Genomic DNA, 55,148 nt, shown 5'->3' on the forward strand with positions numbered 1-55,148 from the left:
GCGTCTGGAAAAGAATAAACCTGCCGTGGCGGCCGATGCCGCACCGGCGAAACTGGAAGGGACCCATTAACATGAACAAGCTGCATATGATCGCTAAGGGCGTAGCGCCCATCCTGGCGGCCTTGCTGATGACGGCATGCGCAGCGCCGGAGTTCAAGCAACCGGCGCTGGACGTGCCGGCCGCGTTCAAGGAATCGCAGCTGCCCGATGCGGCAGCCGTGAAAACCGCCGCCGACGGCAGCACCTGGAAACAGGCGCAGGCCGCCGAAGCGCAGCCGCGCGGCGAGTGGTGGCTGGCCTTCAAAGATCCGGCCCTGAATGAGCTGATCAACGAAGCCACCCGCGCCAACGCCAACCTGGCGGTGGCGGCGGCCCGCGTCAAGCAGGCGCGCGCGATTGCCGGCGTGGCCGAAGCGGACCGCATTCCGCAAGTCGGCCTCAATGCCGGCGCCCAGCGCGTGCGCCAGTCGCCGACCGAGGCCCGGCTGCCGGCCGGCACGCCGGTCGATCCGGCCAAGGTGTTCAACGCCAGCCTGTCGGCCAGCTACGAGGTCGACCTGTTCGGCCGCGTCTCGTCGAACGTGGCGGCGGCGCGCGGCGATGCCGCTTCGGTGGAAGCGACGTATCGCTCGGTGCTGCTATCGGTGCAGGCCGACGTGGCGCAGACCTACTTCCGCCTGCGCTCCACCGACGCAGAACTGGAGACGCTGAACCGCACGGTGCAGACCCGCGAAGAAAACGTCAAGGTCAACCAGCGCCGCTTCGACCTGGGCGACATCGGCGAGTTCGACCTGTCGCGCGCCAGGACCGAGCTGGCCACCGCGCGCGCCGAGGCGATTGGCCTGCAGCGTCAGCGCGTGACCACCGAGCATGCGCTGGCGGTCCTGCTGGGCAAGCCGGCGGCCAGCTACACGGCGGGCGACAGCCCGCTGCTGGACAGCACGCTGTTGCCGGTGATTCCCGCCGGCCTGCCATCGACGCTGCTGGAACGCCGTCCGGACATCGCCGCCGCACAGCGCGCGATGGAAGCGGCCAACGCCCGTATCGGCGTGGCCCGTTCGGCGATGTTCCCGTCGCTGATCCTGAACGCCAACGCGGGCGGCGTCTCCGGCGACACCGTGGCCGATGTGTTCAAGTGGAGCAGCCGTTCGTGGCTGCTGGGCGCGGCGTTGTCGCTGCCGGTGATCGACGGCGGCCGCAATCGCGCCAACATCACGCGCAGCGAGGCGGCGCTGGAGGAATCGGTTGGCGCCTATCGTCAGAGCGTGCTGACCGCGTTCGCCGAGGTGGAAGACAATCTGGCGGGCCTGCGCATTCTGGCTGGGCAGACGGCGCAGATCGATGATGCGGTGGTGTCGGCGCGCCGTTCGGCCGATCTGGCGCAGAAGCTGTACACGGCGGGCCGTTCCAGCTACCTGGACCTGCTGGACGCGCAGCGCAATCTGGCGGCGGTCGAGCGCACTGCGGTGCAGTTGCGCGGCAATCGCGCGGTGACGACCGTGGGCCTGATCCGCGCGCTGGGCGGCGGCTGGGATGCCGCCGGCGCGGCGCCGGTGGTGGCGCAGCAGTGATGCTGATGTAACGCAGAGAAGCGGGCCGCAAGGCCTGCTTTTTCGTCACTCCCGCCTGCGCGGGAGTGACGGAGTTATTTGGTGGTGGCGGGGGCGGTGGTAGCAGGCGCGTCTTTCTCTACCTTGGCATGTGCCTTGGCCTTGGTTTTGGTGGCCTTGGCGTGCGCGTCGGCCTTGTCGGCTTTCTCTTCAGCCTTGGCGACGGCGACGTCTTTCTTGGCGTCGGCTTCTACCTTGGCGGTCTTGGCTTCCGCCTTGATCTCAGCCTTGGTTTCCTTGGCTTCCGCCTTGGCGGCGGTCTTGGCTTCCTTGGCTTCGGCCTTGGTGGCGGCGGGAGCAGGCGTCTGTGCGAATGCAGCGGTTGCGAACAGGCCGGCGATCAGGGTAGCGATTACTTTGGTCATGATTTAATCCTTTGAAGGTTTCGGGCCCGGGACAATTCCCGCGTCTCTGAGCAAAAAACGCCAGCCCAAAACGTTGCGTTGACGGCCTTTACAATCGCTTACATGTTCGCCAGCGCACGGTTCCGGCGCGCCGGCAGGCATAGTCTGAAGGGATGAAAGACTCGCTCAAGACCTACAAGGCCAAACGCAACTTCGCCATCACGCCCGAACCTGCCGAAGGCGGCGAGCAGGGCAGGGAGGCGCTGGCGTTCGTGATTCAGAAGCACTGGGCTTCGCGCCTGCATTACGACTTCCGGCTCGAGCTGGACGGCGTTATGATGAGCTGGGCCGTGCCCAAAGGCCCCAGCTACGACACGCACGACAAGCGCATGGCGGTGCACGTCGAAGACCATCCGATTTCGTACAACGACTTTGAGGGCACGATTCCGCCGAAGCAGTACGGCGCCGGCAAGGTGATCATCTGGGACAAGGGCACCTGGCGTCCGCTCGACGATCCGCGCAAGGCGCTCAAGGCCGGCAATCTGAAATTCGAAATCTACGGCCACAAGATGCATGGCCGCTGGGTGCTGGTGCGCATGAAGGGCAAGGGCGAGAAGCAGGAGCCGTGGCTGCTCATCAAGGAGAACGACGAATACGCGCGCCCCGCCGATGCGTTCAGCGTGGTGGACGAGATGCCCGACAGCGTCAAGGCGCTGCCGATGCCGGCCGCACCTGCCTCCGCGCCGGAACTCGCGCGCGCGACGCCGACCAAGGCGCGCGGCGGCTCCGGGTCCGGCCCGGGGGCGGTGGCGCAGGCGCCGAAGGCGGCGATGCCGGAAACGCTGTCGCCGCAGCTGGCCACGCTGGTTGACGGTCCGCCGGCGTCGGCCGAGGACTGGCTGTTCGAGGTCAAGTTCGACGGCTATCGCCTGCTGGCGCGCATCGACGGCGCCGACATCCGGCTGATCACCCGCAACGGCAACGACTGGACCCACAAGCTGCAGCCGCTGCGCAAGCAGCTGGCCAGGCTGAAATTCCCGCCCGGCTGGTACGACGGCGAAATCGTCGTCCACGACGAAAACGGCCGGCCCGACTTCGGCCTGCTGCAAAACGCCTTCGATGAAGAGAACCCCGGCGACATCGTCTACTTCATCTTCGACGTCCCCTTCCAGCAAGGCCGCGACCTGCGCGAACTGCCGCTGGAACAACGCCGCGCCGTGCTGCGGGAAACCATGGCCCGGCGCGAATCGGAAAACGTCCGCTTCAGCGCCGCGCTCAGCGCGCCGCCGCAGGACATGATCGCCGCCGCCTGCCAGATGGGCCTTGAAGGCATCATCGGCAAGCGCAAGGACTCGCGCTACACCGCGCGCCGCGCCGGCACCTGGATCAAGCTCAAATGCGGCCAGCGGCAGGAATTCGTCATCGGCGGCTACACCGACCCGCAAGGCTCGCGCACCGGCTTCGGCTCGCTGCTGCTCGGCACCTACGATGCAGAAGGCCAGCTGCAATACGCCGGCAACGTCGGCAGCGGCTTCAACGCCGCTTCGCTGCATGACCTCAAGTCGAAGATGGACAAGCTTCACGCCGACAAAAGCCCGTTCGCCCCCAGCCGCGACATCGACAAGAAAGCCCACTGGCTCAAGCCCACGCTGGTGGCGGAAGTCAGCTTTGGCGAATGGACCCATTCCGGTTCGATCCGCCACGCCGTGTTCCAGGGGCTGCGCAAGGACAAGCGCGCCGCCGGCATCACGCGCGAGACGCCGCAACACGTCAAGGAGAAACCTGACATGCAAGCCACCATCGAGGGCAAGCTGCCCGCATCGCTGAAAGTCACCAACCCAGACCGCGTCATCGACAAGCAAAGCGGCGCCACCAAGATCACGCTGATCCGCTACTACGCGCTGGTCGCGTCGCTGATGCTGCCGCACCTGAAAGGGCGGCCGGTGTCGCTGGTGCGCGCGCCCGAGGGCGTGGGCGGAGAACTGTTCTTTCAGAAGCACGCTGAAGTCTCGCGCATGCCCGGCGTGAAACAGCTCAAGCAATCGCTCGATCCCGACCATCCGCCGATGCTGGAAGTGCCGGGCGAAGAAGGCCTGCTGTCGGCCGCGCAAATGAACGTGGTGGAGCTGCACACGCAGAACGCCAGCGCCGCCAGCTACGAAAAGCCGAACCGCATGATATTCGACCTTGATCCGGGCAAGAACGTCAGCTGGGACCAGGTAAAGGAAGGCGCCCAGCTGATGCGCGCCTTCCTCACCGAACTGGGATTGCCGGCCTTCGTAAAAACCAGCGGCGGCAAAGGCCTGCACGTGGTCGTGCCGGTCAAGCCGGGTTATGGTTGGGATGATGTCAAAGCCTTTTCGCAAGCCATCGTTGCCCACATGGCGCAGACCATACCGGAGCGCTTCGTGCTGAAAAGCGGCCCGCGCAACCGCGTCGGCAAAATCTTCATCGACTACCTGCGCAACGGGCGCGGCGCCACCACGGTATGCGCGTGGTCGGCGCGCACCCGGCCGGGCCTCGGCATATCGGTACCGGTTACGTGGGATGAGCTGGACGGCCTGCAAAGTGCCGACCAGTGGAATGTCGCCAACGTCCACACGCGGCTGGACGTCGGCAATGCGCCGTGGGACGACTACGCCAAATCCGCCAAGGGCCTGGCGCCGGCCATGAAGCTGATGCGGTTCAAACCTGAGCGCTAGCCTGGCGGTCAATGTGGCGCCGCATAGCGCCCGCTGGCTGGAATGCAGCTCGACTCGATTGCGGCGGCGCGGGCGTGGCGATAGGCGGCGTTGCGCGTCGATGGTGGCGTGATCAGGAGCGCCTTCTGACACGCGGCGCCAGCTAGGGCCGCCTTGGCGCGGCTGGTGGCGCTCTTGCTGGCAGCCCGGGGCGCGGCTTTGGCGGCTTTGGCAGTCTTGGCGCGCGCCGTGGTGCTGCGGCGGGGCGTGGCGGCTTTCGTCTTGGCCGGCTTGACGTCCGCTTCCTCCTCGCCGCCGTCATCGTTGGCGGCGGTGCGGGATTTGGCGGCAGGCTTGCCGCGCTTGCCGAGGCTATCCTGCAGCAGCGCCACCAGATCGACCACATTGGAGGCTTTCGGCGCGGCGCTTTCCTTGTCCGCCTCCGTGATGGTCTTGGTCTGGCCTGCCTTGATCTTTTTCTTCACCATCGCCATCACGTCCTCCTTGTAGGTGTCGTGATACTGCTCCGGCTTCCATTCCTCGCTCATGCCATCGACCAGCGACAAGGCCATCTTCAGCTCCTTGTCGCTGATGCCGGCCGCCTTCAGGGTCGCCGGCGGCAGCTTCAGTTCCTCGGCGCTGCGGATCTCGGTGGCGTAGCGCAGCGTGTTGAGCACGATCTTGTCCTCCACGCACACCAGCGCGCACAGGTGCTGCTTGGTGCGCATCACCACCGTGGCGATGCCGATCTTGCCGGCCTTGCGCAAGGTTTCGCGCAGCAGCGCGTACACCTTGTTGCCGCCGCGTGAAGGCGCAAGGTAGTAGGGCGTTTCAAAGTACGTCAGCGGCACATCCGCCGCGTCGACGAAGGCGACGATGTCGATGGTCTGCGTGGCTTCCACGTTGGCGCGCTTCAGGTCTTCTTCCGACAGCACCACGTACTCGTTGTCCTCATATTCATAGCCCTTGACGATGTGGTCCCAGGTCACTTCCTTGCCGGTCTTTTTGTTATAGCGCTTGTAGCCGATCGGCGAAAAGTCGCGCCGGTCAAGCATGGTCAGATCGAGGTCGTGCTCCTGCACCGCCGTGTACATCTCGACCGGTATGTACACCAGCCCGAAGCTGATCGCCCCCTTCCACAGCGCGCGCGCGGCCATGGCTCAGGCACCCACCGAGCCGGTCACCGGCAGCACGATGCCGGTGATGTAGCTGGAGCAGCACGGCGCCGCCAGGAACACGTACGACGGCGACAGCTCCTGCGGTTGCGCCGGACGCTTCATGTCGGTGTCGGCGCCGAATTGGGTCACTTTTTCCGGTGGCGCGTCGGCCGGATTCAGCGGCGTCCACACCGGGCCGGGGGCCACCGCGTTCACGCGGATGCCCTGATCCAGCAGGTTGGATGCCAGCGATTTGGTGAACGCGTGGATCGCGCCCTTGGTGGTCGAATAGTCCAGCAGGTGTTCGGAGCCCTGCAGGCCTGTCACCGAACCGGTGTTGATGATCGAGGCGCCGCGCTTCAGGTAGGGCAGCACCGCCTTGGCCATGTGGAAGTAGCCGTAGACATTGGTCTTCATGGTCAGGTCGAAACGGTCCTCGGTCAGGTCGGTCAGCTTTTCCGCGTGCTCCTGGAAGGCGGCGTTGTTGACCAGGATGTCCAGCCGGCCAAAGCGCTCGTGCGCCTGGTGCGCGGCGTCGCGGCAGAAGGCCGCATCGGTCACGTCGCCGCGGATCAGCAGGCAGCTCTGGCCTTCGGCTTCGACATAGCGCTTGGTGTCTTCCGCGTCCTGGTCTTCGTTGAGGTAGACGATGGCCACATCGGCGCCTTCGCGCGCATACAGCACGGCCACCGCGCGGCCGATGCCGGAGTCGCCGCCGGTGATCAATGCTGCCATGTTGGCCAGCTTGCCGCTGCCGCAGTAGTCGGGTGCGAGGAACTCCGGCTTTTGCTGCATGTCGGCTTCGAGGCCCGGCTTTTCCAGATGCTGCGCCGGCATCGGCGTGCCGGGATAGGCGTGCTCGGTGGTCTGCACCGGCTCCTTGCTGTTGTCGGCAACGCTGGCGCGCTGGCCGTGCTGGTCTACCTGATCCTGGCGCTGCTGGATTTCGCGTTGCAGGCTGGCGCTGCCCGGATCGGCCTTGTTTTCTGATTGCGGCATGATGTCCTCCTGATTCCTGGTAGGACAGTATTGGCCGCAGCCACAGGAATGACGGTGCGCCGACTCACATAAAATTATGGCAAAAGCATAGGCGGGAATGGAATTTATGGCAAACTATCGGTAGAGACAAAAAAATACCAAAACTATACTAGGGAGTCTTGCCATGTCGGACCTCTACAGCCGCGCGCGCAGCACGGGTGTGTATTTCAATCCCATCCCAGAACGCCGTGACCTGTTCCGCTCGTGCTGCGGCGAAATGTTCGCCCAGCTTGCGTTGTGCGAGCATGTCGAAGCCGCCGTCAACGCGCTGGCAAAGCAGGCGGTCGACCTGCTCGTGCTCGACCTCACCACGGCCGAAACGCAGGCCGAACTGGCCGGCGTCGGCGCCCTGATACGCGGCCGCGCCGGCGCGCCGGTGCTGGTGCTGTGCGCCTACCGCCACAGCGCGTGGCTGCCCGACCTGATGGCGCATGGCAGCTTCGATTACTGCATCAGTCCCATGCTCGACGACGAGCTGCAGCAAGCCGTGCGGCGCGCGCTGACCGCGCCGGCCGATCCGGCGGCGGCCGCGCAGCAGCAGTTGCTGGACAAGGAAAAGGAGTTGCGCGACCTGCTCGGCGTCCAGCGCAGCCTGCAACGCGCGCTGGCCGGCAGCGATGGCGCCTCGCCGATGGCGTCGCAAATCTGCCTGGCGCTGTGTAATTTCCCCGGCGTCCGGCACACGGCCGTGTTGCAGTTCAGCGAGCACGACGATCTGCAGCTGGTGGCGCAGGAAGCGCGCAATCACCTCGACCTGGCGCGCCTGCTGCAAGGGCGCGAGGGCTTGCTGCAATCGCCGTTGCGCGACGTGTTCCCGCCGCTGATGGCGGCCGCGCACGGCGGCATGGTGCTGCTGGACGCGCCCGAGAAAGCCGGCGATCCGGAGCTGGCGATGGCGCTGCACGACCGCAATGTGCGCATGGTGCTGGCGCTGCCGTTGCGCGCGCCCGGCGGCGGCCTGGCGCTGGGCGCCGTCTGCATGATGTTCGATCGCCACATCACTTTCTCGCGCGAGCAGTTTGCCTGCCTCGCCAGCCTGGCGCAGTTTGTCAGCTTTGGCTTGGGCATGAGCGCCCTACAGCAGCGCAACGCGGCGCTGTGCGGCCAGCTGGCGCAGATGAGCAAGGTGGACGCCGTCACCGGCGCTGTCAACCGCCGCGCCGGCGAGGACACGCTGGAGCACGAAATCCGCCGCGCGCGCCGCTACGGCCTGCCGCTGGCGGTGCTGTCGTTCGATGTCGGCAGCTTCCGCTCGTCCAACGATTTATACGGCACGCCGGTCGGCGACGGCGCATTGCGCCAGATCGCCGACACCGTCTGCGGCCGGCTGCGCGGATCGGATACGCTGGTGCGGCTGCGCGGCGAGGAATTCATGGTGGTCGCCACGCACACCACGCCGGCGGACGCCGTGCGGCTGGCGGAAAAACTGCGCGGCGCCCTCGGCGACGCCGAGCTGCCGGGCGCCGGCGAGGGCGCCGCGATCGGCGTCAGCCTCGGTGTGGCTGCGGTGGGGCCGGAAGACAGCGGCGCGGCCGTGCTGGAGCGCCTCGACACGGCGCTGCACCGCGCCAAGCGCGGCGGCCGCAACTGCATCGAGCTGGCAGCCTAGATTTTTCCAGAATGGTGGCCACGCCCTGGCCGCCGCCGACGCATTGCGCCGCCAGCGCATAGCGTCCGCCGGTGCGCGCCAGCAGCGCCGCCGCCTTGCCGGTGATGCGCGCGCCGGTCGCTCCGAGCGGGTGGCCGATGGCCATGCCGCCGCCGTCGATGTTCAGCGCCTCCGGCCTGATGCCCAGTTCCCGCACGCAGGCCAGCGCCTGCGAGGCGAAGGCTTCATTGATCTCCGCCACGTCGATGTCGCGCGCGGTCAGGCCGGCCTGCTTCAGCGCCTTGCGCGTGGCCGGCATCGGGCCGATGCCCATCAGCGCCGGATCGCAACCGACCGCCGCCAGCGCCACGATGCGCGCGTTTGGGCGAAGTCCGTGGCGGCGCGCGAAATCCTCGCTGGTGACCAGCACCGCCGAGGCGCCATCGGTCAGCGGCGACGAGGTGCCGGCGGTGACCACGCCGTGTTCCGGATCGAATACCGGCTTGAGCGACGCCAGCGCTTCCAGCGTGGTGGCGGGGCGGATGCAGCCGTCTTCGGCAACCACGTCGCCGCCGGCCGTGGCGATCGGGACGATCTCATCCTTCAGCAAGCCGCCGGCGCGCGCGGCGGCGGCCTTCTGGTGCGACTGCAGGGCCAGCAGCTCCTGGTCGGCGCGCGCCACCTGGTACAGGCGGGCGACGTTTTCGGCGGTGTCGCCCATGCTGATGTAAGCGTCGCTCTGCGCCAGCAGTGCCGGATGCGGCGAAAAGTTGAAGCCGCCCTGCGGCACCATGGTCATCGACTCGACGCCGACGCACAGGTAGGCCTCACCCAACCCGGCCTCGATGTTCGCGGCGACGATGTGAATGGCCGACATCGACGAGCCGCAGAAGCGGTTGATCGTCATGCCGCTGACTTCGTGCGGGAAGCCGGCCAGCAGCGAGACGATGCGCGCCAGGTTGTTGCCCTGCGACGATTCCGGGTAGGCGCAGCCAAGCATCACGTCGTCCAGCAGGGCCGGATCGAGGCCGGTGCGCGCGATCAGCCCCTTGACCACCTGCGCGGCCAGGTCGTCCGGGCGGACCCCGGCCAGCTGGCCCTTGCGGGCAAAGTGAAACGGCGAACGTGCATAGGCGCTGATGACAGCTTTCATGACGGCTTCATTTTAATGATGATCGTAATTGAAAATATATATTACACTCGTAATGTATAATGTCAATCGCTTTAACGCAGGAGACGGTAATGAAGGTCAGCAGGGAACAAGTGGCGCTCAACCGCGAGCGCATTATCGAAACGGCGGCGCGGCTGTTCCGCGAAAAGGGCTACGACGGCATCGGCGTGGCCGACCTGATGAAAAGCGCGGGCCTGACGCACGGCGGCTTCTACGGCCACTTCGCCTCCAAGGAGGAGTTGCTGGCGGAAGCGGCGGCGCACGCGCTGAAAAAATCGGTCGAGCGCTGGGAAGGCTATGTGGCCGAAGGGCGCGACACGGCGCTGGAAAAAATCGGCGACGGCTACCTGACCGCGCAGCACCGCGACCACCCGGAGAAGGGCTGCTCGGTGACGGCGCTGGGCGCCGATGTGGCGCGGCTCGGCCCCAAGGCGCGGCGCGCGATGACCGACGGCGCGCGCGGCCAGCTGGCGGTGCTGGAACAGCTGATGCCCGGCGCCGACGCGGCCGAGCAGCGCCGCCAGGCGCTGGCCAGATACGCGGCGATGATCGGCGCCATCGTGCTGTCGCGCGCGGTGGACGACGAGGCGCTGTCGCTTGATGTCCTTGACGCGGTCAGGGATCAGTTGACGGGCTGAACAAGCGTGCTCCGGGCTTCTGCAGAAAAATATATAGTTAGCTTTTAACTACTATTTAATCAGGAGTCTGTAGATGGCAATGTACAAAACGCTCTTCGCATCGGCGCTGGTGGCGCTGGCCTTGTCGGCTTGCGGCGGTCCGAAGGACATCAAGCTGTCCGAAATGAACGAACCGAAAAACAGCAAGGCGCTGCTGGAAAACCTCACGCCGGAAGAGCAGACCGCCGTGCGCAAGTACGTGGTGCGCCACACCATGAAGGGCGATCTCGATTACAACTTGACCATCAAGCAGGTGCTGGAAGCGAACAAGGAAGAGGAAAAGCTCAAGGACCGCAGCGCGGAAGTCGCCAACCAGATCAAGTGAGTTCCGTCCCGCCAGGCCGGCCGCGTGCAGAATATCGTGCTGGGCTTGGTGAATTTCGTAATTGAGTTGCTGCGCCGTCCCGCGCAGAATGGGGCGCATGGAGACGACAAGACGCAGTTTCATGATCACGGCGGGACTGGCTGCGGCCTTTCCCGGTCTGGCCGGAGCGGCCGTGCAGGCGACCACGCGCGGCGCGCAGGAGAGTTTGTCGCTGTGGTACCAGCGGGCCGCCGGGCCGTGGGTGGAGGCGCTGCCGGTCGGTAACGGCCGCCTCGGCGCCATGTGTTACGGCCGCATCGCGCAGGAGCGCATCCAGCTCAACGAGGACACGCTGTTCGCCGGCGGCCCTTACGATCCCAATCATCCCGCTTCGCTGGCGGCGCTGCCGCAGGTGCGGGCGCTGATCGACCAGGAAAAATTCCACGAGGCGGCGCAGCTGATTTCGTCATCGATGATGGGCCTTCCCATCAAGCAGATGCCGTATGGCGCGGCCGGCGACCTGCTGCTGGACTTCCAGGGCATTGCGGGCGGCGCCGCTTACCGGCGCTGGCTGGACCTGGACACGGCGATCTGCACCACCCGCTTCAGCGACGGCAAAACGCAGTACAAGCGCGAGGTGTTCGCCAGCGCGCCGGACCAGGTGCTGGTGATACGCCTGAGCGCCAGCGGCGGCCTGCTGAATTTCGATCTGGGCTACCGCCATCCGCTGGAAACCAGTTACGGCATGACCGATTACACCGGCGCCAGGCTGCCGGTCGGCGCCCAGGCCGGGGCGATGCCATGGGATTACCGCGAATCGCTGCGCGCCGACCAGCGTCCGCCCGATCTGGCGCTGCGCGCCGACGGCGCCGACGCGCTGCTGATCGAAGGCCGCAACGTGGCGTCGTCCGGCATTGCCGCGGCCTTGCGTTACGCGGTGCGCGTGCAGGCGCTGGGCGACGGCAGCATCACGCCGCGCGCAGACCGCATCGAGGTGCGCGGCGCCACCACGGTCACGCTGCTGGTGGCCGCCGCCAGCAGCTATGTCAACTACGCCGATGTCAGCGGCGATCCGGTGGCGACGGTGCGCGCGCAGACCGAGGCGGCGGCGGCCAGGCCGTATGCGCGTCTGCGCAGCGGGCATGTGCATGCGCACCAGATGCTGTTCCGCCGCCTGTCGCTGCGGCTCGGTTCCGGCGCGGTTGACCCGCGCCCGACCGACCAGCGCATCGCCGTGGCCGAGCAGCAGGCCGATGCCGGACTGGCCGCGCTGTACGTGCAGTACGGCCGCTACCTGCTGCTGTCGTCGTCGCGGCCGGGCAGCCAGCCGGCCAACCTGCAGGGCCTGTGGAACGAAGGCATCAATCCGCCGTGGGGCGGCAAGTACACCATCAACATCAACACGCAGATGAATTACTGGCCGGCGGAATCGGCCAACCTCGGCGAGTGCGTCGAGCCGCTGCTGCGCATGGTGGAGGACCTGAGCGTCACCGGCGCCGTCACCGCCCGCAAGGGCTACGGCGCGCGCGGCTGGGTGGCGCACCATAATACGGACCTGTGGCGCGCCGCCGCGCCGATCGACGGTCCGCTGTGGGGCATGTGGCCGTGCGGCGGCGCGTGGCTGTGCCAGGCCTTGTGGGACCACTACGACTACAATCCCGACCCGGCCTACCTGCGGCGCATTTACCCGCTGCTGAAAGGCGCGTCGCTGTTCTTTGTCGATACGCTGGTGGAGGACCCGAAGGGCAGGGGGCTGGTGACATCGCCGTCGATCTCGCCGGAGAACGAGCATCACAAGGGCGTGGCCACCTGCGCCGGGCCGGCGATGGACCGGCAGATCATCCGCGATTTGTTTGGCTGGACGCTGAAGGCGCACGCGCTGCTGGGCGAGAGCGACGCCGCCTTCGCCGCCGAACTGGAAGCGCAGCGCGCGCGCCTGCCGGCCGATCGCGTCGGCGCGCAGGGGCAGTTGCAGGAGTGGCTCGAAGACTGGGACGCCGGCGCGCCGGAGCAGAAGCACCGGCACGTTTCGCATTTGTACGGGGTGTACCCGAGCGAGCAGATCAACGTGCGCGACACGCCGCAGCTGGTGGCCGCCGCCAAGGTCACGCTCAATACGCGCGGCGACAAATCGACCGGCTGGGCCACCGCCTGGCGCCTGGCGCTGTGGACGCGCATGGGCGAGGGTGAGCGCGCGTACGCGATTCTGCAAGGGCTGCTCGGGCCCGAGCGCACCTATCCGAATATGTTCGACGCCCATCCGCCGTTCCAGATCGACGGCAATTTCGGCGGCACGGCGGCGATTCTGGAAATGCTGGTGCAGTCGTGGGGCGGCGAAATCCGCTTGCTGGCGGCGCTGCCGCAGGCGTGGCCGGAAGGTTCGGCGCGCGGCATCCGCGCCCGTGGCGGCGTCGAGCTGGATCTCGACTGGTCCGGCGGCCAGCTGCGCCAGCTGCAAGTGCGCGGCAGACCGGGCCAGACCATCAAGCTGCGCCACGCCGGGCGGCTGCTGGAAATGACGCTGGACGCCAAAGGCCGGGCAAAGATGCGCGCTTAACGCCGTGGGGGCGGCAAGAGCGGACAGGGACAGCAAAGGGATTGATGCACATCGCCGTGGCGGGTTTCTTTATGAGATTTACACATAAGTAAATTTGGTAAAACGCATTTACGGTAAACTACCGCCTTCGCTCTCTGTACCCATGGAACAACAATGCTGCAATGGCTGAAACACTACCGGCGCGACCAACTTCCCGGCGACATCAGCGCCGGGCTGGTGGTGGCGATGATGATGATCCCGCAGGGCATGGCCTACGCGCTGGTGGCGGGGCTGTCGCCGGTGGTGGGCATTTACGCCAGCATCATGCCGCCCGTCCTGTATGCGCTGTTCGGCAGCAGCATGACGCAGTCGGTCGGCCCGATGGCCATTATTTCGCTGATGACGGCCGCCGTGATCGGTCCGCTGGCGCCGGCCGGCTCCGCCCTGGCCGGCGTGCTGGCGGCGCAGCTGGCGCTGGTATCCGGCGCGGTGCTGCTGCTGTGCGGCCTGCTGCGCATGGGCTTCCTGGCCAATTTCTTCTCGCGCCCGGTGATGAGCGGTTTCACTGTCGGCTCGGCCATCGTGATCGCCTTCGATCAATTGCACACGCTGCTCGGCGCCGCGCTGCCGCATGTGCACGCGCCGAGCGCGGCGCTGGGTGTCGGCGCGCTGGTGCTGCTGGTGCTGGCGCGCCAGTACCTGGCCGGACTGCTGAAGCGCTGCGGCCTGCCGCCGGTGGCGGCCGACATCGGCGCCAAGCTGGCGCCGATGCTGGTGGTGCTGGGCGGCATCGCGCTGATGGCGTACACGCCGCTGGCCGGCATGGGCGTGCGCACCACCGGCGTGGTGCAGGCCGGCCTGCCGCACCTGAACCTGGCCTCGTCCAGCCAGCACTGGGGCGCTTTGCTGCAACCGGGCCTGCTGATCGGCTTCATGGTGTTCCTGCTGTCGATGTCCGGCGCGCAGGCGCTGGCGCAGAAGCGCAATGAAAAGCTGGTCAGCAATCACGAGCTGGTCGGCCTCGGTGCGGCCAACGTCGCCAGCGCGCTGTCGGGCGGCTTTCCGGTCACCGGCAGCCTGTCGCGCTCGGCCGTCAACTTCGCGGCCGGCGCCAACACGCCGCTGGCCAGCCTGATCACGGCCGCGCTGCTGGCCTGCGCGCTGCTGCTGCCGACCGGCTGGCTGGCGCTGCTGCCGATGCCGGTGCTGGCCGCCACCATCATCGTCGCCGTGCTGGGCATGCTGGAGATGGGCATCCTGCGCACCGCCTGGGAATACGACCGCGGCGACGCGCTGGCCTGGGGCGCCACCTGCCTCGGCGTGCTGGCGATGGGCGTCGAGGCCGGCGTCGTCATTGGCGTGGCGCTGTCGATGGGCACCCTGATCTGGCGCGCCAGCCGGCCGCATATCGCCGTGCTGGGGCGCATCGCCGGCACCGAGCACTTCCGCAATATCGAGCGTTATCCGGCCGAGACGCGGCCCGAGCTGCTGATCCTGCGCATCGACGCCAACCTGTTCTTCGGCAATGTCGAGGCGGTCAACGAGCGCATCGAGTGCGAACTGGCCACGCACCGGAGCGCGCGCCAGCTGGTGCTGGTGATGTCGGCGGTCAGCTCGATCGACACCACCGCGCTGCTGGCGCTGGCCGAGCTGAACCAGAACCTGACGCGGCGCGGCATCGGCCTGCACCTGGCCGAGGTCAAGGGTCCGGTGATGGACCGCCTGCGTAACAGTACCTTGTTGCAGCAGTTGAACGGCAAGCTATTCCTCAGCACCGCCAATGCCGCCGATCAGTTGCACAGCAATAAGGATGTTGCTTGATCGCAAATATCCATGGACTTCATCGCATTTTGAACCTATGATCTAAGTCGTAACAGCGCAGATTAACCCCCATTAATGGTTTTCCGATGTTGGTCCGACTTGCCCGCCGTGCAGGAAAAATGTCTATCGCCGTGTTTGTCAGCGTGACGCTGACCGCCGTGGTGACCCTGGTACTGACCACTTTTGCGCTGTATTTCTATCAGGTGGAGCGCGCCCAACGCTGGGAGCAGCTGCACAAGACGCTGGCTAACAGCGCCGACGAACTGGCCGCCGCCGTCGCGCTGCCGGCCTGGAACTTCGACGAAACACAGATCGTCACCATCATGAAAAGCGGCTTGAGCAACCGCGACCTGCACGCCAGCGCCGTGGCGCCGGTGGCCAGCAGCCGGCCGTTCATCCTGACCCGCAACGCCCAGGCGCAGCTGGTGCCGGCCGACACCCTGCCGTCCGATCCCGCGCTGTTGTCCGAGCGGCGCCCGATCATCGCCGGCGGGCAGAATATCGGCACCATCACCGTCTACGCCTCGCCGGCGCTGCTGATCGAGCAGCTGCGCCAGCGCCTGTACACCATCGCCGGCCTGATTTTCGTGCTGGACGTGACGCTGGTGCTCAGCCTCTACCTGCTGCTGTGGCAGCTGATCCTCAAGCCGCTGACCAAGATCGAGCGCTACGCCGCCAGCGTCAAGGCCGGGCAGAACCCCGGTGCCTCGCCGCCGCGCGACTGGTACACGGGTGAGCTGAAGACGCTGAACGCCTCGATCCGCGAGATGGTGCGGCTGATGGAAAGCCGTTACGTCGCCATGCACGCCAGCGAGGAGCGCCTGCAGATCGCCTCCAGCGCGGCCGCCATCGGCATCTGGGACTGGGACGTCGTCAGCGGCCAGATGGTGTGGGACGAACAGATGTACCGCCTGCACGGCATGGAGGGCCGCAAGCTCGATAACCCGTTCGACGCCTGGCGCAAGATGGTGCACCCGGACGACGCCGTGCCGACCGAGATGCTGCTGCAGCAGGCGCTCAACGGCACCGCCGAATTCGACGTCGAGTACCGCCTGATCTGGCCGGACGGCTCGGTGCACCACATGAAGGCGGACGGCATGACCTTCCGCGACGGCGACGGCCACGCGATGCGCATGGTCGGCGTCAACTACGACGTCACCGCCAGCCGCATGGCCGAGCAGGAGCTGCGCCGCCACCGCATCCACCTGGAGGAGCTGGTGGCCGAGCGCACCAACGCGCTGTCGGTGGCGGTGCGCCAGGCGCAGGCGGCCAACCGCGCCAAGTCGACCTTCCTCGCCAATATGAGCCACGAGCTGCGCACGCCGCTCAATTCCGTGATCGGTTTCTCGCGGCTGATGGCCGATTCGAAGAACATGCTGCCGGAGGAGAAGCGCAACCTGGCCATCATCCACCGCTCGGGCCAGCACCTGCTGACGCTGATCAACGACATCCTGGAACTGTCGAAGATCGAGGCCGGCCGCGCCGTGCTGCAAACCGAGGTGGTCAACCTCGACGACATGCTGCAGGAGGTGATGGACATGGTCAGCATGCGCGCGCTGCAGAACGGCGTCGAGCTGGTGCTCGACAGCGTCGGCCTGCCGGCCAGCGCGCGCGTGGACGGCACCAAGCTGCGCCAGGTGCTGCTGAACCTGATGTCGAACGCGGTCAAGTTCACCGCCCAGGGCAAGGTGACGCTGCGGGTGCGCGGCGCCGCCGACGGCGGCCAGTGCCAGCTGGCCTTCGCCGTGATCGACGACGGTGCCGGCATCGCGGAAGAAGACCAGGCGCGCATCTTCGAGCCCTTCATTCAGGCCGACGGCCCGGGCGCCAAGGAGGGCACGGGCCTGGGCCTGACCATCTCGCGCGAGTTCGTGCAGCTGATGGGCGGCACGCTGGCGCTGCAATCGGCGCCGGGGCAGGGCGCCACCTTCCACTTCGCCGTCACGGTGCAGGTGGCCGAGGAGGCGCCGGCGCCCGGGCACGACGAAGTCAGCCCGCTGGAGCCGCAGCAGCGCCGCCGGGTGCTGATCGCCGACGACAACGCCGACGGCGGCGCGCTGATGGAAAGCCTGCTCAAGCCACTGGGCTTCGAGGTGGCGGTGGTGGGCGACGGCGTGCAGGCGCTGGCCATGGTCGACGTCTGGCAGCCGGACCTGGTGTTCATGGACTGGCGCATGCCGGCGCTGGACGGCATCAGCGCCACGCGCCAGATCCGCGCCAACGCCGACGGCCCGCAGCCGGGCATCGTGATGCTGACGGCGTCGGCCTTCGCCGAGCAGCGCGAGGAGGCGCTGGCGGCCGGCGCCGATGACTTCATGCGCAAGCCGGTCGAGCAGGACCAGCTGTACGCGGTGCTGGAACGGCAACTGAGCCTGCAGTTCGTGCGCCGCCAGCGCGCCGCCGCGCGGCAGATGCGCCAGGCGCCGCTGGGCAGCAACGATTTGCAGCGCCTCGACCCGGCGCTGCGCGAGGAACTGAAGACCGCGTTGCAGGAGCTGAACCTGGCGCGCGTGGCGCTGTTGCTGGCGCCGTTGCCGCCGGAATTGGCCGAGGTGGTGGCCCGCATCCAGCACATGGTGCAGCTGCACCAGTATCCGCAGCTATGCGCATTGCTCGACCAGGCGGGTAAGGAATTGGAGCCTCAGGCCTGAGCGGTATATGATAGCGGCAGCAACCTACCGTAGTTGACTTGGCGAGAGACTTTTTACATGCACCGGGATTTGTCGGAACAACACACCAAAGGCGAAGTGCTGATCGTGGAGGACACGCCAGCCTCGCTCAAGCTGCTGAGCGACCTGCTGACAGACGCCGGTTACTATGTGCGCCAGGCTCCCAACGGCGAGCTGGCGCTGTGGACGGCGCAATCGCGGCCGCCGGAACTGATCCTGCTCGACGTGCGCATGCCCGGCATCGACGGTTTTGAAGTCTGCCGCCGGCTCAAGGCCACGCCGGAACTGAGCCAGGTGCCGGTGATCTTCCTGTCGGCGCAGCACGATACCGACGACAAGGTGCGCGGCTTCGCGCTGGGCGCGGTCGACTTTGTCGCCAAGCCGTTCCAGGCCGAGGAAATCCTGGCCCGCACCGACGCCCACGTGCGGCTGGGCCGCGCGCAGAAGGCGCTGGCGGCCGAACGCGCGCTGCTGGAGCAGCGCGTTGCCGAGCGCACCGCCGAACTGGCCAGGGAAGTCGAGCAGCGCCGCGCCAACGAGGAGTTCCTGCGCCTGGCCAGCCAGGTGTTCGAGGCGACCCAGGACGCCATCGTCGTCACCGACAGCCAGGCGCGCATCGTCGCCACCAATCCGGCGTTCACGCAGATTTCCGGCTACACCGCCAAGGAGGTGCTGGGCGAGAGCATCGGCATGCTGCACGCCGGCGACCAGGATGTCAGCGCCTTTGACGCCATGGTGCAGTCGGTGATGAAGACCGGCCACTGGTCGGGCGAAATCCTGGCGCGCCGCAAGAACGGCGACATCTATCCGGGCCTGCTGAGCGCCTCGGTGGTGCGCGACGAGCGCGGCCACGTGATCAACCACGTGGCGGTGTTCATGGACATCACCGAGCGCAAGGCCGAGCAGCACCTGATCGACTTCCTGTCCAACCACGACGCCCTGACCGGCCTGCCGAACCGCCTGCTGGCGCGCCAGCGCTTCACGCAGACGCTCAACGCCGCCCGCCGCGAAGGCCGCTGCGTGGCCGTCATGTGCCTCGACCTGGACCGCTTCAAGAGCATCAACGATTCATATGGCCACGACATGGGCGACAAGGCCTTGCAGGTGGTGTCCAGGTACCTGAGCGAGACGGTGCGCGAGAGCGACACGGTGACGCGCCAGGGCGGCGACGAATTCCAGATCATCGTCCCCGACGATCCGCAACTGGGCGCCACCATGGCGCTGGCGCAGAACATCCTGGCCGGCCTGCGCAAGGAACTGGTGATCGACGGCCAGCAGATCACCGTCACCTCCAGCATCGGCATCGCCGTCAGCCTGACCGACGGCGACAGCTTCGATGAACTGGTGCGCAACGCCGACACGGCGCTGTTCCGCGCCAAGGAGATCGGGCGCGACAACTACGCCTTCTTCACCGAACGGATGGACGCGGAAATCCGCGACAAGCTGGCGATCCAGAGCCAGCTGCGCGGCGCCATCGCGCGCGACGAGTTCGAGGTGCATTATCAGCCGCAGGTGTGCCTGAAATCGGGCGCCGTGGTCGGCGCCGAGGCGTTGCTGCGCTGGGATAGCGCGGTGCTGGGCAAGGTGCCGCCGAACCGCTTCATCCCGCTGGCCGAGGAATATGGCCTGGTCAATTCCATCGGCGAGTGGGTGCTGGAGAGCGTGTGCGCGCAGATGAAGGTGTGGCACGACCAGGGCCTGGGCAAGATCAAGGTGGCGGTCAACCTGGCCGCCGGCCAGTTCGCCAACGACGCCACGGTGCCGTATGTGGAAAGCACGCTGCGCAAGTTCGGCGTGGCGGCCGAATATCTGGGCCTGGAGATCACCGAGGGCACGGTGATGGGCGATCCTAACAAGGCGGTGGCGGTGCTGCGCCGGCTGAAGGACATCGGCGTCAGCATTTCGCTGGACGACTTCGGCACCGGCTATTCCAGCCTGAGCTACCTGAAACGCTTCCCGATCGACGTGCTGAAAATTGACAAATCCTTCGTGGACGACGTCACCACCGACAGCGCCGACGCCGCCATCGCCCTGTCGGTCATCTCGCTGGCACACAATTTGAATATGCGGGTGATAGCGGAGGGCGTGGAGACGCGCGAACAGGTGCGGTTCCTGACTGAACGTGGTTGCGACGAGATGCAGGGCTACTACTTCAGCCGTCCGCTCAATGCCGAGGGCTTTACCGCGCTGCTGCGCGAGCGCCGCCAGCTCTCGGACCTGTAATTAACCTTTTCTCTGGAGCGTTATGGAAAAGAAGTTCAGCACCGCGATCGCCGGTGCATGCATGGTGTTGTGCCTCGGCGCAGCCAATGTCAACGCCGCCGCGCCGGCCGTCAAGGCCGGAGCGGCGGACGCGCAGTTCAAGGCCCTCTACACCCAGGAATGGAAGTGGCGCATCAGCCAGAAGCAGGAAGACGGCGAGGATGACGACGACAGCGGCGTCTCGCCGACGCTGCCGCGCATCGACCTCGCCACCCAGAACCAGCGCCTGGCCTATTGGCAGGGCGTGATGAAAAAGCTCGACGGCATCAAGGAAGCGCGCCTGTCGGCGCCGGAGCGCATCAACTACCAGGTGTACAAGGCGCAGATCGCCGCCTTCATCGCCGCCCTTCAGTTCAAGGAGTACGAGAAGCCGCTGAACGCCGATACCGCGTTCTGGTCGAACATGACCTACACCGCGCGCCGGCCGATGGCCAAGGAGGCCGAGTTCCGCGACTACCTCAAGCAGCTGGCCGACACGCCGCGCTACTTCAACGACGAAATCGTCAACATGCGGGCCGGCATGGCGCGCGGCTTCACGCCGCCGAAGATCACGCTGGTGGGGCGCGATTCGTCGATCACCTCCATCACCGACGCCAAAACGCCGCAGGACACGGTGTTCTACCTGCCGTTCAAGAACATGCCGGCGTCGATCCCGGCGGCGCGCCAGGACGAGCTGCGCGCGCAGGCGGTGCGGGCCATCGGGACTTACGTGATCCCGGCCCACAAGTCGCTGCTGAAGTTCATGCGCGAAGAGTATGTGCCGGCGGCGCGCGAGGAACTGGCGGCCGAGAGCCTGCCGGACGGGAAGGCGTACTACCAGTCGAAGATCGTCGAATTCACCACCACCGCGATGACGGCGGAGCAGATCCACAACATCGGCCTGGAGGAAATGGCCAAGATCCGCGCCGAGATGCATGACGTGATCAAGCAGGTCAAGTTCGACGGCGACCTGCCGGCCTTCCTGCAATTCCTGCGCACCGATCCGCAGTTTTACGCCAAGACGCCGGAAGAGCTGCTGATGCGCTCGGCCTGGGTGGCCAAGAAGTTCGACGGCAAGGTGTCGCAATACTTCGGCTACCTGCCGCGGCGCCGCTTCGCGGTGATCCCGGTGCCGGACGACCAGGCGCCGTTCTATACCTCGGGCCGTGGCGGTCCGGGCGTGTACCTGGTAAACACCTACAACCTGCCGTCGCGCGCGCTGTACAGCATGCCGGCGCTGACGCTGCACGAATCGGCGCCGGGCCACGCCTTCCAGATGCCGATCGCGCTGGAGCAGAAAGGCCGCCCGCCGTTCCGCAACGCCTATATCTCGGCATACGGCGAGGGCTGGGCGCTGTACACCGAGCGCCTCGGCGCCGAGATGGGCATGTACGAAACGCCTTACGAAACCTTCGGCATGCTAAGTTACCAGGCCTGGCGCGCCTCGCGGCTGGTGGTCGACACCGGCATCCACAGCAAGGGCTGGACGCGCAAGCAGGCGCAGGATTACCTGCGCGAGAATACCGCCTTGTCGAATCACGAGATCGAAACCGAGGTCGACCGCTATATTTCGTGGCCGGGCCAGGCGCTGTCCTACTACCTGGGCGAGATGAGCATCATCAAGGCGCGCAAGAAGGCCGAGCAGGCGCTGGGGCAGAAGTTCGACATCCGCAACTTCCACGACACCGTGCTGCAACTCGGTTCGGTGCCGCTGCCGGTGCTGGAAGCCCGCATCGACCAGTTCATCGCCGAGGGCGGAAAAAGCCCTTATCCCGGCCTGGAGTGACAATTCGAGTATTTCCAGAGAGCATTGTTAGGTAAAATACCAATACTTTTAACAATCTCCTGGTTAAAACTTTGAAAAAGACTTTATTCGCAGTAACGATGGCCAGCGCCGTGCTGGCCATGCCTTCCCACGCCGCCGACGCCGGGCCGGCCCTTTCCGAAATCATCAGCAAGGACGCCGCCGCCACGCTGGCGCAGGCCGCCAAGGAGTTGAAGGCGGCCCAGGGCGCCGAGCGCAACTTCGTCAAGCAACTCGATACCTACGCCGCGTTTGAATTCTCGCCCGAGCTGCGTCCGAAGCTGAAGGCAATCTTCGGCAGCGAACGGCCATTCCGCCTGGAGCGCGTGGAGGGCGGCGCCAAGGGCCAGTTCAACTACGTCGGCAGCCTGGCGCCGTACACCTACCAGCAGGACAACGGCACCGATTTCAGCTGGACCGGGGCGATGGCCAACATCACCACCGACAAGGCCGGCCGCACCATCAGCAGCACCGGCGCGTGGCCGTCGCTGCTGGTAACGCGGCCGGGCTCCACCTTCAGCGTGGTCAACATGACCATGAACGCCCGGCAGCAGCGCGGCGCCGATGGTGTGGCGTATGGCCATGCGCAGTTCAATGTCGGCGCGCTGACGGTGCGCAAGCTGCCGGCCGGCGGCGACAGCAAGGAAGCGCTGCGCCTGGACGATATCGCCGTGCGCTCCGAGGTGAACCGTCGCGGCGCGCTGGCGGAAATCGGCTACCGTACCTCGATCAAGGCGGTGGTTGTCGGCGACCAGCAGGTCGACCGCGTTAACCTCGCCCTGCGCGTGACGAATGTCCCGGCCAAGGCCATGGCCGAGCTGGACAAGGTGGTGAACGCGCAGCACAACAGCAAGCTGTCGGACGACGAGCAGGCCAGGCTGATGCTGAAGAATCTGGAGAGCTTCGGCAAGCGCGCGGCGGTGGCTGGCGCGACGCTGGTGATCGACGATATCAGCGCCGCTTACCGTGGCAATGTGGCGTCGCTGAAGGGCCGCATCGGCTTCCAGAAGGCGACCGAGGCGGACTTCAAGAACCCGGGCGCGCTGCTGACGAAGCTGGTGGCGAATTTCGAGCTGCGGCTGCCGGTGGCGCTGGTCAAGGATGTCTCGCACGCTTTCGCCGCCAGGAACACGGACGCGACGGCGCCGGATGCGCAGGGGCAGATCGCCAAGGCCTCCGACGCCATGGCCAGCATGGTGGTCGGCAAGTCGATCAGCAGCGGCTTCGCGGTGATGGACAAGGACGTGTTGCGCTCGGCCATCCAGATCCGGAATGGCAAGCTGACCGTCAACGGCAAGGAAGTCGACGTCGCCGGCCAGCTCAAGACGCTGGGCGCAAAGATTTTTGCACCGAAAGCCCAGCCAGCGCCTGAACTGCGGCCGGACGTGCAACCGGAGCCCGCCGCGGAGCAATAAAGCGCGGCACGGGCCATGCCCGCGTACGCGGCCAGCCGCCGGCGGTAGCGCCTGCGGCTGGCGGCGCTGCGCCTGTCCGGCCGCGCCGCTGTTACTTCAGCATATCGTTGGCGATCCAGTCCAGCACCGGCGGGCGATGTGGCTGCCAGCCGAGCTGGCGGGCGCGGGCGCCGCGCACGCGGCTGTTGGAGCCGAGGCTGTAGGACGCCATTTCGTAGCCCCATTCCTTGATCGCCTCGTCCAGCGGCCAGTCCTGCGCCGCGCCCAGCCCGAGCGCCCTGGCGATCGCCGCGCTCATGTCGCGGAAGGCCGCTTCGCCGCTCTCGACGAAATAGAAGGCGCCCGCTTCGGTTTTTTCCAGGGCCAGCAGGTACAGATCGACCACATCGTCGATATGCACATTCGACCAGATGTTGCGGCCCGGCCCGACATGCCGCACGATGCCGCTCTTGCGCGCCTGCTTCAACAAGCGCGGCAACTGCACCGAGTCGCGCGGCAGCGCGCCGTGGCCATAGATCAGCGTGTTGCACAGCACGGCCGAGCGCACGCCCTTGCTGGCCGCGTCCAGCACCAGATTGTCGATCGCCACGCGCGCCGCCTTGTCGGCGGTCGGCGCCGGCAGCTTGTCTTCGTAATAGATCTTGTCGGTGCCTTCGCCGCCCGAGGCGTCGCCGACGATGCTCGAACCGCTGGTGTGCAGCAACACTTTGCCCGAGCCGGTCAGCGCTTCGACCAGCGCTTCGACCGCGACGCGGTTGTCGCTGCTGGCGGCGTTGATGACGGCGTCGGCCGCCTGTGCCTGCGCGATCAGCAGGGCGCGGTCGTCCAGCGCGCCGAGCAGGCCGGTGACGCCGATCTTTTTCACTTCTTCCAGCTGCGCCGGCTGGCGCACGAGGCCAATCACTTCATGGCCGGCCTTGACCAGAGCGGCCGCGATCGAGCCGCCGATGTAACCGGCCGCGCCGGTGACGAATACTTTCATGTTCTGCTCCATATCGATTCCAGGAGCAGACAGTATGGGGATGGGGCAGGTGCACACCAAGGGGCGGCGGGGCAAAGCTGTCTTGCGCCGGGTTCAATAATTCAAAGTGAACGGGGGCGCCGGTAAGGGGCATGCAGTGTGGTGGCGCAATAGGAAAGCGGCCGCTACGCTGAGGCGGTGTTGGTTCAGGCTAGGGGAAACTGTAGCGCGGGCTTGGGCGCCGGGAGGTGTTGCTGGTCGCGTCGTCAGCTGATTCTGGGGCTGGCGGCGGAGGGGGGCTTGCTTAGAAGAAGACGGTCGCGGTGATGGTGGTTTTGTACACGTCCGGTACCGGCGTGTTTTGCGCAGGCACGACACCATAGACAGTGTGGGTTTGCGCAGTGCCGGTGCCGGTCGCGGACTTGGTGTCGGTGCCTTGGGTGTTGCCCCAGTTGGTGGTGCCGGCGGCCTGGTACAGATTGAAAGCAACGGTGCTGGTGTTGCCGCCGGTGGTGCCGCCCATCAGGCGCGCGGCGGTGGTGGAGCCGCCGGTGGTGCCGGCGTTCAGGCCGATATTGTACAAGGTGGTGTTGGTGCAGGTGACGCTCAGCGAGGTGTTGACGCTGATGTTGGTCGACAGCAGACCCTGCGACTGGCCGAAGTCCAGCGCGGTGGCCGAGATGGTGCAGTCGGGGATGATCTTCAGCGTGACGTCGAAGGTCGAGGACTTTAAGCCGTTGCTGTACACGGCTGCGCCGCTCAGCATTGGCAACATCGCGGCGCCGAAGGTGACGGCCAGTGCAACGCGGGTCAGGGTTTTGCTTTTCATGATGATCTCCAGGTTAAGTTAGCAAAGCGCGATCTCGGACAACTTTTGTTTCTGCACTTCAATGAGTTCCATTATTCCTCAAGCGTTTAAACGCTGCTTTTGTCTAACGCGGCAATACTTTTGATGGCGTAGAAATCCATAAAATATTTTGCCCAGTGGCACTTTTTTACAACGGCCATCTTTTGCGGGCGGCGGCGGCGCTTCTGAATGCAGCGCTGCACTGCCGTGGTGCAGGGCGCAAGCTGGCGGTGCATTCCGCCGCGCGCAGCGCGCATTTCGGCTGGCATGGCGATTGCATAGGACAGCACATTATTTAAAAGTGATCCCCATGCCCGACTGCACCGTATCGCGAGACCTCGCCGCCAGCCTCACGCTCGGCTTTGCCGACGACGGCGGCACTACGCGGCTGCTCGACAAGCGCCACTCCGGCCCGCTGCGCGTGCAGAAGGCGCTGTACGCGGAAGGCCCGGAGGTTTGCCAGGCCATCATTGTCCATCCGCCCGGCGGCGTGGTCGGCGGCGACCAGCTGGAAATCGACATCGGCGTCGGCGACCGGGCGCACGCCTTCATCACCACGCCCGGCGCGGCCAAGTGGTATCGCGCCAATGGCAGGGTGTCGCGCCAGTCGGTGCACCTGCATGTCAACCAGGACGCGGCGCTGGAGTGGCTGCCGCAGGAAACCATCTTCTTCGACGCCGCCGACGTCGAGCTGGCACAGGAGGTGGAACTGGCGGCCGGCGCCACCTTCATCGGCTGCGAAATCCTGTGCATGGGGCGGCGCGGCTCGGGCGAGGTATTCGATACGGGCCGCATCCGCCAGCGCAGCAGCATCCGCCGCGAAGGACGGCTGATCTGGTGGGAGCAGGGCCAGATGCTGGGCGGCCGCCTCGATAGCCCGCTGGCGCTGGGCGGCCGCACGGTGTGCGCGACGCTGATCGCCGCCGGCAAGCCGCTGCCGGCGGCGCTGCTGAACCAGGTCCGCGCCGACCTCGCCGCCGACGGCGACCATCTTGCCGGCGTCACGCAGACCAGGGGCGTGCTGGTGGCGCGCCACCTCGGCGACGACAGCGAAACCGCGCGCCGCCTGATGCTGGCCGTCTGGCGCCGCCTGCGCCCGCACCTGTTGCAGCGCGAGGCGGTGACGCCGCGCATCTGGCAAACCTGAAAGAGCATACAAGACATGGACCTGACGCCACGCGAAAAAGACAAGCTGTTGATTTTTACCGCAGGCCTGGTGGCGGAACGCCGCCGCGCGCGCGGATTGAAGCTGAACTACCCGGAAGCGGTGGCGCTGATTAGCTGCGCCATCATGGAAGGTGCCCGCGACGGCAAGACTGTCGCAGAACTGATGTCCGACGGCACGCGGGTACTGACGCGCGCCGACGTCATGGAGGGTATCCCCGAAATGATCCCCGACATCCAGGTCGAAGCGACGTTCCCTGATGGGAGCAAGCTTGTGACTGTCCACAATCCCATCCCATAAAGGAGTTCATCATGATCCCAGGTGAATACAAGCTCGAAGCGGGCGAGATCGGCCTGAACGAGGGCCGCGAAACCACCACCGTCGTCGTCACCAACCAGGGCGACCGCCCGGTGCAAATCGGCTCGCACTTCCATTTTTTCGAGGTGAATTCCGTGCTCAAGCTGGAGCGCTGGAAGGCCTACGGCATGCGCCTGAATATCGCCGCCGGCACCGCCGTGCGCTTCGAGCCGGGCCAGCAGCGCACGGTGGAACTGGTGAAGCTGGACGGCGACCAGGAGGTGTATGGCTTCAATGGCAAGGTGATGGGGAAGCTGGGCTGACATGGCGACCATCTCGCGCCGCGCCTACGCGGAGATGTTCGGCCCCACCACCGGCGACCGCATCCGCCTGGCCGACACCGAACTGTTTATCGAAATCGAGAAGGATCACGCGACCTACGGCGAAGAGGTGAAGTTCGGCGGCGGCAAGGTGATCCGCGACGGTATGGGCCAGTCGCAGCGCGTGGCGGCGCAGGTGATGGACACGGTAATCACCAACGCGGTGATCGTCGACCATTGGGGCATCGTCAAGGCCGACATCGGCCTGAAGAACGGCGTGATCGCCGGCATCGGCAAGGCCGGCAACCCGGACATCCAGCCGAATGTGACGATGGCGATCGGCGGCGCCACCGAGATCATCGCCGGCGAGGGCATGATCGTCACCGCCGGCGGCGTCGATACGCACATCCACTTCATCTGCCCGCAGCAGATCGAGGAGGCGCTGATGAGCGGCGTGACGACCATGATCGGCGGCGGCACCGGTCCGTCGGCAGGCACCTCGGCCACCACCTGTACGCCGGGACCATGGCATCTGCACGCGATGCTGCAGGCGGCCGATGCGTTTCCGATGAACCTGGGCTTTCTCGGCAAGGGCAACGTCAGCCTGCCGGCGCCGCTGGAGGAGCAGGTGCGCGCCGGCGCCATCGGCCTGAAGCTGCACGAGGACTGGGGCAGCACGCCGGCCGCCATCGACAACTGCCTGACGGTGGCGGACCGGATGGACATCCAGGTCGCCATCCATAGCGATACGCTCAACGAGGGTGGCTACCTGGCCGACACGCTGGCGGCGTTCAAGGACCGCACCATCCACACTTTTCACACCGAGGGCGCGGGCGGCGGCCACGCGCCGGACATCATCGCGGCGGTGGGTGAGGGCAATGTGCTACCGTCGTCGACCAATCCGACGCGGCCGTTCACGGTAAATACGCTGGACGAGCATCTGGACATGCTGATGGTGTGCCATCACCTCGACGCGGCCATCACCGAGGACGTGGCGTTCGCCGAGTCGCGCATCCGCCGCGAGACGATTGCGGCCGAGGATATCCTGCACGATATCGGCGCCATTTCAATGATGTCGTCGGACTCCCAGGCCATGGGCCGCGTCGGCGAGGTGATCATGCGCACCTGGCAGACCGCGCACAAGATGAAGCAGCAGCGGGGGCCGCTGGCGCCGGATTCGTCGCGCAACGATAACTTCCGCGTCAAGCGTTACGTCGCCAAGTACACCATCAATCCGGCCATCACGCACGGCATCGCGCATGCGGTCGGTTCGGTGGAGGTGGGCAAGATCGCCGACCTGGTGCTGTGGAAGCCGGCCTTCTTCGGCGTCAAGCCGCAGATGATACTCAAGGGCGGCATGATCGCGGCGGCGCTGATGGGCGACCCGAACGCCTCAATTCCGACGCCGCAGCCGGTGCATTACCGGCCGATGTTCGGCGCCTTTGGCGGCGGCTTGAAGAAGTCGTTCACCTTTGTCTCGCAGGCGGCGTATGACGCCGGCATCGCCGACACGCTGAAATTGAACAAGACGCTGATCGTGGCCAGGGGCATGCGCGCGCTGCGCAAGTCGGACATGATCCACAACGCGCTGGCGCCGAAGATGGACGTCGATCCCGAAACCTATGAAGTGCGCGCCGATGGCGAATTGCTGGTCTGCGAAGCCGCGGTCACGCTGCCGATGGCGCAGCGCTATTTCCTGTTCTGATGATGCTGACTTTACATACGAAGATTGCGCACGCCGACGTGATTGCCGCGCGCCTGGTGCTGCCCTATGAACTGCGCGAGAAGTGCCGCCTGCGGGCGGCGCTCGATACGGGCGAGGAAGTGGCCGTGTTCACCGTGCGCGGCACGGTGCTGCGCGACGGCGACCTGCTGACCGGCGAGGACCGGCGCGTGGTCCGCGTGGTGGCCGCGCCGGAGCCGACTTACAAGGTGACTTGCGCCGATGCGCATGCGCTGCTGCGCTGCGCCTTCCATCTCGGGAACCGGCATACGCAGGCGCAGGTGGGCGAGGGTTTCCTGCGCATCCGCGCCGATGCGGTGTTGCGGGAGATGCTGGCCGGGCTGGGGGCGACGGTGGCGGAAGAGATGGCGGCGTTCGAGCCGGAGTCCGGGGCGTATGGCGGCGGGCATGGGCATCACCACGATCACGGGCCGTTGGCGCCTGTTCCGCTGCGCCAGAAAATCCACCGCCCGGGCGATCCCCAATGAGCGCCACCCCGTCGTTCCCGCGCAGGCGGGAACCCATGGAGCGCGCGCCATGTGCCTCGGCATGGGTTCCCGCCTGCGCGGGAACGACGGCGATGGATGCGACGGCGCTGCTGCATCTGCTGCAATTCGCCAGTCCGGCCCTGCCGATCGGCGCCTACAGCTATTCGCAAGGCCTGGAAGCGGCGCTGGAAAGCGGCGACGTCCACAACGCCGACAGCGCCCGCGCATGGATAGTCCGCCACCTGCACGAAGTGGTGGCGCAATGGGAAGCGCCGGTGGCCTGGCGCCTGATGCAAGCGTGGTCGCGGCGCGACTGGTGCGCCGTCAGCGACTGGAACGAAAAATTCATCGCCTCGCGCGACAGCAGCGAATTCCGCGCCGAAACCATCCAGATGGGCTACTCGCTGGCCCAACTGGTCGCGGAACTCGGCATTGCCGATGCCGACACGCTGGACCACCTGCAAAGCCACAACGAAGTCGCGCTGCCGACCGCCTTCGGCTGCGCCGTCGCCGCACTCGCTATCGCACCCGACGCCGCGCTGCTGGCGATGCTGTTTGCCTGGGCCGAAAACCAGGTGCTGGTGTGCGTCAAGTCGGTGCCGCTGGGGCAGGTGGCGGGCCAGCGCATGCTGCTGTCGCTGCGCGCGGACATCGAAACCGCGGCCTGCGCCGCGCAAAACGTCGCTGACGACGACATGTGCAACTGGGCGCCCGGGCTGTCGCTGCTGTCGATGCGTCACGAAGTCCAATACAGCCGTTTATACAGATCCTGAGAGAGCATCATGAAACCATCCAATCCACTGCGCGTCGGCATCGGCGGCCCGGTAGGTTCCGGCAAGACCGCCCTGTGCGAAATGCTGTGCAAGGGCATGCGCGACCGCTACGACATGGCCGTCATCACCAACGACATCTACACCAAGGAGGACATGGAGATCCTGCTGCGCGCCGACGCGCTGCCGGCCGAGCGCCTGATGGGCGTGGAAACCGGCGGCTGCCCGCACACGGCGATCCGCGAGGACGCCTCGATCAACCTCGAAGCCATCGCCCGCATGCAGGCGGACTTCCCGGACCTCGACCTGATCCTGGTGGAGTCCGGCGGCGACAACCTGGCCGCCACCTTCAGCCCCGAGCTGTCCGACCTCACCATCTACGTCATCGATGTCGCCGGCGGCGAGAAGATTCCGCGCAAGGGCGGGCCGGGCATCACGCGCTCCGATCTGCTCATCATCAACAAGACCGACCTGGCGCCGCACGTCGGCGCCGACCTGGACGTCATGGCGCGCGACGCCAGACAGCAGCGCGGCGCGCGGCCGTTCGTGTTCACCAATCTGCGCAGCGGCGAGGGCGTGGAAGCGGTCATCGATTACATCCGCCAGCAAGGCCTGCTGGACCAATAACAGGAGAGAGCATGAAAAAGATCACGATGGCGTTAGCCTCGGCCTTGGCCTTGGCCACAGCCAGCGGCGCGGCGTTCGCCCACACCGGCGCCGGCGCGCACACGCACGGCTTCCTGGCCGGATTCACCCATCCGTTCACCGGCCTCGATCACCTGCTGGCGATGCTGGCGGTGGGCGCCTGGAGCGTGCGCCAACCGAATGCCCGATGGCTGCCGCCAGTTTTCATCGGCATGCTGTTGACCGGCATGGCGGGCGGCGCACTGGGACTGCGCATCCCCGGCCTGGAAACCGGCATCGCGGTGACGGTGGCCTTGATGGGCGTGCTGCTGGTGGCGGCCGCGCGCCTGCCGGCGGTCGCCGGCATGGCCATGGTTGGCGCGTTCGCCGTCTTGCACGGCAACGCGCACGGCCAGGAACTGCCGCAGGCGATCAGCGCGGCCGGCCTGCTGGCGGCGAGCCTGTTGCTGGTGTACGGCGGCAAGTGGCTGGGGCGCGCCAGCCCGGCGCTGGCGGTAAAAGCGTCGGGGGCGGCGATCGCCGCCGCCGGCGTGATGCTGACGGCGGCGGCCTGAATTACTTGCGGTCCTCGGCGCGGCGTTCCTGCAGCACGATAGGCGCCTGGTTTTGCGGATACAGTCCGTGGTGGCCTTCGTACACGGCGCGGATGGCGGCCATGTCGGCCTGCTGGTCGCCGCTCAGGTGCAGGTGGTCCTTCATGGCCAGCGTCTTGTTCGGGTAGTCGATGTACACCAGCGCCAAAGGCACTTTGGCTTCTATCGCCAGATGGTAGAAGCCACTCTTCCAGTTGGGACGGTAGCTGCGCGACGCTTCCGGCGTGATCGCCAGCCAGTACCAGTCGGCGGCGTTCATGCGCTCGGCCTGCGAGCGGATCATGCCCTGTGGCGCGCTGCGGTCGACCGGCTCGCCGCCGAGCGAGCGGAACCAGCCGCCCAGCGGCGATTTGAACAGCGAATCCTTGGCCAGCCAGCGGAACGGCAGGTCCAGCGCCCACTTGCACAGCAGGCCGATGAAGAAGTCCCAGTTCGAGGTGTGCGGATACACCACCACAATGCCGCGCGGACCGGGCAGGGGCGGTACAGGAAACGCCAGCCGAACAGGTTCAGCACCTGTAGCGGCAAACGCCGGCGCCAGGTCGGCAGCGCCGCCGGCTTCAGTTCATCATCAGTCATCTCACTGCACCCTGTGGTCTTATGTAATTTGCACTATTGACAGCGATGTAGCGGGCTGGTCAAAAAGCTGCGCGCATTCTATATTGGCCTCGGCAGTGGGGCAAGCCTTGAACTTTTTGCATCATTGCGCCGTCCAATGGGCATGACGACGAAATCGATACTCTGCGTGGGCAGCGGCGACGCCGGCCTGCCGGCGGACTGGGACGCGCCGCGCGCCGACAGCCTGGCCGAAGCGCGCCGTCATCTGAAGGCGCGCGCCTGCGCGGTCGGCCTGCTGGTGCTGCGGGAGACGGACAGTTGCGCCGATTGCCACGCCTTCCTGGGCGAACACCACGCGCAGCGCTGGATCGCCGTGCTGCCGCCGTCGCTGCTGGCGCTGCCGGCCTGGCGCCAGCTGCTGTGCGACCATTGCGACGACTACCATACGTGGCCGCCCGACCCGCAGCGCCTGCGGCATACGCTCGGCCACGCGCTGGGCATGGCGGCGTTGCGCGCCGGCGAAACGGCGCCGCGCGCCGGCGGCGACGCCACCCTCACCGGGCAGAGCGCGGCCATCACGCGCTTGCGCCGGCAGATCGGCAAGGTGGCGGCGGCCGCCGCGCCAGTGCTGATATGGGGCGAGAGCGGCAGCGGCAAGGAGCTGGCGGCGCAGGCGGTGCACGCGCAATCGGCGCGCCGCGCCGGCCCGTTCGTGCCGATCAACTGCGGCGCGATTCCGTCGCAACTGATCCAGTCCGAGTTATTCGGCCACGAGCGCGGCGCCTTCACCGGCGCGGCGCGCGACAAGCGCGGCCTGATCGAAAGCGCGCAGGGCGGCTCGGTCTTCCTCGATGAAATCGGCGACCTGCCGATGGAACTGCAAGCCAACCTGCTGCGCTTCCTGCAGGAGAAAACCATTTACCGCGTGGGCGGCACGCGCAGCATCGCGGTCGATGCGCGCGTGATCGCCGCCTCGCACGTCAACCTGGCGCAGGCGGTGCAGCGCGGCGCTTTCCGCGAAGACCTGTACTACCGCCTCAACGTGCTGGCGCTGGACGTGCCGCCGCTGCGCGAGCGCAGGGACGACCTGCTGCCGCTGGCCGAACACTTTTTTCATGCCTTTGCCAGCGAGCGGGCGCCGCGCGTGAAGGGTTTCAGCAGCCGCGCGGAGCAGGCGATGCGCGAGCATGACTGGCCCGGTAATGTGCGCGAGCTGCTGAACCGCGTGCGGCGCGCCATGGTCATGGCCGAGGGCCGCCTGATCCTGCCGCAGGATTTAGGCCTGGCCAGCGCGCCGGCGGCCAGCGTGCCGCTGCTGCTGGACGACGCGCGCATCCGCGCCGAGCGCGACGCCATCGACGCCAGCCTGCTGCGTGCCGGCCGCAACATCACGCTGGCCGCGCGTGACCTCGGCGTATCGCGCATGACGCTATACCGGCTGCTGGCCAAGCATGGCATCGACGCGGCGTCGCGCGCCAGTTACACCGATGGCCAGAGTGAATGAGCGGCCGCACTGTCACAGCGGCGTGACGTGGCGCGCCGCGACGGCTTATGCGGCGCCTGCCCCGGCGCCGCATAAGCGTTGCGGATCAATGGCTTGGCGCGCATGGCATCGCGCTTGCGAAGGAAGTCAGACCGGGAGATCGGTCCCCCGGTCACATTCACTTTAATTGCAAGGTAGGAGCAGCTATGAAAAAATCCTGATCGGCGCGGCGATCGCGCTGGCCTTTGGTGCGCAGGCTTATGCGCAAACGGACGTGACGCAATCCGGCGACGGCGCCAGCGCCAGTGGTGGTTCCAACGCCAGGCTGGATAGCAGCACGCGCAACCAGAACAACAATAACAGCAGCAGCGGCGCGGCCAGCGCCAACGCGCTGGCCGGCGTGGCGGCCAACAACGGCGGCACGGCCACATCGACCTTCAGCAACTCGTTCAACACCTCCAGCGCCAATGCCACCAGCACGCTGAACGGCACGGTGCGCGACAACTGGGTCGACTACATCGGCAATGCCGCCAGCAATAGCGGCAACAGCACCGGCGGCAATGGCAGCGGCGGCGCCGGCGGCGCGGCATACGGCGGCCACGCCACAGGCGTGGGCGGCGCGGGCGGCGTTGCGTATAGCGGCGCGGGCGGCGCCGGCGGTTCCAGCGGCGCCGCCACCAATGGCAGCGCGAGCAACGGCGCGCCGTTTGTCGGCGGCGTTGGCGGTGGTGCCGGGGGCGCCGGTGGTGCGGGAGGCGGTGAGACGCCGTCCGGTGGCGGCGCCGGCGCCGCAGGCGGCAGCGGCACGGGCGGCACCGCCAGCAATGGCGATCCGACCAACGGCGGCGCCACTTCCGGCAGCGCGGCGGCCGGCGGCACGGGCGGCGGCAGTACCGGCGGCGCCGGCGGCGCGTCCGGCGCCAATACTGCCGGCACGGCCGCCGGCGGCGCAGGCGGAACCGGCAGCGGCGGCGCGGGCGGCGCATCGTCGGTCAATGCCGGCACGTTCAACGCGTCCAACGCGATGACCAATGTCGGCCAGTCGGCGGCCGGCATCATGGTGGCGGCGCAGAACAGCGGCATCGCCGCGCTGATCCAGCAAAGCGTCAACGTGCAGGCCAACCTGACGCTGGGACGTTAAGGGCGGGCAGGGCGGGGCGCCGGCGCTCCGCTTTCATCGAGGAGGAAGATATGTACACACCAAGTAAATACGCGGCGGCATTGCTGCTGGCCGCGTGCGGCGGCGCCGGCGCGGCGCCGGGCTTCGAGGATGCGCGCCCGGTGGCCGACGAAACGCTGGCCAGGCTGCACGCCGGCGCCGATACGGTGCGCAACCAGATGCGCGTGGACGGCACGGTCAGGGACAACCACACGTCGAATGTGGTCAGCGGCGCCAACACCATCGGCGCCGGAGCGTTTGCCAATGCGGCCGGCATGCCGGTGGCGATACAGAATTCCGGCTCCAATGTGCTGATCCAGAACGCCACCATCATCAACATTCAACTGCAATGAAGCTGACCGCCCTCATGCTGCTGGCCCTCGGCGCGCAGGCCGCCGACCTGCCGTCGCTGAATGGCGGCGGTGGTTATGCGCTGCACGTTACCAGCCTGCAGGAAGCGCGCTTCCGCTCGACCGTGCGCCAGCAGTACGATTTCAGCTGCGGCTCGGCAGCGGTGGCAACGCTACTGAGCTACCACTACGACCGGCCGGTGTCGGAGCAACAGGTGTTCAACGCCATGTACGCGCAGGGCGACCAGCCGCGCATACAGCGCGAAGGCTTTTCGCTGCTGGACATGAAACGCTACCTGGCGCAGCAGGGCTTTACCGCCGACGGCTACAGGCAGCCGCTCGACAAGCTGGCGCAGGCGGCGTTTCCGGCCATCGTACGCATGGTGGACAACGGCTACCTGCACTTTGTCGTCATCAAGGGCATGGACCAGGAGCGCGTACTGATCGGCGATCCCGCCGGCGGCACGCGCGCCATGCGCCGCGACGCTTTCGAGGCGGCCTGGCCGGACAAGCTGCTGTTCGTCATTCACGGCTGGCCGGGCAAGCCCCGTTTCAACCAACAGGCCGACTGGAACGTCGCGCCGCGCGCCGCTGGGCGAGGCGATCAACCGTTCCAGCCTGACCGGCATCACCTTGCCCAAGAACGGCAGCGGCAACTTCTGAAGGAGGCGCTGCCATGCGCAAGATGTTATGGAGCGTGCTGCTGGCCTGTGCGGCGGCGGCACATGCGGACCCGGCCAATGACTGGGCCGCCGTCAACGATAGCGAGCTGGAGCAGGCGCGCGCCGGCTTCGCGCTGGATGGCGGCCTGTTCGTGTCGCTAGGTGTGGAACGTTTGGTTTCGATCAATGGCACTGTTGTAGCAAACACCCGTTTTTCCATCCCCGACATGGCACAGTTGAACGCTGCACAGGCGCAGATGGCCAGCGACGCGATGGCCGCCGTGCTGGTGCAGAACAGCTCCAACGACCAGGCCATCCGCAGCCAGACGACGATCGACACCACGGTCGCCAACCTGGCGCTGCTGAAGGCCGTTCACTTTGAAAGCAGCCTGCGCGACGCACTGCAAGGCGCAGTCGGCAAATAAGGGGGATCGCATGCACATCAACAGACTATGGCTGGCGGCGGCGATGCTGGCCGCAGGGGCGGCCACCGCCGCGCCGGAGCAAGCGGTAGGCGCAGCGCCGCCGCAGGATGGCCGGCCGCCGGCCGTGGCGCCGCTGTTCGAGCAGCCGGGCGTGCTGACGGCGCGCGGCAGGTTTGTACTGGAACCGTCGCTGCAGTTCGGCTACTCGTCCAGCAACCGCGTGGTGCTGGTCGGCTACACGGTCATCCCGGCGCTGCTGATCGGGCTGGTGGATGTGCGCGAGGTCAAGCGCAACACGACCACTGCCGCCGTCACCGGCCGCTATGGCCTGAGCCAGCGCGCTGAAGTCGAGCTAAAGGTGCCGTATGTGTACCGCTCCGACGCCACCGTCAGCCGCGAGGTGTTCACCGGCGCCGGCGTCGACCGCGTGTTCGACACCAGCGGCCGGCACCTTGGCGACGCCGAGCTGGCGCTGCGCTACCAGCTCAACGACGGCGCCGCCGGCCGTCCGTACTACGTGGCCGGGCTGCGCTTCAAGTCGCGCACCGGCACCGATCCGTTTGAAGTGATTACCGATTGCACCAGCCGCTGCGTCGGCCCCAACGCCAGCGGCACCGGCCTGCCGCTGGACCTGCCGACCGGCTCCGGCTTCTATGCCTTGCAGCCGAGCCTGACATGGCTGTATGCCAGCGATCCGGCGATCCTGTTCGGCAGCGTCAGCTACCTGCACAACTTCAAGCGCAGCGACGTCAGCCGCCGCGTGCTCGGCGGCGCGCTGGAGCCGCTGGGCGAGATCAAGCCGGGCGGCGTGATCGGCTTTAACTTTGGCGTCGGCCTGGCGCTGAACGAGCGGGCGCTGATCAGCTTCGGCTACGACCATAGCTCTATCGCCCGCACCAGGCAGAACGGCAGGCCGGTGCCCGCCTCGGTGCGCACGCAGCTTGGGACCTTGTTGCTGGGGTTTGCGTACCGCGTTAACGACAGGCGCACGATCAACATCGCGGTCGGCGCCGGCCTCACGCGCGACACGCCGGACGTGCAGCTGTCGTTGCGCCTGCCGGTCACGTTTTAGCGCTTGTCGTTTTAGAGCTTGTAGTTCAGGGTCAGCGTGGCGCTGCGCGGCGCGCCGTAGGTGTTGCCGCCGGTGCTCCAGCCGATGCCCTGGTAGTAGACCTTGTCGGATACATTGTTGAGGTTGAGGCGCAGGTTCAGCTTGTCGCTGAACTTGTAGCCGGCATGCAGGCCCAGCACCGTGTAGCCCCCTTGGCGGATGTTTTCGTCGTCCGACGAATAGGTGGCGTTCTGCGCCACCAGCGAGCCGCCGACGGTCCAGCGTTGCAGCGCGCCGGGCAAGCGGTAGCTGCTGCTCAGCTTGAGCTGGTGACGCGGCAGGTCGGGATCGAACAGCTTGCCGACATTGCTGGCGTCGGAGTCGGTGATGTACTTGGCCGACACATAGGTATAGCCCGCCGTGGCCTGCCAGCCCGGCGCCAGTTCGCCGGCGACCTCCATTTCCACCCCTTGCTTTCGACCTCGCCGGCCGCGCGCGAGCAGAAGGTGCCGCCGCCGCTCGGGCAGGGCGATGGGCCGTTGATGTCGGTCATCGCGCGGTTCTCCTGGCTGACCTGGAAAACGGCCAGGCTGGCGTTGAGTGCGCCGCCGAAGTATTCGCCCTTGATGCCGGCCTCGTAGTTGGTGCCGGTGACCGGCTTGAGCAGCTTGCCGCTGGCGTCCACGGTGCTTTGCGGCTGGAAGACTTCGGTCCAGCTGGCGTACAGCGAGTGGTAGGCGTCGAGCTCGTAGGTGGCGCCGGCATACGGCGTGATTTCGCGCGTGACCTTGTAGCCGGCGTGGCTGCGGTCGTCATTGTAGTCATACCAGCTGCTGCGCGCGCCGACGATCAGCGACAGCGGATCGCTGATGCTGAAGCGCGCCGAACCATACACGCCGCTTTCCTTCAGCGTGCTGCCGATGCCCCAGCGCTGGTAGTTGACGGCCGGGCGACTGGCGGCATACGGGTCGAAGCGAAGCGGGTCGAAGGGCAGCGGCGTGGCGCGGATGCCCCAGTCGCCGTAGTTGTCGTTGATCGCCTTGCGGTGGCTCAGGCCGAGCGATGCCTCGTGCTTGCGGCCCAGCAGCGCGAACGGGCCGCCGACGGTGGCGTCAAAGCTGGTCTGTTCATTGTCCAGGCGGTAGGCTTGCGAGTTCTGCGAGAAGCCGGCGTCGCTGCCGCGAATCGAGGTGAACATCATGTCCACGTACTGCCATTTCTTGATGGCGGAGAGCTTGGCTTTCCAGCCGCCGCTCAGGCGCTGATCGAGTTCGGCAAACACGGTCTTGTCGGTCTGGTTCCAGAAATCGTAGGCGTTGGCGAGGGTGGCCGCGCGCGGCAGGTCGAATTGCGCGCCGTTGTCGTGGGTCGGCAAGGACTGGTAGCCGCCGGTGTTGTTCAGCTCGCGGTAGTGCGCGCCGACCGTCAGCGTGGTGCCGCGCGCCAGGTCCGCTTCCAGAATGCCGTAGGCCTGCCTGGTGCGGTCGTGCGAGACGTCGTAGAAATAGTCGCGGTCCTGCATGGCCACCACGGCGCGGCCGCGCAGCGTTTTCGCCTGGTTGAGGGCGCTGGAGGCGTCGAGCTGCAACTGGTAGTCGTTCCAGCGGCCGGCGCTGGCCAGCAGCGATACCTGCCGCTCGGCGGTCGGGCGCTTGCGCACCATGTTGATGGCGGCCGACGGGTTGCCGCTGCCGCTGGTCAAGCCGTTGGCGCCGCGCACCACCTCGATGCGGTCGTAGATTGCCAGCTCGGCGTTGTCGGCGTTGAACGTGCCGTTGGCGCCCATGCTGGTCGGCAGGCCGTCCAGCAGCATATTGTTGATCGGGAAGCCGCGCGCGCTGAAGCTGCCGGAGTTGCCCGAGTAATAGCCTTTCTGCATGACCAGGCCGGTGATGTTTTTGACGGCGTCGTCCAGCGTGACCAGGCCGAGGTCGTCGATCTGCTGGCGCGTCAGCACGCTGACCGATTGCGGCGTTTCGCGCAGCGACAGGTCCATGCGGGTGGCGGTGCTGGCGGCGCGCGCGGTGTAGGAACCGCTGCCTTCGGTGGCGTTGTTGCGCGCGCCGTTGATCGTGATGGCTGGCAGCGCGGCCTCGACTGCCGGTTGCGCGCGCGGCGCCGGCGCGGCCGCCGGCGTCGGCTGCGGCGCGGGCGCGGCTTGAGCGCGCTGCGCGCGCAACACATAGCCGCCGTTGTCCACGCGCACCGCTTCCATGCCAGTGCCTTGCAGCAGCGCGGCAAAGCCGTCCTGCACCGAGTGGGCGCCACGCAGGCCGGCCGTGGTCTTGTCCGCGGCCTGGTCGGCGGTGAAGATGATCGAGATGCCGCTGCTCATGGCGAAGTTGCGCAGCGCCGGGCCGAGCGGGCCGGCAGCGATGTTGTAGTCCTGGCGCTGGGCCCGGGCGGCGGGGGCGGTCTGCGCGTGCACCGGCGGCAGCGCCCCCAGGCACAGCATCAGGGAGATGGCGCAGGCGATCGGCCGACGTTGGAAATTATGTTGCATGACAGTTCCTCAAGTAAGTAAAAATGGACTTCTTACTGAATAGGTGCCGCAACTTTTCAAATCGGGCAGGGGTTTTTTTATCTTTTTTCGAGATGCACCCAATACGGGCTGAACGTGCGGACCCGCACCGGCAGCGATTGCGGCAGCATGGCCAGGATGGCGTCGGTATCGTTCAGCGGGAACACGCCGGAGAAGCGCAGGTCGGCCAGCGCCGGATCGCAGCGCAGCACGCCGCGCCGGTAGCGCCCCAGCTCGGTCAGGAAGTCGGCCAGGCGCATCTCGTCGGCGACCACGGCGCCCATGGTCCAGGCCACGTTGTCGCCGCTCGACGGCGTGGCTGCGGTGATGTCGCGCGCCGAAAACGAAGTGCGCTGGCCGCTGAGCAGCGTTTGCGCCGCGCGGCCGCCGTGCGCCGTCGTGATGGCAACGGCGTCGCGCTGCACGTCCACCTGGGTGCGCTCGCCCAGATGGCGCACGGTGAACACGGTGCCCAGCGCCTGCACGCGGCCGTGCGTAGTCTGCACGATGAAAGGCCGGTTGGCGGCCGACTTTGCGTGGCCGGTCTCGATCCGGATTTCCCCCTCCACCAGTTCCAGCAGGCGCTGCTGGGCGGCGAAGCGCAGGTTGACGGCGCTGTTAGTGTTGAGCAGGACGCGGGTGCCGTCGTCCAGCGTCCATTCGCGGCGCTCGCCGACGCCGGTGCGCAGGTCGGCCGTCATCTGTTGCCATGGCTGCGAGCGACTGCCCATCACGCCGGCCATGCCGGCCATGCCCAGCCCGAGCAGCACCCTGATGGCCTTGCGCCGGCTGGACGGTGGCGTGGACAGGGCTTGGTAGGCGGCACCGCCACGCAGGCCTTGCAGGCGCGCGCAGACTGCCTCGACATGCTGCCACGCATGTTCATGGTCGGGATCGGCGGCGCGCCATTGGCGCCAGCGCCGCTGGTCGGCGTCGCTGAAGTCGCTGGACATCAGCGCTGTCAGCCATTCGGCCGCCTGGTCGGCGGCGGCGTCGCTGAAGCGAGGTTTCATGGCGCGAGCGCGAACAGGCATTGGCGGTTGGCGCGCGTCAGGTATTGCTTGACCGAGCTGGTCGACACTTGCAGTTGCGCGGCGATCTGCTCGTAGGTATAGCCTTCCAGTTGCGCCAGCAGGAAGGCCTGGCGGACCGCGCGCGGCAGGCCGTCGAGCGCGGCGTCGATTTCCTGTAGTGCCTGAATGGCGATCAGGCGTGTTTCCGGCGACGGCATGGCTTGCTCGGGCAGGGCGGCCAGCGCTTCCAGGTACGCGGTTTCCAGCAGGTAACGGCGGTGGCGATGCGCCAGCAGGCGGCGGGCGATGGTGGCCAGGAACGGCCGTGGTTCGCGGATGTCGTCGGCGTAGCCGGTGGTAATGACGTTGACGAAAGTGTCCTGCGCCAGGTCGGACGCCTCGCTGCTGTTGTCAAGCCGGCGGTGCAGCCAGCCCCTGAGCCAGGCATGGTGGTCAACGTAGAGCGTCTCGACGGTACTGGAGGAAAGCGGATTCGGTGGCACCGGAAAAAATGGTAATGAGAATTATTACTATTCATGATAAGCCAGTTCGTGCTGCTTGTCGACCGAATTTTGCCTTGTTGCAAACGTGCGCAACGTTTCCCTGAAAGAAATTATAGTCCTGCTAATTTCTTTCCATGGAGCTAATATGAAGTTGCGTGCACTTGCGCTTGTTGTTTCCTTGTCAGTCACGGCCACGGCCGCGCAGGCGGTGGAGTTCGACGTGTCCGGCGTCACGCTGGGCATGGACGCCGCCGCCGCGCGCAAGGCCATCGAGGCTGCCAACCCGAAGTACCAGATGGCCGACATCAAGAATCCGAAAACCGGCAAGGTGATCGGCACCAACGGGCTGATTCAGGGCTTCTCCAACACTGCCAACGAACACTTCCAGGTCATCTACGATGAATCCGGCAAAGTGTGGTTTGTCGGCAAATCGCAAACGGTCGCGCAGGGCAAGGGTTTCAGCAAGGAGCAGATGCTGGCGTCGCTGATTGAAAAATATGGCAAGCCGTCCTTCCATGGCGAGGGTTGGGCACGCTGGCATTTCGATCGCGCCGGCAAGCTGCATTTAGGCGAAGCAGACTCGCCATGCAAAGTTGGCGGCGGTGACAAGGCGCTGACGCCGATCAGCGTCGTCGGTCACTGGGTTCGCTATCCGGCCGGCTTCAATCCCAAGTGCGGCCGCGTGATTGAAGCGAGCTACAGCTGGGACCAAAAAACCGGGATCGTCAGCCACTACGGCGTGCGCGCCTTCGAGTCCGCCGCCGTGTATGACGTACTGATGCGCGACCAGGCCGCTGCCCAGAAAAAGCGTGACGACGCGCTGAAGCAAGAACTGGGCGCCGGCAACAAGCCTGGCCTGTAAATACACGGATCGGGTATTTGCGGTATTGTGACGTTCCCGATCATGTCAGAATAAGAGAAGCCATGTCCACACGTATCCTGAAACCCCTGGCCATCGCCGCAACCCTGCTGCTGGCCGCCGCCGCACAGGCCGGTGCGCCGATGGCGCGCTTCCAGGCGCCGGGTTTTTATCGCACCACGCTGGGCGACTTTGAAATTACTGTGCTCAACGATGGCACGCTGGATCTGCCGGTCGACAAGCTGCTGAAGCAGCCGCCGGCCAAGACCAATGCCGCGCTGGCCAGGTCGTTCCAGAAAAGCCCGCTGCAAACCTCGGTCAACGGTTTCCTGATCAATACCGGCAGCAAGCTGGTGCTGATCGACACCGGCGCCGCCAGCCTGTTCGGTCCGACGGCCGGCCAGCTGTTGAGTAATCTGAAGGCGTCCGGCTACAAGCCGGAGCAGGTCGACGAAATCTACATCAGCCACATGCATGGCGATCACGTCGGCGGGCTGGCCTCGAACGAGCAGCGCGTGTTCCCCAACGCCATCGTCCGCGCCGGCAAGCTCGATGCGGATTATTACCTGAGCCAGACCAATCTCGACAAGGCCGCGCCCGATGCCAAGGATAATTTCCAGGGGCCGATGGTGTCGGTCAATCCGTATGTAAAGGCGGGCAAGTTCCAGCCCATCGTGGCCAACAGCGAGCTGGTGCCGGGGATCAAGTCCTATTTCAACGGCGGGCATACGCCGGGCCATATCACTTATGTGGTCGAGAGCAAGGGGCAGAAGCTGGTGCTGCTGGGGGATTTGCTGCACGTGCAGGCGGTGCAGTTCGATGATCCGGGTGTCGGGATTGAGTTCGACAGCGATAGCAAGGCCGCTACCGCCGAGCGCAAGGCCGCGTTTGCGGCGGCGGCCAAGGGCGGCTACCTGATCGGCGCGCCGCATTTGTCGTTCCCGGCCCTGGGGCATGTGCGCAGCAACGGCAAGGGCGCTTATGTGTTTGTGCCGGTGAGTTACACCCAGCCGCGCTGAGCCGTCGTTCCCGCGCAGGCGGGAACCCATGGAACGCATCCTGGCCGGTTCAGCATGGATTCCCGCCTGCGCGGGAATGACGGCGCTCAGGCCAGGGCAGGGTAGTCGGTGTAGCCTTCCTGGCCCGGGCCATAGAAGGTTTCCGCTTTCCACGGATTGAGCGGGGCCCCGGCCTTCAGGCGCTCCACCAGGTCCGGATTGGCGATGTAATCCTTGCCGAAGGCGACCGCATCAGCCTTGCCGCTATCGAGCAGGCTCTGCGCCACTACCTTGTCCAGCTTTTCATTGGCGATGAACACGCCGCCGAATTCCCGCTTGATCAGCGGCGCCAGGCTGTCCTCGCCCACGGCTTCGCGCGCCGCGATAAAGGCGATCTTGCGCTTGCCCAGTTCGCGCGCCACGTAACCGAACGTCTCGGCCGGGTTGGCGTCGCCCATGTCGTGCGAGTCGCGGCGCGGCGCCAGGTGCATGCCCACGCGGTCCGGGCCCCAGACTTCGATCACGGCATCGGTCACTTCCAGCATCAGGCGCGCGCGGTTCTCCACCGGGCCGCCGTAGTTGTCGCTACGCTGGTTGGTTTTACTTTGCAGGAACTGATCCAGCAGATAGCCGTTGGCGCCGTGTACCTGCACGCCGTCGAAGCCGGCTTTCTTGGCGTTCTCGGCAGCCTTCTTGTAGGCGGCCACTACGCCGGCCAGTTCCTCGGTGTCCAGCGCGCGCGGCACCGGATACGGGCGTTGCGGACGCAGCAGGCTGACATGGCCTTCGGCCGCGATCGCGCTCGGCGCCACCGGCGCGTCGCCGTTCAGGAAGCTCGGGTCCGAGATGCGGCCCACGTGCCACAGCTGGGCGAAGATGACGCCGCCCTTGGCGTGCACGGCGGCGGTGACTTGTTTCCAGCCTTCCACCTGCTCATCGGACCACAGGCCCGGCGTGTCGGCGTAGCCGACGCCTTGCGGCGTGACGGCGGTTGCTTCGCTCAGGATCAGGCCGGCGCTGGCGCGTTGCTCGTAATACCTGGCCATCAGCGCATTCGGCACACGGCCGCCGCCAATGGCGCGGGCGCGGGTCAGCGGCGCCATGACGACGCGGTTCTTCAGGGTGAGATCGCCGATGGTGATCGGATCGAACAAAGTAGGCATGATGAGGTTCCCTATAGTTGCATTTGGTCGATGAAGGCCTGGATCACGGCTTCATCGCGTTTGAAATAATTCCACTGGCCGACCCGCTCCGACCTGATCAGCCCGGCCTTGACCAGCACCGCCAGGTGGGCCGACATCGTCGATTGCGACAGGCCCGCGCGGCGGTCGATCATGCCGGCGCAGACGCCCAGGCTCAGCGGATGCTGCTGCTCCGAAAAAATACCTCCGGCTCCTTCAGCCACGCCAGGATCTGGCGCCGCATCGGGTTGGCGAGGGCTTTGTGGATGGCGTCGATGTCCATGTTCGCTATATGTATCGTGTTTTTCCGATTTCAATATCGGAATTCTACGATATAAATAAAAAACGTGCCGGCGCGCGGAAAATCCTTTATGTTATGGAACATTGTTGAAAATTTATCTCAGCCCTTATGTCGAGTTCTTACCTGGATGTGGTGCTTGGCTTGTCGTACACCTTTCTGGCGGTGAGCCTGCTGTGCGCGGCCACGCGCGAAGCGATCGCCTCGCTGTTCCAGACGCGCGCCAAGGTGCTGCTGGACGGCGTGCTGACCATGCTGCACGAGCCGGCCGGCAAGTCGAGCTTGCGCGGCATCCTGCCGTCATTGCAGCGGCTGCTGCGGCTGGACGGCGGCTTCAGGCTCGACCAGCCGGAGGCGGCCTCGCTGGCGGCCGAGGTGATGCGGCATCCGCTGATCCGCGGCATGGCCCAGCGCGGCCGCATGCCGTCCTATATTCCATCGGCGATATTTGCGCGGGCCTTTGTGTCCACGCTGACCACGCGCTACGGCAAAGGGCAGACGGCCGCCGCGCTGCTGGCCAAGATCGGCAATGAGGGCTTGACGCGCACGCTGCTGGCCATCATGGGCGAGGGGCCGGACGATGTGGCGGCGCTGGAGAATGCGGTGCGCATCTGGTACGACACGGTGATGGAGCGCATCAGCGGCTGGTACAAGCGGCGCTCGCAGTTCGTGCTGTTCCTGGTGGGGCTGTTTTATGCGGCCGCGATGAATATCGACGCCTTGCAGCTGTCGTCGCGCCTGTGGGCCGACGCCGAGCTGCGCGACGGCATGGTGGCGCAGGCGCAGCTGGCGCACACGGCCGGCCTGCCGGTCGATGCCGCGCCCACGGCGCTGGCGCACACCAGGGCGGCCAGGGCGCAGGCGCAGCAACTGCAAAAGCTGCCGATCGGCTGGCCGTCGCCGCGCTTCGACGGCGTGGATGGCGTGTGGACGTTTACGGTGGCGCTGACGTTCGCGCTGATCGGCTGGGTGGCGACGGCGTTTGCCGCGTCGCTGGGTTCGCCGTTCTGGTTTGACGGCGTCGGCTGGCTGCTGGCGCTGCGCGGCACCGGCGCCAAGCCGCCGGCCGAAACCACGGCAGCGCCGACCATCACCATCGCGCTGCCGACCTTGCGCAAATAAGCTTATCGGGCGCGCTGCGCGCACTGCGCCGACTGGATCGCGCGCTCGGTGATGTTGTCGATGCTTTTGATCGCCTGCGGCGTGCAGCCGGCGTCGTTGACCACGTGCGCTTGCGGCTTGCGGCTGATCTCCCTGTAGCCGGTGAAGACCAGCGCGGCGGCGGCGCAGCCCATCAGCAGCCAGTTCACCCGGGTCTGCATGCTCAGGCCGCGAAGTGCAGCGCCAGGCCGATGGCGGCCGGCACGGTCTGGATCAGCAGGATAGAGCGCTTGACCGTGGCCGCGCCCCAGGCGCCGGCCACCGCCACGCACGCCAGGCCGAAGACGGTAAAGGCCGAGGCGATGGCCGCGTCCGGATGCAGCAAGCCGAGCGCCAGCGCGGCGACCAGAAAGCCGTTATAGCAGCCCTGGTTCGACATCGCCGCCCGCATGACTTCCGCCTTCTCCTTGTTCAGGCCGAAGACGCGGCGGCCGCGCGAATTGAACAGCACGGTTTCCAGCAGGACGATGTAGACGTGGATCAGCGCGACCAGCGCGGTGACGATCTGGGCTGCCAAGTGCATGAGTGCTCCTCGTTGTATGTTGATCGAACATTATCGCCTGCCAGGGCCGGCCGCGGCTAGAGGCCCTGCACCAATTTTGCCAGAATGATATAGTTCGGCCTCTTGTGCTTCCGCGGGGACGACCCCGCATGACCGGGAGCGCGACGCCCGTTGCGGCGTTTCACCTGGCCTGGACGACCCGGCCGCAACGGGAGTAGACACATGACCTGGATTGTCCTGATTTTGGCCGGCTTGCTGGAAGTGGTATGGGCGGTCGGCCTGAAATACACCGAAGGCTTCAGCAAGCTGGCGCCGTCGGTGCTGACGCTGGCCGCCATGGCCGGCAGCGTCGGCATGCTGGGCCTGGCGCTGCGCACGCTGCCACTGGGCACGGCGTATGCGATCTGGACCGGCATCGGCACCGTGGGCACGGTGGTGTATGGCATCGTCGTGCTGCATGAGCCGGCCAGCATCGTGCGGCTGACCTGCATCGCCATGATCGTCGGCGGCATCATCGGCCTGAAAGTCTCGACCGCTTAAAACGCCGGGTTGGGGCGGGTCAGGTAGTACCACTCGCTGTTGGCGCCAGCGGCCGCGTCCGGAAACAGGATGCGGCCATCGAATTCGGCCAGCACCGCTGTGCCATCGGCGCGCCGGCCGATTTGCTCGCCTTGCCTGACCTCGTCGAAGCTGGCCCAGGCGCGGCTGAACCGGTCGCCGGCATGCTGCTTGTCGTAGACCGCGACCATGCTCAGTGCCTCCATTTGCCCGGGCGCGACCGGCGCCGGCGCCGGGGCATCGATCATGCCGAGAAAGGCCAGCGTGTTCAGGATGGCGCGGTAAGCCACCTCGGGCGCCTGTGGGTCGGTATGCTGTCCGCACTCCAGCGTTAGCGCATAACCGCCGACCGAGCGCATGTATTCGGTAGTGCCCATGCCGTAGCGCAGCACGGTCTGCAACTGGCTGCTGTTGCCGATGCGCCGCCGCACGCCGGCGTCGTAAGTGCGCAGCCAGCCGTCGACAAAGCGCCGCACGCCAAGCCGCCGTGCCAGCGCGCGCTCCTGCTGCTCATGCCGGAACGGCTCCAGCGGCCCATCGTTGTTGCGCGGCCCGACCATCACGAACGGTTCGCCGGCGCCGCTGAACGAGTGCACATCCAGCAGCACATCATGTTGCGCCAACAGCGGGCAGAGCCAGTTTGCCGCATAGTCCTCAAAATCCTGCGGATCGGCGGTGGGGAACAGATTGCGGTTCAGATTGCGGTCGCCCTCGCGCTCGCCTTTGGCATACGCCAGCGGATTGGCCACTGGCACCAGGGTCAGGCTGCCGCGGCGAATCACGAGTTCGCCGCTGTCAAGCTGCGCCATCAAGCGCTGTAGGGCGCGGGCGCCGCAAGTCTCGTTTCCATGCACGGCGCCGGTGATTATCAGGCGGATCGCCGCCGGCTGGCCACCGTAGTGCCGAGCATGAAACTGAAATCCGGCCGCCGCTGTCATGTGGGTTCCTCTGTAGGCGGTCCGGCAAGCGTGGCTGCCGGACCGGGAGTATTTAGTCCGGATCGTTGTCGACTTCCGGATCGTGGCTGAATTCAACGCCACGCTCATCGACGAAGTTCAGGTTGATATTGATGGTCATCTTCGACGTATTGGCGTCATTGAAGCTCAGGACCTTGCCGCTGATGCCGGCGGCCGGTGGGCTCAGCTGATCGTTATCGGCCGGCACCACGGTCATCGGGTTTTTCCGGTTGAAAACGATGTTGTTCTCGCCGGAGTCGACGATCTGGTAGTTAATCACCGTGTCCGGCTGCTTGATGCTCAGGACGGCGGGCGCGGTTTCCACCTTGTAGGTGCCGGGCACGCTGCCGGGACGCACTTTCACTGAAACATTGATGAACGGGGTGCTTGCAATCAGCTTGCTCATAAACTGCCTTTCTTTGGTTGGTGGGTCGAAATATAGTTCAGATATGCCGGATCGCGATAGGCCATCGCCTTCAGCTGTGTTTGTGATGGTGCGGCGGCGTCCAGCTGCCCCAGGCAGGCATGGGCTTTTACCCACGGCGCCAGCACCTGAAAATCGGCGCTGTCGCGCAGCAACGGTTCAAGCATGCCGCGCACGGTCTGGCACGGCTGTCCGCTATCGTCGCCAGTTTGCGCCGCAGCCAGGTCCGCGCTTAACAACAGGGCGTCCACCAAGGTGTTGCGGATCGAGATGTCGGTCGGGGTGGACTGGTAGAGCTGTTGCAGCCTGCGCAGCGCAGGGGCCAGGGTTTCCACCGCTTTTGCCGGCTGGCTTTGTTGTAGGTAAATGCCGGCCTTCTTCTTCTCTACATTGGCGATCAACACCTGCAAAGCCAGTTTCTTGGGTTCCAGGCGGCTCAGTTCACTGACATTATGGTGAAGCTTATCGAGCCGCGCCATCACTTCAAGCGGCTTTTGCTCGCTGCCATTCGTCTCGATCAGCCGCAACTCGGCGGCATACAGGTTGCGTTGCCAGATGCGGTTGCTGCCGTCCTTTTCCACCATGGAGCGGCGGAATGCATACGCTTGCGCGCTGGCCTTGCTGCTGCCGGCGAGGTCGCCGCTGGCCTGCCGCAATTCCGACTGATGGGCCCAGGTCGCGGCCAGCTTGTTGAGCCACAGTGATTCCATCGGGTTGGCTTGGTAGAGTTTCTCCAGCAGGCCGAGGGCGCGATCGTTCAACTCCTCGGCAAGACGGAGTTTGCCCAACTGCATATGCGCGCTGGCCTGCCACGACAAGCCGTTTGCAAGATCCGCCGCCAGGCGGTTATTGCCCGGTTGCTGCTGGTAGGCGCGGTGCTTCAAATCGACAGACAGGGCGAACTCGCTTGCCGCGCGCTGCAAATCGCCGCTGCGCAGCGCAACCGTGCCCAGATTGCTGTGCGCGTAGGACTGTTCGATCCAGGCATCGACAGATTGCGGCGCCAGGGCGGCCTGGCGATCGGCATAGTCGCGGTATTCCTCGAAATACCGGCGGGCCGGGTCCCACTCCTTCTGATCGAGATGGATTTGCCCCAGCCAGAAAGCATTTTCGCCAGCGCTTTTAAGTAACTTCAGGTCGGCAGGGTGGCGCTGAAGCTGGGCCTGAAGAATATGGCGCCCGGCCAGCAATGCCGTACTGGCGCCGGACGGGTCGGCGCGGGCGATACGCACTTCGGCGATGACCTGCAGCGATTTGGCGCGCTGCGCCAGCGCGGTGTCGCTGTCATTTTCGCGCGACGAATCGGACAGATACTTGAGAGCGCGATTGCTGACGCTGTCGAGCAAGTCCAGCTTGCCCAGGGGGCGCAGTTTCTCGACGAAGTCGCCCAGCATATAGCCCAGCAAGTCCTCGGCTTCGACGCGGTGCGATTCCGCCAGGGTCTGCGCCGAGCGGGCGGCAAGGCCGAGGCCGCCGGCCAGCAAGGCCAATGCGGTGACGACCACCATCACGCCCATGCGCATGCGCTCTGCCCGGCGCCCGCTTTGCAGCGATGCTTCGACGAATCCTTGTTCTTCGGCGGTGAAATGGAAGCCGCTGGTGTTTACCAATTGCCGGGCCTGGTTGGTCTGGGTGCCGGACGGCAGCAGCATATCGCGCTGGCGACCGCTTTCTTGCCAGCGCCTGGCCTGCGCGCTGATGCGGCTGCGGATTTGCAGCGCCTGGCGGTGCTCCTCGATCCATTCGACCACGCGCGGCCAGCGCCGCAGCAGCGCTTCGTGGGCGATGCCGAAGAACGGCGCGCCGCCTTGCAGGTCGCTGACGAATAGGTGGGCGTCCACCAACGCCTGCACCAGCTTGTTCTCGGCGTCGTTGCGCAGCGCCGACCATGGCACGCGGCGCGAGCTGACCGTCGATTCGTCTTCCGCCACCAGCACCAGTTGCGACAGCACGTGGGGCAGGGCGGCAATTTGCGCCGTGCCCAGCGCGGAGATGACTTGCTCGGCGCGGGCGCCGATGGCGCCTTCGAGGCCGCCCATGGCGTGGAAGGCGGCGTGCGTCAGCTCGCCGTCGGCGGTGCGCTGGCGGTACAGCTCCTGCAGGCAGTATTGCAGCAGCGGCAGGCTGTCCGGGCCGGAGCGGGCGGCCTGGCAGAGTACCTCGTCCAGGCCTTCGCCGTTGTCGTCGACGGTGTAGCGCAGCTGCGCCACCTGCGCCGGGTGGCGCACGATCTGCCCGATGTCGGCGCTGCCCGGCGGTGACAGGTCGAAGTGGCCGCCGCTGAGTTTCAGATTCATCAGCGCCGGGTAGGACGCCAGATGCGGGTAAAAGTCGTTGCGGCAGGCCAGCACCAGCTGCATGCAGCCGGAGCGCGCCAGCTGGTCCAGCACGTTGATGAACACTGCGCGCTCGACGTCGGTGACGTGCGGCAGCCGGAACACGGCTTCGAAGCGGTCGATGAACAGCAGCAGCCGGATGGAAGGCACGCGGCGCTGCAATTGCTCGATCAGCAGCGGCAGGTCGTGCGCGAGGCGCTGCGCCAGGCCGGCGGCGCTGGTGTTCTCAAACAGCAGCCTGTCGTCGATTTCGGCGTCCAGCAGCACGCTGGCCAGCGTTTCCAGCAGGCCGGACTGGCCCATGTCGGCGCAGTCGAGCTGGACGTGGGCGCTGATGGCGATGCCGGAGTCGGCCGGGGCGGCGCCGGCTTTCAGCGCCGGAATCAGGCCGGCCTGCACCAGCGAGGTCTTGCCGGCGCCGGACGGTCCCAGCACCAGCACCATCGCGCAGGCGGCCTGGGCTTGCGCCACCACCACCTGCACCAGCTGGTCGACGCTGACCTTGCGGCCGAAGAAGATGGCGGCGTGCTGTTCCTCGAACGCTTCCAGCCCCCGGAAAGGCGAACTGTGCAGCCAGCTGCCCTGACTGACCTCGTCGTCGTAGCTGAGTTCGGCCAGCAGGCGGTAGCCGCGCTTGCGGATGGTTTCGATGTAGCGCGGCTCGGTGGCCGAATCGTCCAGCGCGCGGCGCAGCTGGGTAATGATTTTGTGGATGGCGTTGTCGCTGGGCGAGACGTCGCCCCAGCAGGCGTCAAGCAGGGTTTCAGCGGAAACGACCACGTGCGGATGGCGGCACAAGTACAACAAAACGTCCATGGCGCGCGGCTCCAGTTGCCGGTTTAACACACCGCAACTGAGCGTATTGGTCGCGGGGTCCACCCGCCACTCGCCAAAACGAAAACTCTTGTGCTTCATTCCTACCTTTAAAAATCAATGACTTAGTTTCCGGAAGGTTTCCAGAAGGCTGACTCGGCCGGGTCTGGGTAGAGTTGTTCCGTGTAAATACTAACACTATCTCTAGAGAAATAGTTAAGGTTTTATATGACCAAAGTTTTACAAACGTTACGGAGAACCCATGACTGTTTTAACCGGCGTGAAAGCCCCGTTTGAACTGACGCAATATGCAATCGCCATCAAGCAACAGGGCATCGACTTCGCCATCCGCCATTACACCCATCAGGCCGGCAAGAGCCTGTCGCTGGCCGAGGCGCGCGCGCTGACCGAGGCCGGCATCCAGATTGGCGTGGTGTGGGAGACGCCGGACGTGCACCCCAGCTATTTCAGCCGCGCGCAGGGATGCGCCGACGGCGCCGCCGCTTACCTGATGGCGCAGGCGATGATCGCCCAGCCGTCCGGCTCGGCCATTTACTTTGCCGCGCCCGAGGCCAGCGGCTGCGACGCGGCCACCCGCTATTTCGAGGGCGTCAATCAGGCGTTTGGCGCGGCCGGCCCGGCCGAGCGCAAGTACCAGGTCGGCGTGTACGGCGCGGCCATCTGCTGCGATACGATGATGGCGCGCGGCCTGGCGACGGTCGCCTGGCTGGCGGACGCGCACGCCGGCGCCGACTACAACCTGACACAGTTGCAGGCCGCCAGCCTGCCGGTGGACGACGGCCAGCGCATCAATGTCGGCATGGTGCGCAACAGCCCGGACCGTCCGGCCGGCCTGTTCCGGGTGCTGTAACGATGAATATCTGCTTTACGGAGACGCCGTCGCGGAAGACGGTCAAGCCGGCCAAGACGGTTTTTCTTAACAATACCGGCCAGGATGTGACGCTGAAGTTCGTCACCGCGCCGGACCTGGTGCTGGCGGCGTACACCATCAGCACCGGCATCAGCGCGGCCATCGACCACATCCGGCTGGGGCCGGCGCAGTATTATTCCTGCCACAGCCAGAACGTGGCCATACCGGCCAATTGCGCGGCGGTGCTGACGGTTTCAAACGGCGTGCTGACCATGGCCATATCCGCCTGCTAAGCCGGCTATGCCGCCCGGCTAGTTCATCTCGATCACGTCAAACGGCGACTGCGTGGAGCCGAGGAAGGCCATGACGGCGCGGGCGCGGTCGCCGAGGTCGTAGCCGGCGGTCGATTCGACCACGCCGCGCAGGCCCGGGATCACTTCGGCGATGTGCGGGCTTTCGTAGGCCAGCACCAGCAGCGCCGCCAGTTCGCTGGCGCGGCCGCGGTTGATGCGCATGCGCTCTTCCAGCACCGCCAGCAGCGCGCGCTGCATGCGCGGCGTCGGATTGGTGATGTAGCCGAACACCAGCGGCGTGTTGCTGATGGCGTCGCATAGCCGGTTTTCGATCTGCTCCGGCTTGACGTCGGAGGCGATGTCGAAATAGGCGCCGTTCCAGCGCGTGCGTTCGTAGGGATGGCCGGGCGGGAAGGAGTCGGCGGTTTCGAAGCCGAGCATGTGGCTCAGGCGGCGCAGCCATTTCAGCAGAATCGGCATCATCAGTGGGCGGCCGCTTTCGAAAATACGTTCATCACCACCACGCCGGCCACGATCAGGCCCATGCCGATCAGCGCCGGCAAGTCCAGCTTCTGGCCGAACACCAGCCAGCCGACCAGCGTGATCAGCACAATGCCGACGCCGGACCAGACCGCATAGGCGATGCCGACCGGGATCGAGCGCAAGGTCAGCGACAGGAAATAGAAGGCAATGCCATAACCCGCCACCACCAGCAGGGACGGCAGCAGCCGCGAAAACCCCTCGCTGGACTTCAGCGCCGAGGTGGCGATGGTTTCCGATAGGATGGCGACGCCCAGATATAACCACTGTTTCATGTATCTCTCCTGTAATGCCGCGATTATCGCAAAAAAACGGCCGGGGCAGGGCCCGGCCAAATAGGGAGAGATACAAATCGGCAGCCCCAGGCGCAGGCGGTCTGCACCTGGTGGCTGTTGTAACAGTTACGCGTGGGCTTCCTCGCCCAGTTTACCGGCGCGGAAATCTTCCACGGCGGCGAAGATTTCAGCTTGCGTGTTCATCACGAACGGGCCGTACTGCGCGATCGGCTCGTTCAGCGGCTGGCCGGCGATCAGGATGAAGCGGCTGGCTTCATCGGCCGTGATGGTCACGCCGTCGGCGCCCTTGGTGTTGGCCAGGATCGCCATGCGGCCGGCGGCTACCGCCTTGTCGCCGACGCTCGCGGCGCCGCGATAGGTGAAGATAAAGGCGTTATGGCCTTCCGGCAGCACCTGGCTGAACGACGCGCCGGCCGGCAGGTCGACGTCGAGGTACAGCGGCGCGGTCACTTCGCGCTGCACCGCGCCGTCCACGCCATGCGAACGGCCGGCGATCACCTTGACCCTGGCGCCGGCCTCGGTGCTGAACACCGGCACGTCGGCGCCGTTGAAGTCGCGGTACCACGGATCGCGCAGCTTGTCCTTGGCGGGCAGGTTCAGCCACAGCTGAAAGCCTTCCATCACGCCGTCTTCCTGCTCCGGCATTTCGGAGTGGATCACGCCGCGGCCGGCGGTCATCCACTGCACGCCGCCGTTGGTCAGCAGGCCTTCGTTGCCGGCGCTGTCTTTATGGCGCATGCGGCCTTCGATCATATACGTCACCGTTTCGAAGCCGCGGTGCGGATGGCTCGGGAAGCCGGCGATGTAGTCGTTGGCCTGGTCGCTGCCGAAGTTGTCCAGCATCAGGAAGGGATCGAGGCGGCGCTGCAGCGTCTGGGTCAACACGCGATTGATCTTGACGCCGGCGCCATCCATCACGGCCTGGCCGGTGATGATGCGTTCCACGCCGCGTGGGGCGCTTACTTTGTCGCTTGCTTGAACAGTCATGTCATTCTCCAATGTTGGTTGCTGCGCAGCCGCTGCTGCTTACACCAGTACGGCGTTGATTTCTGCTTCTGCCTGGGCTTGCGCCTTGGCTACCGCTTCCGGACCCATGCCCAGGCCTTCGGCGAACACGTATTGCACATCGGTCAGGCCGACAAAGCCCAGGAACATCTTGATATGGGCCAGCTGGGTGTCGGTCGGGCCGTCGCGGTGGATGCCGCCGCGCGACAGCGCCACATAGACTTTCTTGCCGGTCAGCAGGCCGACCGGGCCGGTCGGGCCGTACTTGAAGGTCACGCCGGCGCGGGCAATCGCGTCGAACCAGGTTTTCAGCTGGGCGGTGATGCCGAAGTTGTAGGTCGGCGCGCCGATCACGATCACATCCGCTGCCTGCGCCTGGGCGATCAGCGCATCGTCCAGCGCCACGCGGGCGGCTTGTTCGGCGCTGCGCTGGTCGGCCGGGGTGAACAGGGCCTGCAGCGCGACTTCGTCCAGCACCGGGTGCGGGTTGGCGGCCAGATCGCGGCGGGTGACGCTGGCGCCTGGATTGGCGGCGCTGATTTTGGCGACCAGGGCGTCGGCCAGACGGGTCGATTCGGAACCGGTGCTGCGGGCGCTGGAGTTGATTTGCAGGATGTTCATGGTGTTGCTCCTTAAATATTGGTGAGTGCTGCGTCGATGGAGTAACTTTAACCGTTTCAAATTCCATCCGGAAGGCGTTAAAATGGATAACATTAATCCACTGATGGAACAATGTGATGGAAATCGACCCTGGCGACCTGTTGTTGTTTGCCCGAATTGTCGAGTGCGGCAGCTTCAGCCTGGCGGCGGAACGGGTGCAATTGCCCAAATCGACGGTGTCGCGGCGCATCACGCTACTCGAAGGCAAGCTGGGCGAGCGGCTGCTTCAGCGCACCACGCGCAAGCTGGTGTTGACCGAATTTGGCGCCAGCCTGCTGGAACACGCGCAGAAGGTGGCCGACGAAACCGAGGCCGCCGGCGCGCTGGTGCAGCACCGGCAGGTGGCGCCGAGCGGCCTGTTGCGGGTGTCGATGCCGGCCGACTTCGCCAACGTGGCGGTCAGCACCGTGCTGGCCCAATTCATGGACCGCTATCCGGCCATTTCGCTGGAGCTGGACTTGTCGCCGCGCCGGGTGGACCTGGTGGCGGAAGGCTTCGACCTGGCCATCCGCATGGGCAATCTGCCGGACGACGCCACGCTGGCGGCGCGGCGCATCACCTTCAGCTCGTGGGCCTTGTACGCGTCGCCGCGCTACACCAATCTGCGCGGCCTGCCGGAGCATCCGGATGATTTGTACAAGCACGACCTGTTGAGCCTGCCGCCGCGCTGTTAACGGGCTGATACGCTGGACGATGTCGCGCGGTAAAACCGAATGGGAGCGCGAGCTGCCGGTGCGGCTGCTGGCCAATTCACCGGAGCTGCTGGTGCGCATGACGGCCACCGGCATCGGCATCGGCGCCTCGACC

Annotated in this window: 53 protein-coding genes and 3 pseudogenes (2 of these 56 running past the window's edge); 34 read left to right on the forward strand and 22 right to left on the reverse strand. The window is 66.1% G+C overall.

Going from position 1 to position 55,148, the window contains the following annotated elements:
- Both ACRQ5J_RS12640 and ACRQ5J_RS12645 read left to right on the forward strand, forming a co-directional pair.
- Positions 1 to 70, forward strand: the 3' end of a protein-coding gene (locus tag ACRQ5J_RS12640) for an efflux RND transporter permease subunit (RefSeq protein ID WP_432377278.1). 3,119 nt of this gene lie to the left of the window's left edge; the window shows 70 of its 3,189 coding nt (coding positions 3,120-3,189); its start codon lies off the left edge, out of view; the stop codon is at positions 68 to 70.
- 1 nt (position 71) lies between these two features.
- Entirely contained in the window at positions 72 to 1,571 is a 1,500-nt protein-coding gene (locus ACRQ5J_RS12645) for an efflux transporter outer membrane subunit (protein ID WP_432377280.1), read from the forward strand.
- Between the two features lie 74 nt (positions 1,572 to 1,645).
- Here ACRQ5J_RS12645 and ACRQ5J_RS12650 read toward each other — a convergent pair whose 3' ends face one another.
- The gene (locus ACRQ5J_RS12650) at positions 1,646 to 1,975 is read right to left on the reverse strand and encodes a hypothetical protein (RefSeq protein WP_432377281.1); all 330 of its coding nucleotides are present in this window, start codon (positions 1,973 to 1,975) and stop codon (positions 1,646 to 1,648) included.
- 152 nt (positions 1,976 to 2,127) lie between these two features.
- On the opposite strand from ACRQ5J_RS12650, the gene ligD reads away from it, so the two are divergent.
- Positions 2,128 to 4,656, forward strand: coding sequence for a DNA ligase D (ligD, locus tag ACRQ5J_RS12655; RefSeq protein ID WP_432377282.1), 2,529 nt, complete (start codon positions 2,128 to 2,130; stop codon positions 4,654 to 4,656).
- An 8-nt stretch (positions 4,657 to 4,664) separates the two neighbouring features.
- On the opposite strand, the gene ACRQ5J_RS12660 is transcribed toward ligD, so the two are convergent.
- A complete protein-coding gene (locus tag ACRQ5J_RS12660) occupies positions 4,665 to 5,792 on the reverse strand; it encodes a Ku protein (RefSeq protein WP_432377283.1) in 1,128 nt (375 codons plus the stop codon).
- 3 nt (positions 5,793 to 5,795) lie between these two features.
- The gene (locus ACRQ5J_RS12665) at positions 5,796 to 6,791 is read right to left on the reverse strand and encodes an SDR family oxidoreductase (protein WP_432377285.1); all 996 of its coding nucleotides are present in this window, start codon (positions 6,789 to 6,791) and stop codon (positions 5,796 to 5,798) included.
- Positions 6,792 to 7,947: 1,156 nt separating this feature from the next.
- Between ACRQ5J_RS12665 and ACRQ5J_RS12670 the strand changes: the two are divergent.
- Positions 7,948 to 8,370: pseudogene (locus tag ACRQ5J_RS12670) on the forward strand (GGDEF domain-containing protein); the annotation flags it as partial.
- Here the strand turns inward: ACRQ5J_RS12670 and ACRQ5J_RS12675 are convergent.
- On the reverse strand, positions 8,318 to 9,571 hold the full coding sequence (locus ACRQ5J_RS12675) for a thiolase family protein (RefSeq protein WP_432377286.1): 1,254 nt from the start codon (positions 9,569 to 9,571) through the stop codon (positions 8,318 to 8,320). The pseudogene ACRQ5J_RS12670 and the gene ACRQ5J_RS12675 sit on opposite strands and share 53 nt — an antisense overlap.
- Before the next feature lie 89 nt (positions 9,572 to 9,660).
- Here ACRQ5J_RS12675 and ACRQ5J_RS12680 point away from each other — a divergent pair, with 89 nt between their 5' ends.
- From ACRQ5J_RS12680 to ACRQ5J_RS12715, 8 genes are all read left to right on the forward strand, one after another.
- Positions 9,661 to 10,227, forward strand: a complete 567-nt coding sequence (locus ACRQ5J_RS12680) for a TetR/AcrR family transcriptional regulator (protein WP_432377287.1) — start codon at positions 9,661 to 9,663, stop codon at positions 10,225 to 10,227.
- A 73-nt stretch (positions 10,228 to 10,300) separates the two neighbouring features.
- Positions 10,301 to 10,591, forward strand: coding sequence for a hypothetical protein (locus ACRQ5J_RS12685; RefSeq protein WP_432377288.1), 291 nt, complete (start codon positions 10,301 to 10,303; stop codon positions 10,589 to 10,591).
- A 121-nt stretch (positions 10,592 to 10,712) separates the two neighbouring features.
- On the forward strand, positions 10,713 to 13,127 hold the full coding sequence (locus ACRQ5J_RS12690) for a glycoside hydrolase family 95 protein (protein WP_432377289.1): 2,415 nt from the start codon (positions 10,713 to 10,715) through the stop codon (positions 13,125 to 13,127).
- Positions 13,128 to 13,280: 153 nt separating this feature from the next.
- Positions 13,281 to 14,927: a SulP family inorganic anion transporter gene (locus ACRQ5J_RS12695; RefSeq protein ID WP_432377290.1), complete on the forward strand. Its 1,647-nt coding sequence runs from the start codon at positions 13,281 to 13,283 to the stop codon at positions 14,925 to 14,927.
- 119 nt (positions 14,928 to 15,046) lie between these two features.
- Complete coding sequence (locus tag ACRQ5J_RS12700; protein WP_432377291.1) at positions 15,047 to 17,578, forward strand: ATP-binding protein; 2,532 nt, start codon at positions 15,047 to 15,049, stop codon at positions 17,576 to 17,578.
- 57 nt (positions 17,579 to 17,635) lie between these two features.
- A complete protein-coding gene (locus ACRQ5J_RS12705; RefSeq protein ID WP_432377292.1) occupies positions 17,636 to 19,819 on the forward strand; it encodes a two-component system response regulator in 2,184 nt (727 codons plus the stop codon).
- A gap of 22 nt (positions 19,820 to 19,841) precedes the next feature.
- Positions 19,842 to 21,623: a DUF885 domain-containing protein gene (locus ACRQ5J_RS12710; protein WP_432377293.1), complete on the forward strand. Its 1,782-nt coding sequence runs from the start codon at positions 19,842 to 19,844 to the stop codon at positions 21,621 to 21,623.
- Between the two features lie 71 nt (positions 21,624 to 21,694).
- A complete protein-coding gene (locus tag ACRQ5J_RS12715; protein WP_432377294.1) occupies positions 21,695 to 23,056 on the forward strand; it encodes a DUF945 family protein in 1,362 nt (453 codons plus the stop codon).
- 91 nt (positions 23,057 to 23,147) lie between these two features.
- Here the strand turns inward: ACRQ5J_RS12715 and ACRQ5J_RS12720 are convergent, their stop codons facing one another.
- The 3 genes from ACRQ5J_RS12720 to ACRQ5J_RS12730 all read right to left on the reverse strand — a co-directional run bounded on the left by ACRQ5J_RS12720 (position 23,148) and on the right by ACRQ5J_RS12730 (position 25,133).
- The gene (locus tag ACRQ5J_RS12720) at positions 23,148 to 24,038 is read right to left on the reverse strand and encodes an NAD-dependent epimerase/dehydratase family protein (protein ID WP_432377295.1); all 891 of its coding nucleotides are present in this window, start codon (positions 24,036 to 24,038) and stop codon (positions 23,148 to 23,150) included.
- Between the two features lie 283 nt (positions 24,039 to 24,321).
- Complete coding sequence (locus ACRQ5J_RS12725) at positions 24,322 to 24,846, reverse strand: Csu type fimbrial protein (protein ID WP_432377296.1); 525 nt, start codon at positions 24,844 to 24,846, stop codon at positions 24,322 to 24,324.
- 86 nt (positions 24,847 to 24,932) lie between these two features.
- The gene (locus tag ACRQ5J_RS12730) at positions 24,933 to 25,133 is read right to left on the reverse strand and encodes a hypothetical protein (protein WP_432377297.1); all 201 of its coding nucleotides are present in this window, start codon (positions 25,131 to 25,133) and stop codon (positions 24,933 to 24,935) included.
- A gap of 41 nt (positions 25,134 to 25,174) precedes the next feature.
- Between ACRQ5J_RS12730 and ACRQ5J_RS12735 the strand changes: the two genes are divergently transcribed.
- The 8 genes from ACRQ5J_RS12735 to ACRQ5J_RS12770 all read left to right on the forward strand — a co-directional run bounded on the left by ACRQ5J_RS12735 (position 25,175) and on the right by ACRQ5J_RS12770 (position 30,826).
- Positions 25,175 to 26,011 carry an urease accessory protein UreD gene (locus ACRQ5J_RS12735; RefSeq protein ID WP_432377298.1) on the forward strand — a complete coding sequence of 279 codons (837 nt, stop codon included), beginning with the start codon at positions 25,175 to 25,177 and terminating at the stop codon, positions 26,009 to 26,011.
- A 15-nt stretch (positions 26,012 to 26,026) separates the two neighbouring features.
- Positions 26,027 to 26,329: an urease subunit gamma gene (locus ACRQ5J_RS12740; protein ID WP_432377299.1), complete on the forward strand. Its 303-nt coding sequence runs from the start codon at positions 26,027 to 26,029 to the stop codon at positions 26,327 to 26,329.
- An 11-nt stretch (positions 26,330 to 26,340) separates the two neighbouring features.
- Positions 26,341 to 26,649, forward strand: coding sequence for an urease subunit beta (locus ACRQ5J_RS12745; protein WP_432377300.1), 309 nt, complete (start codon positions 26,341 to 26,343; stop codon positions 26,647 to 26,649).
- A 1-nt stretch (position 26,650) separates the two neighbouring features.
- A complete protein-coding gene (gene ureC / locus ACRQ5J_RS12750; RefSeq protein WP_432377301.1) occupies positions 26,651 to 28,351 on the forward strand; it encodes an urease subunit alpha in 1,701 nt (566 codons plus the stop codon).
- 2 nt (positions 28,352 to 28,353) lie between these two features.
- Positions 28,354 to 28,857, forward strand: coding sequence for an urease accessory protein UreE (gene ureE / locus ACRQ5J_RS12755; protein ID WP_432377302.1), 504 nt, complete (start codon positions 28,354 to 28,356; stop codon positions 28,855 to 28,857).
- Positions 28,858 to 28,949: 92 nt separating this feature from the next.
- Complete coding sequence (locus ACRQ5J_RS12760; protein WP_432377303.1) at positions 28,950 to 29,630, forward strand: urease accessory protein UreF; 681 nt, start codon at positions 28,950 to 28,952, stop codon at positions 29,628 to 29,630.
- A 9-nt stretch (positions 29,631 to 29,639) separates the two neighbouring features.
- On the forward strand, positions 29,640 to 30,254 hold the full coding sequence (ureG, locus tag ACRQ5J_RS12765; RefSeq protein ID WP_432377304.1) for an urease accessory protein UreG: 615 nt from the start codon (positions 29,640 to 29,642) through the stop codon (positions 30,252 to 30,254).
- A gap of 11 nt (positions 30,255 to 30,265) precedes the next feature.
- Positions 30,266 to 30,826 carry a HupE/UreJ family protein gene (locus ACRQ5J_RS12770; protein WP_432377305.1) on the forward strand — a complete coding sequence of 187 codons (561 nt, stop codon included), beginning with the start codon at positions 30,266 to 30,268 and terminating at the stop codon, positions 30,824 to 30,826.
- Position 30,827: 1 nt separating this feature from the next.
- On the opposite strand, the gene ACRQ5J_RS12775 is transcribed toward ACRQ5J_RS12770, so the two are convergent.
- Positions 30,828 to 31,322: a 1-acyl-sn-glycerol-3-phosphate acyltransferase gene (locus tag ACRQ5J_RS12775; protein ID WP_432377306.1), complete on the reverse strand. Its 495-nt coding sequence runs from the start codon at positions 31,320 to 31,322 to the stop codon at positions 30,828 to 30,830.
- A gap of 264 nt (positions 31,323 to 31,586) precedes the next feature.
- Here ACRQ5J_RS12775 and ACRQ5J_RS12780 point away from each other — a divergent pair, with 264 nt between their 5' ends.
- From ACRQ5J_RS12780 to ACRQ5J_RS12805, 6 genes are all read left to right on the forward strand, one after another.
- Positions 31,587 to 32,927 (forward strand): sigma 54-interacting transcriptional regulator, encoded by a 1,341-nt coding sequence (locus ACRQ5J_RS12780; RefSeq protein ID WP_432377307.1) that lies wholly within the window; start codon positions 31,587 to 31,589, stop codon positions 32,925 to 32,927.
- A gap of 166 nt (positions 32,928 to 33,093) precedes the next feature.
- On the forward strand, positions 33,094 to 34,047 hold the full coding sequence (locus ACRQ5J_RS12785; RefSeq protein ID WP_432377308.1) for a hypothetical protein: 954 nt from the start codon (positions 33,094 to 33,096) through the stop codon (positions 34,045 to 34,047).
- Between the two features lie 50 nt (positions 34,048 to 34,097).
- Complete coding sequence (locus ACRQ5J_RS12790) at positions 34,098 to 34,418, forward strand: hypothetical protein (RefSeq protein ID WP_432377309.1); 321 nt, start codon at positions 34,098 to 34,100, stop codon at positions 34,416 to 34,418.
- The gene (locus ACRQ5J_RS12795) at positions 34,415 to 35,239 is read left to right on the forward strand and encodes a C39 family peptidase (protein ID WP_432377310.1); all 825 of its coding nucleotides are present in this window, start codon (positions 34,415 to 34,417) and stop codon (positions 35,237 to 35,239) included. The genes ACRQ5J_RS12790 and ACRQ5J_RS12795 overlap by 4 nt, the downstream gene beginning before the upstream one ends.
- Positions 35,240 to 35,304: 65 nt before the next feature.
- Positions 35,305 to 35,502, forward strand: coding sequence for a hypothetical protein (locus ACRQ5J_RS12800; protein ID WP_432377311.1), 198 nt, complete (start codon positions 35,305 to 35,307; stop codon positions 35,500 to 35,502).
- A 10-nt stretch (positions 35,503 to 35,512) separates the two neighbouring features.
- Positions 35,513 to 36,574, forward strand: a complete 1,062-nt coding sequence (locus ACRQ5J_RS12805) for an acetate kinase (protein WP_432377312.1) — start codon at positions 35,513 to 35,515, stop codon at positions 36,572 to 36,574.
- Between the two features lie 11 nt (positions 36,575 to 36,585).
- On the opposite strand, the pseudogene ACRQ5J_RS12810 reads toward ACRQ5J_RS12805, so the two are convergent.
- The 3 genes and pseudogenes from ACRQ5J_RS12810 to ACRQ5J_RS12820 all read right to left on the reverse strand — a co-directional run bounded on the left by ACRQ5J_RS12810 (position 36,586) and on the right by ACRQ5J_RS12820 (position 40,590).
- Positions 36,586 to 39,056: pseudogene (locus tag ACRQ5J_RS12810) on the reverse strand (TonB-dependent siderophore receptor).
- A gap of 77 nt (positions 39,057 to 39,133) precedes the next feature.
- Positions 39,134 to 40,087 carry a FecR domain-containing protein gene (locus tag ACRQ5J_RS12815; protein WP_432377313.1) on the reverse strand — a complete coding sequence of 318 codons (954 nt, stop codon included), beginning with the start codon at positions 40,085 to 40,087 and terminating at the stop codon, positions 39,134 to 39,136.
- Positions 40,084 to 40,590 (reverse strand): sigma-70 family RNA polymerase sigma factor, encoded by a 507-nt coding sequence (locus tag ACRQ5J_RS12820; RefSeq protein ID WP_432377314.1) that lies wholly within the window; start codon positions 40,588 to 40,590, stop codon positions 40,084 to 40,086. The genes ACRQ5J_RS12815 and ACRQ5J_RS12820 overlap by 4 nt, the downstream gene beginning before the upstream one ends.
- Positions 40,591 to 40,768: 178 nt before the next feature.
- Between ACRQ5J_RS12820 and ACRQ5J_RS12825 the strand changes: the two genes are divergently transcribed.
- Together ACRQ5J_RS12825 and ACRQ5J_RS12830 are read left to right on the forward strand one after the other, a co-directional pair.
- Positions 40,769 to 41,452, forward strand: coding sequence for a hypothetical protein (locus ACRQ5J_RS12825; protein WP_432377315.1), 684 nt, complete (start codon positions 40,769 to 40,771; stop codon positions 41,450 to 41,452).
- Between the two features lie 62 nt (positions 41,453 to 41,514).
- The gene (locus tag ACRQ5J_RS12830; RefSeq protein WP_432377316.1) at positions 41,515 to 42,468 is read left to right on the forward strand and encodes an MBL fold metallo-hydrolase; all 954 of its coding nucleotides are present in this window, start codon (positions 41,515 to 41,517) and stop codon (positions 42,466 to 42,468) included.
- Positions 42,469 to 42,554: 86 nt separating this feature from the next.
- On the opposite strand, the gene ACRQ5J_RS12835 is transcribed toward ACRQ5J_RS12830, so the two are convergent.
- Both ACRQ5J_RS12835 and ACRQ5J_RS12840 read right to left on the reverse strand, forming a co-directional pair.
- Positions 42,555 to 43,610: an alkene reductase gene (locus ACRQ5J_RS12835; protein ID WP_432377317.1), complete on the reverse strand. Its 1,056-nt coding sequence runs from the start codon at positions 43,608 to 43,610 to the stop codon at positions 42,555 to 42,557.
- Positions 43,611 to 43,621: 11 nt separating this feature from the next.
- Positions 43,622 to 43,911: pseudogene (locus ACRQ5J_RS12840) on the reverse strand (ArsR/SmtB family transcription factor).
- Between the two features lie 126 nt (positions 43,912 to 44,037).
- Between ACRQ5J_RS12840 and ACRQ5J_RS12845 the strand changes: the two are divergent.
- Positions 44,038 to 45,048 (forward strand): hypothetical protein, encoded by a 1,011-nt coding sequence (locus tag ACRQ5J_RS12845; protein WP_432377318.1) that lies wholly within the window; start codon positions 44,038 to 44,040, stop codon positions 45,046 to 45,048.
- 2 nt (positions 45,049 to 45,050) lie between these two features.
- Here ACRQ5J_RS12845 and ACRQ5J_RS12850 read toward each other — a convergent pair whose 3' ends face one another.
- The gene (locus tag ACRQ5J_RS12850) at positions 45,051 to 45,248 is read right to left on the reverse strand and encodes an entry exclusion lipoprotein TrbK (RefSeq protein WP_432377319.1); all 198 of its coding nucleotides are present in this window, start codon (positions 45,246 to 45,248) and stop codon (positions 45,051 to 45,053) included.
- Between the two features lie 2 nt (positions 45,249 to 45,250).
- Entirely contained in the window at positions 45,251 to 45,610 is a 360-nt protein-coding gene (locus tag ACRQ5J_RS12855; protein ID WP_432377320.1) for a DUF1304 domain-containing protein, read from the reverse strand.
- A 201-nt stretch (positions 45,611 to 45,811) separates the two neighbouring features.
- Here ACRQ5J_RS12855 and sugE point away from each other — a divergent pair, with 201 nt between their 5' ends.
- Positions 45,812 to 46,129 carry a quaternary ammonium compound efflux SMR transporter SugE gene (sugE, locus tag ACRQ5J_RS12860; protein ID WP_432377321.1) on the forward strand — a complete coding sequence of 106 codons (318 nt, stop codon included), beginning with the start codon at positions 45,812 to 45,814 and terminating at the stop codon, positions 46,127 to 46,129.
- Here sugE and ACRQ5J_RS12865 read toward each other — a convergent pair.
- From ACRQ5J_RS12865 to ACRQ5J_RS12875, 3 genes are read right to left on the reverse strand one after another with little or no spacing between them, the layout of a single operon-like run.
- A complete protein-coding gene (locus ACRQ5J_RS12865) occupies positions 46,126 to 47,085 on the reverse strand; it encodes a succinylglutamate desuccinylase (protein WP_432377322.1) in 960 nt (319 codons plus the stop codon). The two genes, sugE and ACRQ5J_RS12865, sit on opposite strands and share 4 nt — an antisense overlap.
- A gap of 52 nt (positions 47,086 to 47,137) precedes the next feature.
- The gene (locus ACRQ5J_RS12870) at positions 47,138 to 47,509 is read right to left on the reverse strand and encodes a hypothetical protein (RefSeq protein ID WP_432377323.1); all 372 of its coding nucleotides are present in this window, start codon (positions 47,507 to 47,509) and stop codon (positions 47,138 to 47,140) included.
- Positions 47,506 to 50,778 carry a winged helix-turn-helix domain-containing protein gene (locus tag ACRQ5J_RS12875; RefSeq protein WP_432377324.1) on the reverse strand — a complete coding sequence of 1,091 codons (3,273 nt, stop codon included), beginning with the start codon at positions 50,776 to 50,778 and terminating at the stop codon, positions 47,506 to 47,508. The genes ACRQ5J_RS12870 and ACRQ5J_RS12875 overlap by 4 nt, the downstream gene beginning before the upstream one ends.
- A gap of 160 nt (positions 50,779 to 50,938) precedes the next feature.
- Here ACRQ5J_RS12875 and ACRQ5J_RS12880 point away from each other — a divergent pair, with 160 nt between their 5' ends.
- Both ACRQ5J_RS12880 and ACRQ5J_RS12885 read left to right on the forward strand, forming a co-directional pair.
- Entirely contained in the window at positions 50,939 to 51,547 is a 609-nt protein-coding gene (locus ACRQ5J_RS12880; protein WP_432377325.1) for a glycoside hydrolase domain-containing protein, read from the forward strand.
- Between the two features lie 2 nt (positions 51,548 to 51,549).
- Entirely contained in the window at positions 51,550 to 51,840 is a 291-nt protein-coding gene (locus ACRQ5J_RS12885; RefSeq protein ID WP_432377326.1) for a hypothetical protein, read from the forward strand.
- 18 nt (positions 51,841 to 51,858) lie between these two features.
- Here the strand turns inward: ACRQ5J_RS12885 and ACRQ5J_RS12890 are convergent, their stop codons facing one another.
- The 4 genes from ACRQ5J_RS12890 to ACRQ5J_RS12905 form a co-directional block, all read right to left on the reverse strand.
- The gene (locus ACRQ5J_RS12890) at positions 51,859 to 52,323 is read right to left on the reverse strand and encodes a hypothetical protein (RefSeq protein WP_432377327.1); all 465 of its coding nucleotides are present in this window, start codon (positions 52,321 to 52,323) and stop codon (positions 51,859 to 51,861) included.
- Positions 52,323 to 52,655, reverse strand: a complete 333-nt coding sequence (locus ACRQ5J_RS12895; protein WP_432377328.1) for an SMR family transporter — start codon at positions 52,653 to 52,655, stop codon at positions 52,323 to 52,325. The genes ACRQ5J_RS12890 and ACRQ5J_RS12895 overlap by 1 nt, the downstream gene beginning before the upstream one ends.
- Before the next feature lie 126 nt (positions 52,656 to 52,781).
- Positions 52,782 to 53,663 carry a pirin family protein gene (locus ACRQ5J_RS12900; RefSeq protein ID WP_432377329.1) on the reverse strand — a complete coding sequence of 294 codons (882 nt, stop codon included), beginning with the start codon at positions 53,661 to 53,663 and terminating at the stop codon, positions 52,782 to 52,784.
- Positions 53,664 to 53,702: 39 nt separating this feature from the next.
- Positions 53,703 to 54,302 (reverse strand): FMN-dependent NADH-azoreductase, encoded by a 600-nt coding sequence (locus tag ACRQ5J_RS12905; protein ID WP_432377330.1) that lies wholly within the window; start codon positions 54,300 to 54,302, stop codon positions 53,703 to 53,705.
- Positions 54,303 to 54,418: 116 nt separating this feature from the next.
- Here ACRQ5J_RS12905 and ACRQ5J_RS12910 point away from each other — a divergent pair, with 116 nt between their 5' ends.
- Together ACRQ5J_RS12910 and ACRQ5J_RS12915 are read left to right on the forward strand one after the other, a co-directional pair.
- Positions 54,419 to 55,015 (forward strand): LysR family transcriptional regulator, encoded by a 597-nt coding sequence (locus ACRQ5J_RS12910; RefSeq protein ID WP_432377331.1) that lies wholly within the window; start codon positions 54,419 to 54,421, stop codon positions 55,013 to 55,015.
- A 19-nt stretch (positions 55,016 to 55,034) separates the two neighbouring features.
- Positions 55,035 to 55,148: the 5' end (the start) of a LysR substrate-binding domain-containing protein gene (locus ACRQ5J_RS12915; protein ID WP_432377332.1), read on the forward strand. Its footprint extends 168 nt past the window's final position; 114 of the gene's 282 nt are visible here — the first part of the coding sequence; its start codon is at positions 55,035 to 55,037; the stop codon falls past the right edge of the window.

It is taken from the genome of Duganella sp. P38 (genome assembly GCF_050859475.1).
In the GTDB taxonomy this organism is placed as follows: Bacteria; Pseudomonadota; Gammaproteobacteria; order Burkholderiales; family Burkholderiaceae_D; genus Rugamonas.

Coding starts and splice junctions, on each gene's coding strand:
- ACRQ5J_RS12645 (WP_432377280.1), top strand. CDS start 72: ATGAACAAGCTGCATATGATCGCTAAGGGCGTAGCGCCCATCCTGGCG.
- ACRQ5J_RS12650 (WP_432377281.1), bottom strand. CDS start 1,975: ATGACCAAAGTAATCGCTACCCTGATCGCCGGCCTGTTCGCAACCGCT.
- ligD (WP_432377282.1), top strand. CDS start 2,128: ATGAAAGACTCGCTCAAGACCTACAAGGCCAAACGCAACTTCGCCATC.
- ACRQ5J_RS12660 (WP_432377283.1), bottom strand. CDS start 5,792: ATGGCCGCGCGCGCGCTGTGGAAGGGGGCGATCAGCTTCGGGCTGGTG.
- ACRQ5J_RS12665 (WP_432377285.1), bottom strand. CDS start 6,791: ATGCCGCAATCAGAAAACAAGGCCGATCCGGGCAGCGCCAGCCTGCAA.
- ACRQ5J_RS12675 (WP_432377286.1), bottom strand. CDS start 9,571: ATGAAAGCTGTCATCAGCGCCTATGCACGTTCGCCGTTTCACTTTGCC.
- ACRQ5J_RS12680 (WP_432377287.1), top strand. CDS start 9,661: ATGAAGGTCAGCAGGGAACAAGTGGCGCTCAACCGCGAGCGCATTATC.
- ACRQ5J_RS12685 (WP_432377288.1), top strand. CDS start 10,301: ATGGCAATGTACAAAACGCTCTTCGCATCGGCGCTGGTGGCGCTGGCC.
- ACRQ5J_RS12690 (WP_432377289.1), top strand. CDS start 10,713: ATGATCACGGCGGGACTGGCTGCGGCCTTTCCCGGTCTGGCCGGAGCG.
- ACRQ5J_RS12695 (WP_432377290.1), top strand. CDS start 13,281: ATGCTGCAATGGCTGAAACACTACCGGCGCGACCAACTTCCCGGCGAC.
- ACRQ5J_RS12700 (WP_432377291.1), top strand. CDS start 15,047: ATGTCTATCGCCGTGTTTGTCAGCGTGACGCTGACCGCCGTGGTGACC.
- ACRQ5J_RS12705 (WP_432377292.1), top strand. CDS start 17,636: ATGCACCGGGATTTGTCGGAACAACACACCAAAGGCGAAGTGCTGATC.
- ACRQ5J_RS12710 (WP_432377293.1), top strand. CDS start 19,842: ATGGAAAAGAAGTTCAGCACCGCGATCGCCGGTGCATGCATGGTGTTG.
- ACRQ5J_RS12720 (WP_432377295.1), bottom strand. CDS start 24,038: ATGAAAGTATTCGTCACCGGCGCGGCCGGTTACATCGGCGGCTCGATC.
- ACRQ5J_RS12725 (WP_432377296.1), bottom strand. CDS start 24,846: ATGAAAAGCAAAACCCTGACCCGCGTTGCACTGGCCGTCACCTTCGGC.
- ACRQ5J_RS12730 (WP_432377297.1), bottom strand. CDS start 25,133: ATGCCAGCCGAAATGCGCGCTGCGCGCGGCGGAATGCACCGCCAGCTT.
- ACRQ5J_RS12735 (WP_432377298.1), top strand. CDS start 25,175: ATGCCCGACTGCACCGTATCGCGAGACCTCGCCGCCAGCCTCACGCTC.
- ACRQ5J_RS12740 (WP_432377299.1), top strand. CDS start 26,027: ATGGACCTGACGCCACGCGAAAAAGACAAGCTGTTGATTTTTACCGCA.
- ACRQ5J_RS12745 (WP_432377300.1), top strand. CDS start 26,341: ATGATCCCAGGTGAATACAAGCTCGAAGCGGGCGAGATCGGCCTGAAC.
- ureC (WP_432377301.1), top strand. CDS start 26,651: ATGGCGACCATCTCGCGCCGCGCCTACGCGGAGATGTTCGGCCCCACC.
- ureE (WP_432377302.1), top strand. CDS start 28,354: ATGCTGACTTTACATACGAAGATTGCGCACGCCGACGTGATTGCCGCG.
- ACRQ5J_RS12760 (WP_432377303.1), top strand. CDS start 28,950: ATGGATGCGACGGCGCTGCTGCATCTGCTGCAATTCGCCAGTCCGGCC.
- ureG (WP_432377304.1), top strand. CDS start 29,640: ATGAAACCATCCAATCCACTGCGCGTCGGCATCGGCGGCCCGGTAGGT.
- ACRQ5J_RS12770 (WP_432377305.1), top strand. CDS start 30,266: ATGAAAAAGATCACGATGGCGTTAGCCTCGGCCTTGGCCTTGGCCACA.
- ACRQ5J_RS12780 (WP_432377307.1), top strand. CDS start 31,587: ATGACGACGAAATCGATACTCTGCGTGGGCAGCGGCGACGCCGGCCTG.
- ACRQ5J_RS12790 (WP_432377309.1), top strand. CDS start 34,098: ATGTACACACCAAGTAAATACGCGGCGGCATTGCTGCTGGCCGCGTGC.
- ACRQ5J_RS12795 (WP_432377310.1), top strand. CDS start 34,415: ATGAAGCTGACCGCCCTCATGCTGCTGGCCCTCGGCGCGCAGGCCGCC.
- ACRQ5J_RS12800 (WP_432377311.1), top strand. CDS start 35,305: ATGGCACAGTTGAACGCTGCACAGGCGCAGATGGCCAGCGACGCGATG.
- ACRQ5J_RS12805 (WP_432377312.1), top strand. CDS start 35,513: ATGCACATCAACAGACTATGGCTGGCGGCGGCGATGCTGGCCGCAGGG.
- ACRQ5J_RS12815 (WP_432377313.1), bottom strand. CDS start 40,087: ATGAAACCTCGCTTCAGCGACGCCGCCGCCGACCAGGCGGCCGAATGG.
- ACRQ5J_RS12830 (WP_432377316.1), top strand. CDS start 41,515: ATGTCCACACGTATCCTGAAACCCCTGGCCATCGCCGCAACCCTGCTG.
- ACRQ5J_RS12835 (WP_432377317.1), bottom strand. CDS start 43,610: ATGCCTACTTTGTTCGATCCGATCACCATCGGCGATCTCACCCTGAAG.
- ACRQ5J_RS12845 (WP_432377318.1), top strand. CDS start 44,038: ATGTCGAGTTCTTACCTGGATGTGGTGCTTGGCTTGTCGTACACCTTT.
- ACRQ5J_RS12850 (WP_432377319.1), bottom strand. CDS start 45,248: ATGCAGACCCGGGTGAACTGGCTGCTGATGGGCTGCGCCGCCGCCGCG.
- ACRQ5J_RS12855 (WP_432377320.1), bottom strand. CDS start 45,610: ATGCACTTGGCAGCCCAGATCGTCACCGCGCTGGTCGCGCTGATCCAC.
- sugE (WP_432377321.1), top strand. CDS start 45,812: ATGACCTGGATTGTCCTGATTTTGGCCGGCTTGCTGGAAGTGGTATGG.
- ACRQ5J_RS12865 (WP_432377322.1), bottom strand. CDS start 47,085: ATGACAGCGGCGGCCGGATTTCAGTTTCATGCTCGGCACTACGGTGGC.
- ACRQ5J_RS12870 (WP_432377323.1), bottom strand. CDS start 47,509: ATGAGCAAGCTGATTGCAAGCACCCCGTTCATCAATGTTTCAGTGAAA.
- ACRQ5J_RS12875 (WP_432377324.1), bottom strand. CDS start 50,778: ATGAAGCACAAGAGTTTTCGTTTTGGCGAGTGGCGGGTGGACCCCGCG.
- ACRQ5J_RS12880 (WP_432377325.1), top strand. CDS start 50,939: ATGACTGTTTTAACCGGCGTGAAAGCCCCGTTTGAACTGACGCAATAT.
- ACRQ5J_RS12885 (WP_432377326.1), top strand. CDS start 51,550: ATGAATATCTGCTTTACGGAGACGCCGTCGCGGAAGACGGTCAAGCCG.
- ACRQ5J_RS12890 (WP_432377327.1), bottom strand. CDS start 52,323: ATGATGCCGATTCTGCTGAAATGGCTGCGCCGCCTGAGCCACATGCTC.
- ACRQ5J_RS12895 (WP_432377328.1), bottom strand. CDS start 52,655: ATGAAACAGTGGTTATATCTGGGCGTCGCCATCCTATCGGAAACCATC.
- ACRQ5J_RS12900 (WP_432377329.1), bottom strand. CDS start 53,663: ATGACTGTTCAAGCAAGCGACAAAGTAAGCGCCCCACGCGGCGTGGAA.
- ACRQ5J_RS12905 (WP_432377330.1), bottom strand. CDS start 54,302: ATGAACATCCTGCAAATCAACTCCAGCGCCCGCAGCACCGGTTCCGAA.
- ACRQ5J_RS12910 (WP_432377331.1), top strand. CDS start 54,419: ATGGAAATCGACCCTGGCGACCTGTTGTTGTTTGCCCGAATTGTCGAG.